Genomic DNA, 57,671 nt, shown 5'->3' on the forward strand with positions numbered 1-57,671 from the left:
GCGATACTTTGCTCGTCTGCATTTGCCAACAAAGGGATCACGATCAAAAGCGGTACTACGGCAATATCCTGAAAAAGTAAAATACTCACCGCAAGCTGTGAGCGCTTAGTATTCAACCTGCCTTGCTCATCGATTGTTTTAATCACTATAGCGGTAGATGAGAGAGCAAGCATGGCGCCAATGATGATAGAAGTGGTTAGATCTTGCCCAATAATCATGGCAAGTGCGGCAAAAACAGCGCTTGTAAGCAACATTTGTCCGGCACCAACGCCAAAAACCAGACGCCGCATCGCTAAAAGTTTGGCGAGAGAGAATTCGAGGCCCAGGGTAAAAAGCAAAAAAACGATGCCTATTTCTGCTGCCAGATACATCGCATGACTGTCTTCAAAAAGATTAAGTACTTGGGGACCAGCGACTAAGCCCGCTACCAAATATGCCAGTATTGGCGGGAGATTCAGGCGTTTGAACTGCCAAACAAAAAAGGCGGCCATCAACATCAGAAATATAATACTAAGAAAACTCTGATCCAAGGCTTATCCCCTCATTTTGATAAAAGGAATCTGTTTAGGCATAGTCTTTGCTTTATCCGAAATAATTCCAAGAATACTACGTTTAATAGTAGACAAGATTGAAGCTTAACACACGTTCGGAGTGAAAGATGGATATGAGTACCATGAATGAGCATCTACCTCATGAGAATTTAACTCAAGAGGCCAAGACTCAAAGTACTATGACTCAAAATACCGTGACTCAAAATACCACTAACGGTAACGTTCATTTTATGGATGACGAGTCGGATATGTCAGTGCTTACCGTATCAGAGTCTGCGCACATCATGCGAGCGATGCTGTCATCCATCGATTTAGAAGAGCTGATTAACGATTATTTCATTATTTTATCAGACAAACTTCCCTGCACCTCACTGAAGTTGAGTTTTGCAGACCAAGTATTGCGCACAGGCAAATCGAAGTCTCGCTCTCGCATTATGAAGATTTCTATCTACTACGGTCACCCTTTCGGTACGCCACAGCATGCCCAACTTGCTTATTCATTTTCAAAAGTGTTAACGCCCGTTCAGCGCAAACTCTTATCGGAAATCCACAGCATCTTTGCGATGAGCTTGCGTCATGCTTTGGAGTACTACCGTATTAGTCAACTTGCTACCAAAGACGTCCTAACAGGTTTGGGCAATCGGAACAGTTTTAACGAAAGTGTCAAAAAACTGATAAGTATCAGCAAACGAAACGACGATACTTTTGGCCTGTTGGTATTTGATTTGGACAATTTTAAAAGCGTCAATGATAAATTTGGTCACCACGAAGGAGACCAGGTTTTAATCGCTTTCGCAGATATATTGCGTCATTGTTTGCGTGATTCGGACCATGCTTTTCGTTTTGGTGGTGATGAATTTTGCTGTGTACTCATTGACAGTAACGCAAAAGCGAATGAAATGGTCGCCAAGCGCATTACCAATGCCATAAACAAACACCCACTATTTATCGAACATGGCGTTTCAAGCAGCGTTGGCGCAACGTCGTTTATTGCTACCGATACAGCAGAAAGTATTTTCGAACGAGCTGATTCTGCGCTTTACAAAGCAAAAGGAAACGGAAAGAACCACATTATTGCCGCTTAATCTTTACAGCACTCTCCCGTAGTCTGTTTAGTCTATTGCCCACATCCGCTATTGTGTTTGTGGGCTTTTTTATTCGACTTACTCAATACCTTGATCAGAAGCTTGTCCGGAAGCTAAATGAAAAGCTTGATGCATAGCCTGTTGTATAAGGCTGCTTAGTCTGAAAAAGTTAAGTTGAATGATAAACAATAATGAGATGTTCAGTTTGGTCATCCGCATTATCTGTATCATTGGAGTGATCACTGGCAGGCACAGCTAAACGTTCGCCGAAGGCCAGCACATGCTTACTTTCAATAGAATCGGCGGCTTCCACTTTATACGTAATGATAGGAATTTGATTGCGTTCCCAGGGAGGAATTTTCCACTGCTGGCAATATTTTTTCAGGCTTCGTGTAGGTCGCTTTACTTCAAGCTTTGCGCTTAAGCTCATTATCCCAAAGTCCATAGAAACCAAGCGTTTATTCTCAATGCCTTGAGGCTTAAGGAAATGAAACACTTGATAAGGTGTTTGCCCGTTTGTTGAAGGGGGAATAATTGCATCGAGTGAAGCTTTGAGTTCATTCAATGTTTGCTGATTATCAGTGATATAAAGCTCATAGGTATATCGTTGATGCTTCAATGTTGCTCGAAGGTATTTTTGATGACGCTTGAAACTTGCCTTAACGCTTTTTGGTGTTACCTGATTAAACGTCCTTTGTGCAGTATTTTTATGACCACTTTCTAAGAAGTAAAGCTTACCATTGAAGCGACGGACCACTTGTCTCTGCCAGCTGCATTCACTTTGCGCATCGTCACTTGCGCAAGCCTGCTTAAGGATTTCGTTTACTATCTCTGTACTCGGCATATCTGCTTGGTGGCTATCAAGCCAATGGCGTAGCAGAAGGATTTGCGTATTCACTGAGAGCTTAAGTAAAGGTTTAAGTAATAAACACCCATCGTCAGTAAAGGCGTCCCTGGCGAGCATGTTCATATATTCATTAAGCGCATCCTGCTCAGATGCACAGTGCTTAGCGCTACGACTGATGGTTTGGTTGATACTCGGCCAACGGGATTTAAGAAGCGGCATCACTTGAGCACGCAAAAAATTACGGTCAAAGCGTTCATCATGGTTAGATTCATCTTCTACCCAATTTAGAGAATGCTTTTGCGCATAAGCATGCAGTTGCTCGCGGCTAAAGTTAAGCAAGGGGCGGGCAATCTTTAATCCATACGCGTTTGTATTGCTTTTAGCCATCGCGCTCAATCCTTTCGGGCCTGCGCCGCGAGCCAGCTGAAGCAAAAAGGTTTCTGCCTGATCGTCCTGATGATGCCCTAATAGCATTAAAGCATCATTATCTACTTCGTCCACAAATGCCTTGTAGCGAGCATCTCTTGCCTGTGCTTCCAGACTTTGACGCTTCTCATAGTTGAGATTAACCTTTAGTACCTTGCATGGAATAGAGAGCGCAGTACAAAGTGATTCAACATGCGTAGCCCATTGGTCAGCAAACGGACTTAAACCATGATGAACGTGAATGGCTGATAATGTTTTGTGTTTGAATGAGTCGTTGTCAGTGTTTGTACTGCCAATAAAAGCGCTTTTGTCGAGCTCTTGATTAAGCAAACGCCAAGATAGATGAAGGAGTACGGTAGAATCAAGGCCTCCACTGAGGCCTACAACAAATTGCGCTTGTTCGGATTGCTTAAAGCAATCTGCAAGCGCATCAATTAAAGCCTGGTCGCTATCCTTTGTGTTTGCCACACGCTAGCAATATCCAAATGACATAAGTCGCTCGTAGCGCTCTTGCAGTAGTGTTTCGGTCGACAAACTTGATAGTTGGGAAAGCTGCTGCTTAATGGTCGCCTTTAAATTAGCTGCCATGGTTTTATAGTCTCGATGCGCGCCTCCAAGTGGCTCATCAATAATGGTATTTATCAGGCCAAGATCTTTAATCTGAGGAGCGGTTACGCCCATTGCTTCAGCTGCGATAGGCGCTTTCTCAGCGCTTTTCCATAAGATTGAGGCGCATCCTTCAGGAGAGATAACCGAATAGGTAGAGTATTGCAGCATATTAACGCGGTCGCCTACACCAATTGCCAGAGCGCCACCTGAGCCACCTTCACCAATTACCGTACAAATTGTGGGTACTTTAAGTTCAGCCATCACTTTCAAATTCATCGCGATCGCTTCACTTTGCCCGCGCTCTTCAGCGCCTACGCCGGGATAGGCACCCGGTGTATCAATAAAGGTTAAAATAGGTAAATTAAACTTCTCTGCCATACGCATTAAGCGCAGCGCTTTACGATAGCCCTCGGGCTTTGGCATGCCAAAATTACGCTTAATTTTTTCGTGGGTATCCCGACCTTTTTGATGCCCAATAACCATCACAGGTCTATCGTCTAAACGCGCCAGGCCACCAATAATTGCTTTATCATCAGCGAATGCACGGTCACCCGCTAATTCATCAAAATCACTCAGCATATTGTCGATGTAATCTTGGGTATAGGGACGCATTGGATGACGCGCCACTTGGGAAATTTGCCAAGCGCCAAGACCTGAAAAAATTTTGCGGGTGAGTTCTTGGCTTTTTTCACGCAGGCGAGCGATTTCTTCTTCAATGCCAACGTCAAATTCACCACCTTGATTGACCAGCCTGAGTTCTTCAATTTTAGCTTCTAGCTCAGCGATTGGCTGTTCAAATTCTAGAAAGTGTGACCCCATTAAATAATCCTGTTTCTTCTTGTTATCGCGTTAATTAAACATCAGGCTAACATTTTCTTCGCCAAGCTCATGCGACAAACTGCTTAATAGTTCATCGTCAGGTGCTACGAACCAAGTGGCACCTGTTTCTAGCGTGGCTTGAGCATCTGGATGCTCAACGAGTATATGTAGCGGACAACTGCCGCCTCTGAAAGGCTGTAGTATATCCTGAATTTTTGCCACTGACGACACTGTGCATGCTTGCGACTGTAAACGCAAGGCCAAGTGCTTCGCATATTTAGTGCGCGCCTGCATCAATGTCATAACTTCAACGGCGTTCATTGTATTGCCACCGCTGTATTCATCAAAGCTGACCTGTCCTTTTATCCACAGCAAATTGTCCGCAGTCAGTATATCTTCATAACGCTCGTAAATCTCAGGATACAGGCGAATATCCATTCGAGCCGATTTATCATCAAGTGTGACAAGCGCCCAGCGCTTGCCTTTTTTGTTGGTCATAACGCGCACGCCCAACACCAAACCTAAGGTAGAAACATAATTATCCTTTCCAGTAGGTTTAAGGTCGACCAAGCGCGAGTCAGTATATTGCTTAATTTCATTCACATACTGATTTATCGGGTGTCCCGTTAAATATAGACCAAGGGTTTCTTTTTCTCCATCAAGCCATACTTTTTCAGACCAGCGAGGCACTTGCTTGAAGGCATGGTCACTTGAGGCATCAGCCGGTAAATCCATCCCAAATAAATCGCCCTGGCCTGCTGCGGCGGCTTTTGCCGTTTGAAGAGCGGTATCTAAAGCATCTTTAAGTGTGGCCATGAGAGCGGCTCGATGCGGACCTAAATTATCCATTGCACCTGAGAGCACTAATTTTTCGAGTACTCGTTTATTAATTTTCTTCAAATCGACTTTTTCACAAAAATCAAATAGGTCGGTAAATTTCCCCAGATTTTCACGGGCATGAATAATCGCTTCAACTGGCGCCTCACCTACTCCCTTAATTGCCCCGATGCCATACACTATCTGGCCTTGCTTGTTGACGGTAAACTTGTATTGCCCTGTGTTCAAGTCTGGCGGAAGGATTTCAAGGCCCATGCGATTACATTCATCTACCAAAGTCACAATTTTATCGGTATTGTCCATGTCCGCAGACAACACGGCCGCCATAAACTCAGCAGGATAATGCACTTTAAGCCAAAGTGTTTGATAGGAGACCAAAGCATAAGCTGCAGAATGCGATTTATTAAAACCGTAGCCGGCGAACTTTTCCACCAGGTCGAATATCTTCATCGCAAGTTCTGGATCGATATTATTTTCTTTAGCCCCTTGCTGGAAAATCGCGCGCTGTTTTTCCATTTCTTCGGGCTTTTTCTTGCCCATTGCGCGGCGTAAAAGGTCAGCGCCACCAAGTGAATACCCAGACATGACCTGAGCGATTTGCATTACCTGTTCCTGGTACAAAATGATACCGTAGGTGGGCTCAAGAATTTCTTCCAGGCACTCGTGTTGATAGGTGGCATCGGGATACGATATCGCTTCACGCCCGTGTTTTCTATCGATAAAGTTATCAACCATGCCTGATTGCAAAGGACCGGGTCTAAATAAAGCAACCAGTGCGATAATATCTTCAAAGCAGTCTGGTTGAAGCCGTTTAATCAAATCCTTCATGCCGCGGGATTCAAGCTGGAATACTGCAGTGGTTTCAGCTTTCTGCAAAGATTTAAAAGACGCTTTATCTTCTAACGGGATTTGCGTGATGTCGACATGCTCGCCACGCACCTCTTTTATCATATCAATCGCCCATTGAATGATAGTTAAGGTTCGAAGCCCCAAGAAGTCAAATTTGACAAGACCGGCTGTTTCTACATCGTTTTTATCAAACTGCGTCACAGGATTGCTGCCGGTATCGTCGCAATATAATGGCGCAAAATCTGTAATAGTTGTTGGTGAAATAACAACGCCACCTGCATGCTTACCGGCGTTGCGGGTAACCCCTTCTAGTATGCGAGCCATGTCGATGAGCTCTTTTACTTCTTCGTCACGCTCATATTCCTGCTGTAAGCGCGGCTCCACCTCAAAGGCCTTTTTAAGCGTCATACCCGGATCGCCAGGTATCAACTTGGAAATTCTGTCAACGAAGCCGTAGGGATGGCCTAAAACTCGACCAACATCGCGAATAACGGCTTTTGCCGCCATTGTGCCAAAGGTAATGATTTGTGATACTGCATCGCGGCCATACATCTGCGCTACATGGTCAATAACTTCGTCACGTCTGTCCATGCAAAAGTCGATATCAAAATCGGGCATGGAAACACGTTCAGGATTTAAGAATCGTTCAAATAGCAAATCAAATTCAAGCGGATCTAAATCGGTTATATCCAGCGCATAAGCCACCAGAGAGCCAGCACCCGAGCCCCTGCCCGGGCCAACCGGAATATTGTTATCCTTACTCCACTGAATAAACTCCATCACAATCAAAAAGTAGCCGGGAAACCCCATGCTATTGATAACTTCAAGCTCGATATCTAGGCGCTCATCATATTCCCCGCGTTTTTCCTGTCGCTCGTTTTCGTCGGGAAAGATAATCGCAAGACGACGCTCTAAGCCTTCTTTCGAGACTTTTACAAGAAAATCTTCAGTACTCATGTCGCCGGTAGGAAACTGTGGCAAGAAATACTTGCCCAAAGTGAGTTCTACATTGCATCGCTTGGCAATTTCCACCGAGTTTTCAAGTGCTTCAGGTATGTCCTCAAAAAGCTCGCACATTTGTTCAGCAGAACGCAGGTATTGATCTTCTGTGTATTTCTTTGGCCTGCGATTATCATCAAGCGTAAAGCCATCGGCAATACAAACTCGTACTTCATGTGGTTCGTAATCTTCTTGTCTTAAAAAGCGTACTTTGTTAGTTGCCACAACTGGCAGTGCCAATTTGCCTGAAAGCTCTACGGCATTTTGAATGTAGGTGTTTTCATTCGGATGACCAACACGATTTAATTCAACATAAAAGCGGTCTTTAAAATGCGTATGATAAAACTGCGCAATTTCTTCACCCAAGGAAAGTTTGTTTTGCGACAGCGCAATGCCTAAATCACCCTGTAAACCGCCAGAAAGAAGAATAACGCCTTTTGAGAATTTCTGTAACCAGGACTGTCTTACCACAACCTGATGTTGAACATGCCCTTGCAAATACGCCTTTGAAATAAGATTAGTGATGTTTTTGTAACCATCTATGTCTTGCGCAAGCAGAGTGACTTGAAGGATTTCTTCTTCAATAAAATCACTTAGAATATTAACGTCGCAGCCTATAATCGGCTTGATGCCTTTCGCATAGGCAGAGGAATAAAATTTAACCAAACCGCATAGGTTCATCTGATCGCTAATTGCGATAGCGGGCATATCTAGCTGAGCGACAGTATCTAAAATAGGATTGACTTTGTTGAGCCCATCTACCATCGAATAATCGCTGTGTACATTCAAATGCACAAACTTATGCGTCACTACTACCTCTCTTGTTCACTCACTTCGGCTTTGTTAACCAGGGCCTTTTATCGAGCCTTAGTTTATCAGGCCGAGCGCTTTTTTCACGGGTTTAAAACTTTTTCGATGACAATCCAAAGCACCATATGTGGCGAGTGCTTCAAAATGCGCGGCGGTAGGATAGCCTTTATGCTTATCAAATGCATATTGCGGATAACGTGCATGCAAATCTAGCATATCCTTATCTCGCGCGACCTTGGCAATAATAGATGCCGCTGCAATTTGAGGATAAAGGTCATCCCCTTTGATTATCGCCTGGCTTTTATAAGACCAATCCGGACAGCGATTTCCATCTACAATGACTTCATCTGGTTGTATATGCAGTGCCTGGACCGCTCTTGTCATCGCAAGCATGGTCGCTTGCAGAATGTTTAAGCTGTCTATTTCTTCAACACAAGCGCGGCCAATTGCCCATGAAATCGCGTATTGCTGTATTTGCTCATTAAAGTATTCACGCTTTTGTGCGCTCAGTTTTTTTGAGTCACGCAAGCCTTCGATGGGTCGCTTCGGATTGAGTATCACCGCCGCGGTGACAACATCTCCCACCAAAGGTCCCCTACCAACTTCATCTACACCGGCAATTAGCACTTGGTATCCTCGATTAAGGCTAAAACCGCATCGGCGGCTTTTTCATTAGCATGTTGACGCAAGCGTAGATGCTGCTCAAAGTAGGCTTGACTGAGTTTATTTTGATCGCGCTCGATTTGCTCAAGCAAATGCGCACACATATTCGCCGGGTTTACCTCCTCCTGCAAGAGTTCAGGAACCAAAGCTTCTTCGGCGAGAATATTAGGTAATGAAAAATAATCCGGTTTATAAAGATACTGCATGATTTTGTAGGTTAAGCCAGACATTCTATAGGCAACTACCATCGGTCTCTTGCAAAGCATAGCTTCAAGAGAGGCCGTACCGGAAGTCAGCAATACCGCATCAGATGCAATCATCACATCTCTGGCAGGCGCATCGGTAACGTGAACATCGAGTCTTGAGTGCTGAGCTTTAAGTAAATCAAGTATTTGCTGATGCCTGGCTTTATTGGCTGCAGGTATAAATACTTTCAAGGCCTTGAAATGGGCAGAATAAAGTTTCGCTGTTTCCAAAAACACCGGAAGCATACTTTCAATTTCCCGAGCTCTTGAACCCGGTAATATTGCCAGTACATGAGTGTCAGCTTCAACATGAAAAGCCTTTGACTGAGTATAACGGGCGAGCGTACTTCGAGCGCCTTGTCGGTCAACGTAGAGCGGTATTTCATCGGCAAGCGTATGCCCAACGTAGGTATATGGCACTTTGTACTTTTCGTAAATACTTTGTTCGAAAGGAAAAATACCCAAAACCAGGTTGGTCGCTTTTGCGATTTTATGAATACGGCTCTCGCGCCATGCCCAAATTGTAGGACTTACATAGTGCACCGTTTTAACGCCATTCTCTTTAAGTGCGCTTGCGATCCGTAAATTAAAATCAGGTGCATCTACGCCTATAAACACATCGGGCGGATTTTGTATAAAGTGTTCAATAACTTGTTTTCGAATAGACAAAAGACGCGGCAGGTGCTTGAGCACTTCAACCAGTCCCATAACCGACAATTCATTCATATCAACTATGGAATGAAGTCCTTGAGCAATGAGGTATTTTCCCCCTATCCCGCTGACTTCACAATCAGGATGCTTTACCTTTAATGCTTTAAGTAAGCCGGCACCTAGCACATCGCCAGAGGCTTCTCCTGCAATTATACCGATTTTTAAGGGGGCGTTTTTACTCATAAGAGAGCCTGGCTTTAGCGCGCTATCCCTCTAGTGGCATTTTTTAAAAACTCAGCTAGTATTCCAATTTCACTGGCATCTTTGGCCTGAGTTTCAATTTGTACCGTGGCCTCTTCAAAACTGTTCCCGTTTCGATAAAGCGTTTTGTAGGCACGCTTGATGTTACTAATTTGCTGCGCAGTATATCCTCTGCGTTTTAAACCTTCCGCGTTAATGCCCTGTGGAATATGTTTAATTCCGCTAAACATCACATAAGGTGGAATATCTTTAAGTACCACAGCCCCGCCACCGGTAAAGGCATGCGAACCAATATGGCAAAACTGATGAACTGCAGTCATACCGCCTAAAATGACAAAATCGCCAATGTGAACATGGCCCGCAATTGTGGCATTATTGGCAAAAATGTTGTCATCCCCCACGATACAATCGTGAGCCAGGTGAGTGTTCACCATAAGCAGATTGCGAGAGCCAATTTTAGTGATGCTATTGTCTTGTGTGGTGCCTCTATGAATAGTGCATGACTCACGAAATACGTTGTTATCCCCAATCTCCAGGTAGGTTTCTTCACCGGCGTATTTCTTATCCTGACAGTCTTCACCTATAGAACAAAATTGGAAAAAGGTATTTTTGCGACCGATTCTGGTATGCCCTTTTACCACAACGTGACTTTTTAAATCACAATCGTCGCCAATTTCAACATTATCGCCAATGAAACAAAAGGGACCAACCTTGACATTTTTGCCAAGTTTCGCAGAGTCTGAAATTACTGAAGACGGATGGATCATTTTACATATCTCTTATAGCGCACATAAACTCTGCAGCACACACTTCCTTACCATCTACTTTTGCAGAACCTGCAAATTTCCAGATACCGCGGCGTTCTTTAAGGAATTCAACATCGATATCCAGTCTGTCACCTGGAACTACGGGATGCTTGAATCTTGCCTTATCTATACCTGCATAGAGGTAGAGCTGATCATTATTTCCCATGGTTTTAAATCCGAGAATACCAGCAGCCTGAGCCATCGCCTCGGCAATTAAAACACCTGGGAATATGGGTCGCTGAGGGAAATGACCGGTAAAACAAGGCTCATTAATAGTGATATTTTTATAAGCTTTGATTGATTTACCAAGCTCATAGTCGGTAACGCGATCTATTAATAAAAATGGATATCGATGCGGTAGCAAAGACATGATTTCGTTTATTTCGATGGTATTGAGCGAATTTGCCAAGCCAATCTCCTGATGTATGTAGGCTAGTTTGTCCTTAGGACCTAAGTCGCGCTATAAGATAAGGTGATATGCAGAAAAAACAAATCAGACCAACTGTTGTTGGTCTGATTTAGAGAGGTTTTAGTTTGCCTTGCTAACCTGATCTAATACTTTCTGTGAAATATCAAACTGGTCTTTTGCAAAAGGAACCGATTGGGCATTAATGACCATATCGTAACCGTCAGCGGCGGCAATGCCATCAATTGCCTGTTTGATCAAACCAAGTAACTTATTACGCTCTTCTGCAGTTCGACGCTGCATATTTTGCTGTAAAGGCTGTCCTTTTTGCTGCATCTGCTGACCTAAAGCTTGAATTTGCTGCTGTAGTTCCTGCTTCTGCTCTTCGCTCATGGTCGCCGCTTCGCGCTGTAACTTTTCCATCAGGAAATTGCCTTCTTCGCGCATTGCCGTGACTTCCTGTATTTGCGCCTCAAACTCAGAATTAATCTTTTGTTCGATAGCTGCTACCTGCGGTAAAGACTGAAGCACTAGCTGAACATCAACAACCGCAATCTTCTGAGCTGCGCTTGCAACAACCGACATCAATGACAACCCTAATATAGCTGCAATTGACAGCGCTTTATTTAAACTTTTCAATGTAAACTCCTTTGCGTTTAGCTTTCTTTATAATTTGCACTAACTTTAAAATTATACTCTTTCTAGAAAGTGGATCCAATGTTGAAAGTAAAGAATCTGGCATCATCACCTTCTCGTTCTTTAAGTGCATTGGAAAAACTGAATACCATCGGACCCATTGGCGAAATCCACTGCACTGATATACCGGCTGAACTTCGATAGTATTTCCAGTAACCGTAGTCTGCTAGCGGATCACTTCCCGAAATCACTTGTAAGTCTTTATAGGCGTCGTAATTAAACTCAGTATCCCAAACATTACCTATATCGAAAAACAGGCTGGTTCTAACTGAATTATCAAATTCTTCTTCTAAAAACGGCGTCGGCACAATCAATTCAACACCACCAAGCAGCATCGCATTTCCACCTAAGCTTCGTTGCGATAGCGCAATCGAATCCTGGCTTGGGTCACGAATAATCGGCACACCTGTTGGAGAAGGACTTGGAAAAGCGTCTGGTATTCGGGTGACACCACGTGGTCCTACGGTATTGTTTTCAAAGCCGCGTAGCGTATCAGCGCCACCGGCGGTGAAGTTTTCCGTAAAGGGCAAGATTTGCTCAACCCCGTTAGTTTCACCATAACCGTTTCCGTACCCGAATCTAAACCGTGTTAACACCGACCAGCGTTGATTTCGCGTAAGCGGGAAGTACCACTTACCGTCACCAACCACTTTAAAATAATTCACATCTGAATTTGGCGTAGTAATACTAAAGGACGCACGCTGCGAAGAACCGGCAGTAGGGAATAAACCTCGGTTCAAAGTGTTACGGCTCCATGTGACAGACGCCAAGAAGCTATCGTAATTAATAGGCGCATCAGGATCGTTTTGATCGGCAAACTGATCGTAAAAGCGGCTGGTTTGCTCATAACGAGTGTTATCGTCACCTAGCTCTACACTTGAGTAAGTCAAACCAAAGCTAATTCTGTTGACTTCGTTTATCGGATAGCCTGCATTTGCCCCTACTGACCAACGTTTTGAATTATATTGGATAACTCCAAAGTCGCCGCCATCAAATTCGCTGTAGGCGATGCTTCCACCTAAACTTATTCCGTCAATAGTAAAATAAGGGTCAAGATACGTGATCTGCGCCTGCTTTTGGTAAGACACGGTCGATACGTTAAATCCCACTCGCTTACCCGATCCCAGGAAATTGTCTTGCTGAATACCCGCCTGAAGACTTAACTTGGTCGCATCGCCATAGCCTATCCCCGCATTAAATGAACCTGAAGGCTGTTCTTTTACGGTAAAATCAACATCGACCTTGTCATCAACGCCCGGTATACGAATTGTTTCGTATTCCACATCTTCCATATAGGTCAAACGTGAAAGTTGCGCTTTGGAACTTTCAAGAAGCGGCTCAGATAGCCAGGTGCCTTCCATTTGATTCACGTTCTGTCGCAATACGTCATCTGCGGTGATGGTGTTACCAGTAAAGTTGATACGTCGCACATAAACGCGCTTGCCCGGGTCAACAGACAAGGTCAGTTTAACGGTTTTATCCTCTTCATTGATCTCAGGAATGGTGGTTACTGTGGGGTAAGCATAGCCAAAACGACCTAAGTATTTTGAAATAAAATCTTCAGTGTAAGTCACTTCAGCCTGGTTATATAAATCGCCAGAAGAAAGCGGAATAACGGCGGCCAAAAATTCTTCATATCCAAGCAAGTCACCCACCAGTTCCACTTCAGATATGTTGTATTGTTCGCCTTCAGACACATTCATCGTGACATAAATGCCGTCTTTTTCGGGCGTCATCGAAACTTGCGTGGAGTCGATATTAAACTGTAAGTAGCCTCTGTCTTTATAGTAACTTTCAATCGTTTCCATATCGCCAGAGAGAGTTTGTTGCTGATAGCGGGTTTCTGAAAGAAAGTCCCACCAAGGCTTATCGAAGGAGAGCTCCATTTGCTTGAACAACTCATCATCTTCAAACACTTTGTTACCCACAATATTGATTTGCGCGATTTTTGCCGCATCCCCTTCTTCAAACAACAGTTTTACGTCCACACGATTGCGGGGAAGCGGGGTAATAATAGCTGTAACATCGGCATTATACTTACCAATGCTGTAGAAAAAGTCTTTTAGACCATTCTCAATAGAAGTGATGACTGTGCGATCAAGCGGTTCACCGATGCGAATATTTGAGTTATCCAAACTTTCCTGGAGTTGCTCATCTTTAATATCGTCGTTGCCTTCAAATACAATGTTACTGATGGTCGGACGTTCTTCCACCGATACCACCAGGGTATTTCCGTCACGATATATCTCTACACTTTCAAAGTGCGTTGAAGAGTATAGCGAGCGAATCAGCTGCGTCACACGAAAACGATTCATCGTGTCGCCTCGCTGCACGGGAAGATAAGTAAGAGCAGCACCAAGGGCAACACGCTGCAAACCCTCAACACGAATATCTTCTACCACAAAATCATAAGCACCTTGCGCAAATGACGACGAAGAGATGGCCAAAATGGCGGCTAATACGAGACTTTTACACTTCATTAACTATCAAAATTCCAAAATCGTGTTGTCAGACCTTATTATGATTATGTATTCCGTAGAATGTCATTGGCGATTGCTGTAGCCATCACAGCAAACAGAATAACTCCACCAATTTTAAACCCCACTTCCTGAATCGCCTCTGACACCGGCTTTCCAGTAATCCATTCGATGGTAAGATATAACAAGTGCCCCCCATCCAGTATGGGTAAAGGCAAAAGGTTAATAATACCAAGATTTACACTAATAAGCGCCAAAAAACTTAAAAATGCGACAATACCGACGCTTGCACTGACTCCCGCACCCTCTGCTATTGAAATTGGGCCACTCAAGTTATTGATTGGCACTTCACCGGTTAACAATTTCCCAAGCATCTTAAGCGTCACGCCCATTAAGCGCCAGGTTTCTTGTGTCCCGTTAGCAATGGCTGCAAACAAGCCATATTTTTCGGTAATGACATACTCTTCGGGCCAGGCTTCACGATAAGGTGAAACGCCTAAATACCCTCTCTCACTTGCTTGTGCCAACTGGGCATTCGTACTATGCAATTGTTCATCAATTGCGACAGCGCCGAACTTAACATTCAAATTCAAACGCTCTTCGCCTCGCTTAATCAAAATATCAACAGATTGGTTAGGTCGTGGCGCAATAAAATCGACTATTTGGCTCCAGGAATCTACAGAGGTTCCATCTAATTTTTCGATAATATCATCTTTTTGCAAACCGCCGCGCTCAGCGGGGCTCCCTTCTTCTACTAACCCAAGCTGTGTTGTCAGAGGGGGTGAGTAAGGTCTAAAGCCAAGTGCAGCGAAGATATCTTCTTGATCTGGATTGATTTTCCAACCATTGATGGGCAGGGATTTTGAGGCAGTGCCGCCACCATCGGTTCGCACTTTGAGAGGAATAGATTGCTCGCCGCTAAAGGTGGATAACTCGATAATCACATCTCGCCAATTGTAGGTTTCGTGCTCTCCAACTGCTAAAATCAGATCGCCGGAAGCTAAATCAGATTGTTGAGCATATCCGTTTTCTAAAATTTCGCCTATTACAGGACGCGGTGCCTGTTGGCCAATCATACCAATAATGGCTAACGCAAATACGGCAAATACGAAATTTACAAAAGGACCTGCAAAATATACGGCAAAACGTTGTGCAACAGATTTACTGTTTAATGTTGCGTTCTCAAGTTCTGGAGGAACGTCATCCACACGATCATCTAACAAACGCACGTAGCCACCAAGAGGGATCCCAGCAATAACAAATTCCATGCCTGAGGACGTCACTCGCTTGTAAAGAGGCTTACCAAAACCAATTGAAAACCGCAAAACCTTCACTTTGCACCATTTTGCTACAATGTAGTGACCCCATTCATGCACGGCAACTAAGATGCTTAGCGCAATAACAAAAAACAGAATGTTTCTTACGATTTCAATCATGCATTTATCTCTGCGATACTCTCTTTTGCATAGGCCCTACACGCTTCATCGTGAGCCAAAATGTCTTCAAGGCGCGCTAGTGTAACATTGTGAGCCCTTTCAACAACCTGTGCGTTTATTTTGTAAATGTCAGTAAACTTGAGCTTACCGGTTAAAAATGCATCCACTGCAATTTCATTTGCTGCATTTAATGCGGTGGTGGCAGCTTGGCCCAAAGCGCTTGCTTCCATTGCTAAAAATAGATTCGGAAAGCGATCTTTTTCCGGTTTTTCAAAACTGAAATCTGCCAGTGCAAAAAAATCAAGCGCATCAACGCCAGATTCAATGCGCTGTGGAAATGCCAGCGCATGCGCAATTGGCGTTCGCATATCCGGATTACCCAGTTGAGCCAAAACAGAACCATCTCTATATTGCACCATAGAGTGAATGGTACTCTGTGGATGAATGACGACTTTTATGTCTTGCTCATTCACGCCAAACAGCCACTTCGCCTCAATGAATTCCAAACCTTTATTCATCATTGAGGCAGAGTCGACGGATATCTTGCGGCCCATGTCCCAGTTAGGATGCGCACATGCCTGATCCGGTGTTACATTTTCCAATTCGTCAGGCATCATGCAGCGAAAGGGTCCACCAGAAGCCGTTAACAGAATATGAGAAATCCCGCTTTCTTGCGTTTTACCGTATTGATACTCGTAAGGTAGACACTGAAAAATTGCATTATGTTCACTATCAATGGGAATTAAAGTAGCGCCATGCTCTTCAACCGCTTTCATAAAGAGCTCACCAGACATCACCAATGACTCTTTATTCGCCAGTAGCACCTTTTTGCCCGCTTTTACAGCAGCCATCGTCGGCATTAATCCCGCAGCGCCAACAATCGCAGACATAACTGTATCAACTGCACTCTCTTTTGCTATGTCAATCAGACCTTGCTGGCCGCACAAAATTTTTGGAAAAACCGACTTTTCAGAAAAGCGGCTTGAACGTTCCTGTATTAAGGTTTTAATCGCTATCGCATCTTTTTCGGTGTGAACAACTGCATATTCAGGCTCATGCTTTATCACGATATCTGCAAGGCGAGGCAAATTCGAAAAACCAGAGACCGCATATAGTTTATAGCGCTCAGGATGGCGTGATATGACGTCAAGTGTGCTGCTACCAATTGAGCCTGTAGCGCCTAAAATTGTGATGGTTTGCATGACAACAATGATACCTTGAAAAGAAAATGTCTGGAGACTATGCCATCCAAATCATATAGCAGAATGCAAATACCGGAAAAGCGGCTGTTAAACTATCGATGCGATCCATAACACCGCCATGGCCTGGTAAAATCCTGCCGCTATCTTTAATGCCAGCACAACGTTTTACCATAGATTCATTTAAATCGCCCAAGGCCGACACGGCAACTGTAATGGCACCAATTAACACATGCACGCCAATTCGTGATGGTTCAAATTGATAATGCATCGCTGCAAAAGCGATAATGGCAAAGGAGGCCGTTATACCGCCCAGTAGACCCTCTACACTTTTACCGGGTGAAACATTTGGACGTAGTTTATGTTTACCAAATTTAACACCCACAAAAAAAGCGCCGATGTCCGCCGCCCACACAATACCGAGCACATAAAATAGCAGTGACGCGCCGTAAAAAGGGTCTACATCATAAAGACTGGTGCGAAGACTTACGATTGCAACCCAGGTGGGTATAAGCGTAAGCATCCCAAACACCGCTCGAATCGGTATACTGTCTTTCCAAAATTCGCTATACCTAGGATAGGCAATAATCATAAATAGTGAGGCTAACCACCATAGAGCGGCAAGCCACAAAATGAATACAAATAGCGGATGCAACTCGCCCTGGACCCAGATATCTTCCGGGCGAACCGCCAATATCAGCGCCGCGCACAATACGCCAATGAAGACCATAAACCAGCCTTTAAAAATGCGAGCCGTGATCCCAGACATGTTGGCCCATTCGTATGCGCCGATGCATATCACGCCAGCAACAGCGTATTTAAACCCTTCAATGGGTAAAAACAGAATGGCAAAAAGCGCCAGCGGAGCAAGAACAAGAGCCGTGATAACGCGCTGCTTTAGCATGCTTTATGCTCTACGTCTTGAGTCATAATTTGTTCCCCGGTCAAGCCGAAACGGCGCTGTCTGAGTGAAAAGTCTTCTACTGCAGCAGCAAAGGTTTGTTCACTAAAGTCAGGCCACAGCGTTTCAGTAAAATAAAATTCTGCGTATGCACATTGCCAGAGCAGGAAATTACTTACACGATGATCACCACCTGTTCGAATCAGTAAATCCAATTCAGGAAGACCATGCGTACTAATATTGGTATCCAGACTTTGTTCAGTAATCTCACTTATGTCCATTTTGCCCGCAAGCACATCGCGAGTTAAGGCCTTCGCAGCATTAACAATATCCCAGCGACCTCCGTAGTTAGCGGCAATATTTAAGGTCAGCGCCTTATTATCACGCGTAAGCAGCTCAGCGTCGCTAATTTTATGCTGCAACTTTTCGTCAAACCCACTGATATCTCCAATGACGTTTAGTCGAATATCGTTTTTGTGCAACTTTTTCACTTCACTTTTAAGCACCATGCCAAATAAATCCATTAAAACGCTGACTTCCTCTTTGGGACGTTGCCAATTTTCGCTGGAAAATGCAAAAAGCGTAAGTGACTTTATACCTTGAGAGCGAGCAAAACGCACCGACGCTCGCACGGCCTCAACGCCTGCCTTGTGGCCAAAAGTACGATGTTTATTTCGCTGCTGTGCCCAGCGACCGTTGCCGTCCATGATAATTGCAACGTGCTGAGGCACTTTGGTTTTACACTCCTTTTGAGAGTCCAAAACGATTGATTTCTTCTTTTTAAACAAACTACACTTCCATGAGTTCTTTTTCTTTGTCTGCCAGGGTATTGTCGATTTTCTTTATATAATCATTGGTTAGCGTCTGGATATTTTCTTCGGCAGCGCGAGCTTCATCTTCACTGATTTCTTTTTCTTTCAAAAGCTCTTTGATGTCACTATTTGCATCTCGACGAATATTTCGAACAGCAACGCGTCCTTGTTCTACTTCATTGCGGACAACGCGAATAAGATCTTTACGGCGTTCTTCTGTCAACGCTGGCATGGGAATTCGGATGGTCGTTCCTGCACTCATGGGATTTAAGCCAAGGTCAGACTGCATTATTGCCTTTTCCACGGCTTGAATAGCACTTTTATCAAAAACTGAAAGAGCAAGCGTACGACTATCTTCAGCAACGATATTGGCAAGTTGCTTTAAAGGCGTATCTGCCCCGTAGTAGTTAACCATAATGCTATCAAGCAAACTGGGATGTGCGCGGCCTGTGCGGATTTTACTAAGCTGGCTTTTAAGTGCTACTACGCTTTTTTCCATGCGCTCTTGCGCATCTAATTCAATTTCATCAATCATAATTATCTCTTATTCTTCTATTTTTTGTGCATGACAAATAAGTGTACCTTCATCCTCGCCTAACACAACCGCCTTTAAGCAACCCGGTGTATTCATATTGAACACTCGAATGGGCATGTTGTGGTCTCGAGCCAAAGTAAAGGCAGACAAATCCATCACTTTCAGCTCTTTTTCTAACACTTCTTGATACGTAAGCGCTTTTAGCAGCTGCGCATCTGGATTTTTCACTGGGTCAGCGCTGTACACGCCATCGACCTTGGTGGCCTTGAATACAGCATCAGCTTCAATTTCAATGCCGCGCAAACAGGCAGCTGAATCGGTTGTAAAAAATGGATTACCTGTACCCGCAGCAAAAATCACAACCTTGCCTGATTTAAGCATACTTATGGCATCTGTCCAATTATATGAGTCACAAACGCCATTTAGCGGGATAGCTGACATCAAGCGCGCATTAACGTAAGCTCTATGAAGCGCATCGCGCATGGCAAGACCATTCATGACGGTTGCGAGCATTCCCATATGATCGCCAACCACGCGGTTCATACCGGCCTTAGCCAAGCCTTCACCCCGAAATAAATTACCACCACCAATCACTAAGCCGACTTCTACACCCAACTCTACAAGTTCTTTGATCTCCTGTGCCATTCGGTCAAGCACTTTAGCATCAATACCAAAGTTTTCCTCCCCCATCAAAGCTTCACCAGAGAGCTTAAGCAAAATTCGTCGATAAGCAGGTTTAGGAGATACGCTCATAAATACTAGTGTCCTTTTATATGTTTTACAGGTAATGCTGATGTTTTAGGAGGGAGCCCAGATATTCAAAGACGCTTTGCGCCATCCATGGCCGCTCTGCCAAAACCTTCCTGGTTTTGGAAGCTTTGAATATCTGGGCTCCCTCCTAAAACATCAGCATTCTTTACATGCCGTACGACTACTACTTAGGGCAGAGAACTGGAAATGCAAAATTTCGTGATATTTGTAAGTCGGGGCATGGCTTTCCAAAGTCTCCAAAACCATGGATGGTTTTGGCGAAGCGGTCATGGATGACGAACAGCGGCTTTGGAAAGCCATGCCCCGACTTGCAAATTATAATCGCGGAATTTTGTATTTCTCTTCAAACGTCGGCATAAAAAAGCACCTCTTTTGAGGTGCTTTATAGTGTATAGGAACATCACTGAATGAAAAAGCGAGAAAACGAATTATTTCTTCGCGGCTTCCATTTGCGCGGCTACTTCCGCAGCAAAATCTTCAGTCTTTTTCTCAATACCTTCGCCTACTTCAAAACGTACAAAGTTGATAACGTCTGCGCCTTTGCTCTTAAGTAATTCACCTACGCTCATGCTAGGATCCTTAACAAACGGCTGGCCCGTTAAACTGATTTCGCCAGTGAATTTCTTCATGCGGCCAGCGACCATTTTTTCAGCAATATCAGCAGGCTTACCAGATTGCATTGCGATATCAATCTGGATTTCTTTTTCTTTCTCAACAACTTCAGCAGGCACATCTTCAGGCTTAACAAACTGCGGGCTTGACGCTGCAACGTGCATAGCCACATCCTTTGCCAAATCTTCGTCACCGCCGTTTAAGATAGCGATTACACCGATACGACCGCCGTGAACATAAGCGCCCAGGTTATCACCTTCTACATTGATGACACGACGTGGAGAGATGTTTTCACCGATTTTCGCAACAAGTGTGTCGCGTGTATCTTGAACCGTATTACCATCAACTTCCGCTGCATTCAAAGTTTCAATATCATTGATATTGTTTTGAGATGCTACATCCAATACTTTTTGACCAAAAGCTAAAAAGCCTTCATCACGAGCAACGAAGTCAGTTTCACAGTTTAGTTCAAGCATCGTGGCTTTATTGCTCTCTACTTTGGTTAAGATTACACCTTCAGCTGCAATACGACCTGCTTTCTTAGCTGCTTTTGCCTGACCAGACTTACGCATGTTTTCAATAGCTTGCTCGATGTCACCATCGGTTTCAACCAAGGCTTTTTTACAATCTAACATGCCTGCGCCTGTGCGCTCGCGTAGTTCTTTTACCAGTGCTGCAGTCACTGCCATTTTTCTGTCCTCAAAATTTAGTATATAAAAAAGAGACCTTTAAGCTTTCGCCTGGTCTCCTTAAAGTCATTTAGATAAGTTAAGCGTGATAGCTTGCTTATTCACCTTCAACTACAAACTCGTCAGCGGCAGCTGCTGCTGCTGCATCGCCATTACGACCACTTAGTACGGCATCAGCAACTGCATTAGTGTACAGTTGGATAGCGCGGATAGCATCGTCGTTTCCAGGAATAACGTAATCAACGCCATCCGGGTTTGAATTAGTATCTACCACAGCAACCACAGGAATTCCAAGGTTACGTGCTTCGGTAATAGCAATATGCTCATGATCAGCATCAATAACAAAGATCACGTCCGGTAAGCCGCCCATGTCCTTGATACCGCCAAGGCTGTTTTCAAGCTTGGCCATTTCGCGCTGAAGTAAAAGCACTTCTTTTTTGGTTAACTTGTCAAACGTACCGTCTTTTGATTGTGTTTCCAGATCTTTTAAACGGTTGATTGACTGACGAACTGTTTTCCAGTTTGTCAACATACCACCTAACCAACGCTTGTTTACGTAGTATTGACCGCACTTTTGCGCAGCTTCTTTTATCGCTTCGCCAGCGGCGCGCTTTGTACCAACAAACAATACTTTGCCTTTGCGGTTTGCAACGCCAGTTAAAAATGAAAGTGCATCATTGAAAAGAGGAACGGTTTTTTCAAGATTGATGATATGAACTTTGTTACGAGCACCAAAGATAAAAGGTGCCATTTTTGGGTTCCAGTAACGGGTTTGGTGACCAAAGTGTACGCCCGCCTGGAGCATGTCACGCATTGAAACGTTTGCCATGATTATAATCCTATTTGTAGGGGTTAGGCCTCCACATATCCCATCATTCGATCCTCGGTGTTTATTTCGACTGCACCCTATCGAAAGCAGTTACCAATTAAAAAGACACATAAATCCTTCCGTGGAGTTCGGCGCGGGCTGTCCATGCCCGCGACGCTTTTTAATTGGTAACCGCTTTCGATAGGAAGCGGCCAAAACAAACATACCTCAGACACCCCGAATTCAGTGTCGATATGTGTGTGAATTAAAGTTAATCTGCTTGAAAGGGCACAGATAGTGTAAGTGCTCAGTCAAAACAGGCGCGCTTTATACCATTACGAGCCCAATATGGCAAGAATTTATGCGCGATAATTCAACACTTACCATTCTTAAGGGTGTCTCTTTAAATATAAGTTTTGGTGCAAATGTGATCACAAACTTTCCGGGTTCGGTGGCGGAAATTGTTGTTTTTGATGCAGTATTCTCAAAACCAAAATATCTACGTTATTAACTATAGAGTGCTTAACAGAATCTTGATTTGTTTTCTGAGCCATGCTCTGAATAATATAAAAAATTGAAATATCGTAAGCTGGTATGATTAAAAAGCGTCCCGGCAATCCTGGTTTTTTGACGCCTAAATGAGGATGCTCGTTAAGTAAACTTATGTTTTTTTCAATGACCTCATCGCAACGATGAGCAACTTTTGGGTCAAATTGGTAAAGATATTTGAAGAAATATTGTCGGTCCTTAAGGGCGTCCTCTTCCCAGAAAATCATTGCATATTCCTCATAAAATGCTGTTATTAATTTTCAAAAACTAATTCCAAAAATTTAATTGTAGTATCCTTAGTACTTTAAGCCTGCTTACTTTTTGCTCACGTTTTAAAAATCAGTTTTGAAAATCAGTTTTGAACTGGGCCATTCTGGCATTGGCTTTTTCGTGACTCAGAATGCGGCTATTGCCTCTTTCATACTTCGCAAACGCTTCTTTTACCTGCATGGCATACCAGTCATTATTTTGCTCATATTCTCTTTGCTGTGACGCTAAATCCTCAATCAATTGACGACACGCGTCACTTAAACTCCTGCCTTGTCTTTGCGCCATTTTTTGTGCAAGTGACTTTAGCTCTTTATCTATTCTGAACTGTATTCTCGTTTCCATTACTTGCCGCCCTTCACCGCCGATGAACTACTGAGTGATAAATTAAAAACTGTACTCACAAACGTTATCACAAAATTCATGCCGCAAAAAGCAACACGCCCTAACAATGAGTAATATTGAAATAAATAACTTGTGATATAATCACTGTGTTTTTGCTGAAATTGATTGAAATGGGGACTAAGGCTTGAGTATTACGATTAAAACGCCTGAAGAAATTGAAAAAATGCGCATTGCTGGCAAGCTGGCGTCTGACGTATTAGTGATGATTGGTGAGCACGTAAAAAAAGGCGTGACTACCGATGAGCTAAATCAAATATGCCATGATTATATTGTTAATGAGCAAGGTGCCACTCCTGCACCATTAAATTATGGCCACCCTCCCTTTCCCAAATCTATTTGTACCTCAGTTAATCACGTGATTTGTCATGGCATTCCATCTGATAAAAAACTGAAAGATGGTGATATTGTAAATATCGACGTCACTGTTATAAAAGATGGTTATCATGGCGACACCTCTAAAATGTTTGTGGTTGGCAAGCCCAGCATATTAGCTGAACGTCTTATTCGTGTGACGCAGGAATGCCTGTATAAAGGCATTGCTTTAGTCAAGCCTGGTGTGCGACTTGGTGATATAGGGCATGCTATTCAAACGCATGCGGAATCACATCATTATTCAATTGTGCGTGAATACTGCGGACACGGTATTGGCGCGGTTTTTCATGAAGAACCTCAAGTGGTGCACTATGGCCGCCCCGGAACAGGCGAAGTGTTAAAAGCCGGCATGTGTTTTACTATCGAGCCTATGGTGAATGCCGGAAAACGCCATTCAAAAATTTTACCTGATCAATGGACGGTAGTGACTAAGGATCGCAGTTTGAGCGCGCAATGGGAGCACACTTTGTTGGTGACCGAAACAGGCGTTGAAGTGCTTACTTTAAGAGATGAAGAAAGTTTGCCGCGCTTTTTTAATAACTAGAAAGATAATAGTTAACAATATTTGGAAGTCACTGTAATCACTAAGTTTCATCATTAGGACCTCATAACTCAATGAGCATCGACATATTAATTAATCAGGTTCGAAGTATAGATAGCTTGAACAACGTCGCTGATTTTAAAGCGTGTGTGAATAGCAGTTATAAGTGGCTTGATGCTAATTTTAATAAAATCCATGTGGATGAACTTGTTGTTGCTCGCGCTAAATTTACTGATGCGCTTTTGTGCCATGCTTGGGAGTTGCTCAATCTTCGCGAGCAAAAGCACCTTACCTTATGCGCTGTGGGCGGATATGGGCGAGGTCAACTTCAGCCTTTTTCTGATATTGATTTACTGATATTAAGTCAATCGCATTTAGCCAAACAGGTACAAGACGATGTAAGCCAGTTCATCACCTTCTTATGGGATATCAAGCTGGAAATTGGTCAATCGGTTCGAAGCGTTAAAGAAACGATTGCTCAGGCAAAAGACGACATTACCATTGCGACAAACTTAGTTGAAGCGAGACGACTCTGCGGCTGTCCAAAAACCTTCAACGACCTAATGAGCAAGGTCAACACACAAAAAGTATGGTCTAGCAAAGCCTTCTTTTTGGCAAAAATGGACGAACAAAGCGAGCGCCACAAGAAATTCAACGATACCTCCTATAATCTCGAACCTAATATAAAAGAAAATCCAGGCTGTTTGCGCGACATTCAAAATATTGGTTGGGTCGCCAAAAAGCACTTTTGCGAATACGATGGAATGACCCTAATTGGTCATGGGTATTTTACCGAACTTGAACATGCTGAGCTTATCGAATGTCGTTCAAATTTATGGCAAATTCGTTTTGCCCTGCATTTAGTCGCGCAGCGTAGTGAAAATCGTCTTTTGTTTGATTATCAGCCAGACGTGGCGGAATTACTTGGATTTGGAGAAGGTAAAGAAGGCGTTGAGAAGATGATGAAACACTTGTTTCGCATCGTACGCAGAGTAAGTGAATTAAACAGCATGCTACTTCAGCGCTTTCGCCAGGATATTCTTGGGATGAGCCGAACAAAAGCAATCATAATTGATCAAGATTATTACGTAAAAGACGGATTAATCGGCCCTCGGCATGAAAATTGTTTCGATAGCCCTCTAGCTATTTTATCGTTCTTGTCGGTGATCAAAGACAATCCCGAAGTTCGAGGCTTAGACGGTGATTGTATTCGACAATTACGAAACGCTCGCAGACAGTTTCAATCTACCTATTATTGTAACTTGGAAGAATGCCGGGCAAAATTTATTGAACTGGTCTCCGACCCAGAGTTTTTTGATCTCGGTTGGGATATCATGCACCAACACGGCATACTGCAAAGCTATTTGCCAGAATGGGACAAAATAGTGGGCATGATGCAGTTCGATCTGTTTCACGCCTATACTGTTGATGAGCATACTCACCGACTCGTGAAGCACGTTAGACGCTACTACACTGAAGAGGGCGAATTTCCGCGTTGTTCCCGAATTGTCAAAAATCTGGATAGGCATCATGTGCTGTTTTTAGCGGCCATTTTCCACGACATTGCAAAAGGCCGGAATGGCGATCATTCCAAGCTCGGCGCACAGGATGTTATTGAGTTTTGTGCCAATCACCACGTTAACGAGAAAGACACCAGTCTGATAGCATGGTTAGTCGAACAACACCTTCTGATGTCGGTCGTTGCCCAACGTCGAGATATTTACGACCCGGAAGTTATCAAAGAATTTGCCACCGAAGTAAAAAGTCATGACCATCTTGATTTACTTTACGCATTAACACTGGCCGATATACGAGCGACCAACGATAATTTATGGAATGACTGGAAAGCTTCGCTGCTTAGAGAGCTTTATTTATTAACTCAACAAGCCTTAGATAATGGCTTGGAATGTCAGCGGACCTTTCAGGACCGAGTCAATGAGCATAAAGAACAAGCGTTAGAGCGACTGCAAAATCTTGGTTTTAACGCCGCTGATTTAGCCCCGTTTTGGTCGCAAATGCGCATGGATTATTTTGCTCGCTTTAAGCCCAAACAAATTGCCTGGCATACCGAAACCATAATAAAAGCGGGCAAAATCAAACAAGGTGATATCTTGGTTGCCGCCAGCAATCAAACCACTAAAGCAGGCACTGAACTGCTGATTTATTGCCACGATAGCCCTGCCCTTTTTGCGCAGATAGCATCCGTCCTTGATAGTCGCAACTGCTCCATTCACGATGCGCAAATTGTTGTGACCGATGATGGCTATGTTTTTGATAGCATGATAATCCTTGATCAAAACGCTGACCGAATTGATTCAGAAAATCGCGTGCAGAATTTAGCAAATGCGGTACGCGATCAGCTCATTAAACCAGGGCGCTCACACAGTAACCGACGAAGAATGTCACGGCAGATGAAACAACTTGATGTGCCAACAAAAGTCAGGTTTTTCTCAAGTACTGAAGACACTACATTGGTAGAGTTAGAAGCTTTAGATGCCCCAGGGCTATTGGCTCGAATTGGCCATTTGTTTGTCGACTTAAACATTACGCTTAAAATGGCAAAAATTGCCACCATTGGCGAGCGTGCAGAGGACGTATTTATTGTTTGTAATGAAGACGGAAAAGCACTCACACAAGCCCAGCAGATTTTATTAAAAAAACAACTTATTATTAAACTTGATCAACCAGAAGTGAACACAGCCATATGACTGAAATAAGTACTTTAGCAAAGACCATAGAACACGCCTTTGATACACGCGATACGTTTACAGCGGCCTCAGCAAGCGCAGAAATCAAGCAAGCCGTTAACGATGCAATCGCGCTTTTAAACTCAGGTGAGGCTCGGGTGGCCGAAAAAGTTGAGGGGCAATGGCAAGTCAATGAATGGCTTAAAAAAGCGGTGCTGTTGTTTTTTAAATTAAATGATAATCAATTAATTGAAGGCGCAGAATCAACCTTTTACGACAAAGTACCTCTTAAATTTGATGGCTACGATAACGAGCGTTTTGCTAAAGAAGGAATGCGTGTCGTTCCTCCAGCTACTGTACGTACAGGCACATTTATTGGCAGTAACGTTGTACTTATGCCCTCTTATGTGAATATCGGCGCATATGTCGATAGCGGCACGATGGTAGATACCTGGGCAACTGTTGGCTCCTGTGCACAGATTGGGAAAAACGTGCATCTATCAGGTGGCGTTGGCATAGGTGGCGTGTTAGAACCCTTGCAGGCAAGCCCCACAATCATCGAAGACAATTGCTTTATTGGTGCACGCTCTGAAATTGTCGAAGGTGTCATTGTAGAAGAAGGTGCGGTTATTTCGATGGGCGTTTATATTGGTCAATCAACGCGCATATACGATAGAGAAACGGGCGAAGTGCATTACGGTCGTGTACCGGCAGGCGCAGTGGTAGTGCCGGGAAGTTTGCCCAGCAAAGATGGTAAGTATAGTTTGTACGCTGCCATCATCGTTAAAAAAGTTGATGCCAAAACACGCGCCAAGGTTGGCATAAACGCACTATTACGAGGCGCTGAGTAAGCCTCTATAGCGATCTGGCATCCTTAGCCCTGTAAATGATGACGATGTAAATGGCCTTAACACAGCAAAACTCACTAACTTTATATTTGCGTGTTCGCTATGGTGAATGCGACGCGCAAGGCGTTGTATTCAATGCGCGATTTGCCGACTATGCTGATATTGCAGCGACCGAGTATCAACGCGCGGTGGTGGGCGATTATCAAAATCTTATCGAAGCAGGTGCTGACAATCAGGTTGTCAGTATGCAAATTGATTGGAAAACTTTCGCAAAGTTTGATGATGTGCTTGCCCTAAAGGTAAGCACATCCCATGTGGGAAAAACATCATTCGAATTTACTATTTTGTGTCAAAAGCGCGTTGAAAATGACACCTGGCTAGATGTAGCGCACATGCGCCTAAGCTACGTTATGGTCGATACGACGCACTATCAAAAAATGCCGATTATTGACGCACTGAAAGCTGGATTTAGTACTCCTTTCACAAAAACCATCAATCAATCTGGTGAAACAATCTAGGGCATGTTTAAGCCTGCGTTAAGGCTTCAATTTGTGTTTTCACCCATGGCACAACTTCTTCTTCAGGAGAAAGAGTTTCCATGGCATCAACTTCCAGCATTTCGCTGATGGCTTTGCCTTGTAATTCATTTAAAAGCTCAAAGAACTGCCTGCCACCGCCGCAATAAGATTCACCGTAAGAACTATCGCCTAGCCCCACCACCGCAAAAGGTTTGCCATCCATTAAGGGGAACGTTTCGCGCAATTCCGCATGAAAGAGCTCCAGGTTAGGAGGAATATCACCCTGACCGGTTGTTGATGTGATAACAAGAACCGATTCAGCGTCAGTGAAGTCAGATACATCAGGATCAGTAAAAACTTCACATGAGATACCTTCTGCCTCTAACATGGTTTGTACTTCTTCGGCGACATGCTGTGCATTGCCATATACCGAACCTGCGAAGATACTTACACTACCCATAACTCTTTCCTTTACACTTAAGTTGTTTAGTTTTTGCTTAGCTTTTGTTTAAGTAAATAAATAATAAAGCCACTACGTTAATAAGGCTGGTTTTGTTTAAAACAAGTTTTCGTCCGTAAAAAGCCGTATGTCAGACAAGGCATCAAATTGTTTTACACAAAATTGATCAAGCGCAAGCTGTATAGCGCCTAAATCATCATCAAGCATTGTTTCAATTTTAAGACTGGTATGTTTACCATCAGTCGGGTGCTTGAACCCTAACATTTTTGCACACAAGGCCAAACGCCTGATACCGAAATGTTCACTAATATAACGGTTTTGTTTCCCGTCGCCATGCGTGGTGTCACCAATGATGGGATGACGAATATGTGCCATATGCCGTCTTAATTGATGCTTACGACCGGTTTTTGGGCTAAGCTCCACCAAAGAAAAACGCCCTGTCTGATACTTTGATACCGGAAACGGCAATTCTAAATGCGCCAAAGGTTCAAGATATGAAATAGCCGGTTTTGACTCAGGCACCTTATCCATGTTGTCGGTCATTTTATCAAGCTTTTCAAGCAGCGGATAATCAATACACTGCGCTTCGTTCACAAAGCCCCTTACCAGCGCAACGTAGCGCTTTTCAACAAGCTGCTGTTCAAACTGCGCAGATAATTGCCTTGCGACCTCGGAACTTAAGGCCATTACTAAAAGCCCTGAGGTGGGTTTATCTAAACGATGAACCGAATACACATACTGACCAATTTGATCGCGAAGCCGCTGAACCAGAAACTCGGTTTCACGCTTATCGATTAAACTGCGATGCACGAGCAAACCGCTAGGTTTATGCACAACTATAATGTCGCTATCGCGATAAAGAACAGGAATTGGCTGCATTTGCTTATACTTCGCTAACTTAGTTGCTAGAATACCAAAATCCGCGATAGCGACCAACGAATTAAAACAGTAATGAGCGATACATCCCAGCCTAAACCGATAAGTGCGAATACGCCTGATTCATGGGGCACATTAAGCGAATTTTTGTTACAAGCAGGAACTGAATATTTTATCATCGATGTCAGCCGCACTCGTTGTCTACTCGATAACCAACGCTTTTTCGAAATAGAATTAAATAAATGCCCCTATCCGCATCCCAGGCAGGCTCACGCTTGGTTTTGTATTGTGTTTTGGAATAAACAGCTCAGTCATGACCATTACATGTGGTTTTTAAAACTGCCGATTGATGAACAAGGTTTGTTGCAACAAGCCGCGCGCGATCAGTTTTTGCACATTGTTGTTGATGCACTTGGCAAAGAACTGCAAAATGCTGCCAGCCAACAGGCGCAGCTGCCTGAAAACCCCTTTGTGTTTGCACCGAGCCAGCAATTGCTTGCAGATTGTAATGCTTTTATTTGTCAAAAATTAGGCCTGGCTAAACGCAGCGGCTTTCATCAAGCATTACGTTATTTAAAAGCGCCAAATATTCAAAAGTGGGATGAACTTACCGTTCAGGATATGTCAGATTTAGCGCTTGAAATAAATTCAAGCGAAGTGAGTGATGCATTCGTGACGCATTTATCGTCACTGCCGCATCCTGTGCTGGTGTGCCTGTGCTCCACGTTTGAAGGCGTAAGGCTCAACGACGAAGTGCAAAATAGCTTAATCAACTACTATGCAAATGCTGATAGAGCGATTGCACCTACAATAATAAGAGCCTTAGCTAGTTCACAAACAAAGAAAGTAAAGCGCTTTATAGACGCACTTATCCTTGATGACGCCGCTTTGGACACAGAATCTTTAGTCGTAATTGCTGGCCGACATTGGCAATTACTCTCCCCGGAACGAGATAATGAGGGAACAGGCTTAAATACAGATTTGTTGCTGGCGTTTTTTGGCAAGGTTGCTTCTGTTGATAAGAGCTTTGCCCTTTTCAGAGGCCTATTTGCCGATCTTGTGCAAATTCCGGAATTGCGCGTCTTTATTCTCGCTATGCTAAGAGATGAAAGCCTCAAACCTAGCCTCAAGCGCGCCGTTCAAAGTCTTTTTGATAGCCAGGGAAAATAGCAATAAATGGATATTTACAGTCTTAGCATTCTTTTACTGATAGGCATTGTTGGCCTTCAATTCTGGCGCTTACGCGGTATTGCAGAATATGCCATTGCTTATGCACAACGATATTGCGAGAAAGAGGGGCTTCAGTTTATTTCGCTGGCACGCAAAACAACCAAATTTGGCTTGCACAGGGGAAAACCAGACTGGGCAATTACGTACATGCTGGAATTTAGTAGTGATGGTGAAACACTCTACACAGGGAAGATAAAAACGCATGGAAAGCACATCATCAGCGTAGAACTTCCTGTTTTTCGAGTAGTGAATACGGCCTTCTGATTTGTTTTGCTGATTTGTACAAGTATTTAAACAAGAATTAAAACAAGCCAAGCCAACAAAAAAGGCAGACCTTTACAGTCTGCCTCTCATGAAATTTGAGCGTCCTTCTCAGCGTTCCTTTGCTAAACCATCATCCCGATAAAATCCCTTACACCCCTTTCCATTTTCATCCCACTCATCCTAAGCAGGCAACATGTCCTTATGAAGATCCCTTTTCCATTTCCTTTTACAAGATTTCCTTTTCTTGGTGATGCTTCCTACATCAATGTGCTTCCATGTGATAGCGTCCTTCGCTATCGTCAACTTTCGTTGGTCTTTTCAGGCGTCCTGCCAATCCCTTAAGACGTGTGTAGAATACAGAATGTAAAAATAATTAGGTGAACTAAATTAAAAAAAATTAATAAACCTGTAAGTCTCATCTTTTAGCACCATTATTTAAGATTTTGATTCTATTGATTTTTTACTAATTTGATAGGATATCGTTAGGTGAATAAAACGGAAAAAACCGACACACTTGTAAGACATTTCTTACATACAATTGAGGAAATTTAGAAGTGAAATCTGCTGGCGATTTTTTATTGCAGTCTTTTATTTGAAGTAAAAAACTGCAATAGGCTGCAGGTTAGGCATGTCTTGGTCTAAACATAACCTTACCGGTAATATTCCCAACCGCGATATCTTCAACGTGCTCGAATTTGGCGCTTTGAAAAAACGATAAGCATTTAGGCAATGTTACTAACACGCCAATTCCTTCTGACTGATTATCTTCGTCAAGTAAGCCAAGCATTGCACTCATTAGCACATGTCCTAAGCCCATGTCTTGATGATCAGGATGCACGCCTATTAAGGAAAGCATGTAATAATTTTTTGCCGGAATTTTATCTCGTACTTTTTCTTCCTTAATAATCATCTGCTTGGTACCGAAATAGCCGGCCGTGAGCAACATCTTTAGTCGCCAGTGCCAAAAACGACCGGCACCAAAAGAGGCATCGGGTCCTATCAAACATGAAACAGCCAATAAACGATCATCTTCATACAAACCAATTAGCGGCTGGTCAGATTCCCAAAATGTATTAATTTCCTCTCTTATCGCTGAACGTAAACGCGCCTCGTAACCTTCTCTATCAGCCTGAAAGATATTAACAAATAGCGGGTCATCAAAATACGCGTTATATAGGATAGAGGCCGCAACCTTTAAATCCTCTGCTTTTAAATAGGCGGGGGTAATTTGTTTAAGATCAGGATGGTAACTCGATTCAGTCCTTGATACTGGCATAAGGTCGCTCACTTGTTTGATAGGTACTTTATTGCACTAGTCTAATTGAATACATCTAAATTGATAACATTTTTTTTACAAGTGATTTTATAAACTTTACAGCGGTAATGCAGAAACCAGAAAATAAAAAACCCGAGCTTCATATAAAAAGACTCGGGAAAACTAGCGGGACTATCTTGGGAGAAATGACTTACATCACGCTGGTGTTTAATTTTATGACTTGGTGATTTGATCAAGTGCGGTATCACCCCAACCGACCAACTCATTATTCATAAATACCAAAGGCGTGCATTCATCTTTAGTGGTTTTACCATCACCACGCTCACGATGCGTGCGATACCATAAGATTTGATAATTTCCGCTGTCAGTTTTGAGCGCCTCGTTAAAATCCGCTTTGCCCATGCGCTTTCTAACATACTCAAGTGACTCGCCTATGCTTAATTTGTCTATTTCCGCTTTATTATCGCGTTGAACTTGTTGCCAGGATTCGTGCCCGTCGTAATCACCGTCATAATCGCCATCTACTGATATTACGCAGCCGCTTAATGCTAACGATGCAGCCAGACAAACGGGAATTAACGGGGAAAATACCTTGTTCATATCTCTTCCTTTTTTCTAAGTGTGCTTAACTATATTGTTGTAACTCGTTTGTTAAGCCCTTATACAGGCTCTATGCCAAAAATTTAAAATTTAATATTTTCAATAACTTAAAGAAAAATATTAAACATTTGATCAATACTTAAGTGTGAGTTTTGCTAAGTATGAGCATATTTGACGATAAATTCGCAAAATTAGACAAGTGAATTTAAAGCAATCGTTTTTGATAGAAAATAGCGTAAAATACAGCGCTCAAATAAGCATATTTTGGAAACTCGATGACAAAAGAAAATAAAGATAGCCAGCTTGAAGCCATGCTATCTATTTGCGCTGAGCTTGAGCATAAAGGGATAGCACCTACCAGCGGCTTATTACGCGCTAAATTTCCAAAGCGAATACCGCTTCCTGCAATTATTAGCGCTTTGCGGTATTGGCAGAGCATGCCGAAAGGCAGAAAAGTAAGCTATAAAACAGCGTATTTGAGCGCAATACAAGACTCTGGGGCAGGCGCAAGCCCATCAATGAAAGACAAAACGCCAACATCGTCTGAACTTAGTATTTCCAATAAAAATGCGGCGCATGAGCCAATCAATGCTAAACTGTTTGAAACACTTGAAACACTTGAAACACTTAAATCAAGGATAGCCGCGCTTGAGTCTCAAGTTAAAGACTTACAAACTGAGGTACTGGCGTTAAAGCAGCAATAAAATCCGTTAGAGAATCTGCAATCTTCTCTTTAGGCGCTTTACCAACTTGTTCTAAAACAACGGCGCATGACTGTACATCAAGTGAAATGATCCAGTCATCTTCATCGGTGAGTGCAAAAAACAGCGTGTCGGCTTGCTTCAAACGACGCTTCATCAATACGTGAGCAATAAGATTTTTCTGCAGGCGTTCATAATCTGTTTCGCTGTAAGCCTGCAGTAACAGCACCGGCCCTCTTTCATGCTCTGCATGCAAATCTAAACCAAAGTACTGGCCAAATAAGAGTCCTAATCGAGTATCGATGCTAATTTCAAGCGCACTTTCCAGATTGTGCAAATCCCCTGGTGGCGTTCGTTTATAAGGTTTCCATGCGATGTTTTCGCCGGCACTAGCACCAGCGCTTAACGACTCGTCAATTTGTAAACAAGGTGAAGGCCATTCTGGGTCAAATTCAGTGATCAAACCTTTGTTATCTTTATTGGATTGTTCAATATAGCTTTGTACAAACTTTTCAAAGTGATGTTTAAAATCACTTAATCTATCGCTCTGCTCAATTTGCGTCATCTCAATTACTACTCTGTCAGTGTTTAAACGAGGCGCTTTTAGTATACTACATAACACTATCACAACAGAAAGATGCTCAAACCCCAAAAAGAGATGACATTGGATAATTTAGTATTAGGAAAATCGACAACATATTCAGATAAATACGACGCGAGCCTACTGCAAAGCGTGCCCAGAAGTTTAAGTCGAGATCAGATTGCCCTGCCCAAAGAGCTGCCCTTTCATGGCGTGGATATTTGGAATGGTTACGAAGTGTCGTGGCTTAACAGTAAAGGGAAACCACTTATTGCGATTTTGCGCTGTAAAGTACCTGTAAGCTCGCCAAACCTGATTGAATCCAAATCATTTAAATTGTATTTAAATAGTTTCAATCAAAGTCAGTTTGCCTCCCTGGAACAAGTTCGGCAGATAATGCAAAAAGATTTGTCTGATTGTGCGGGTCAGGCGGTTGAACTTGAACTTCTGGGTTTTGATTGCTTTGCCCAACTGTCTTTAGGACAATTTGAGTCTGCACAAAGCGAGAGCGCTTCACACACAAATGAGCCTTTTGATTTCGCCCTGTTAGATGAGCTTGACATTGAAATTGATGATTACCAGATTGACCCGGGGCGGCTAAGCGCTAATGAGTCAAAAACGAATAACTCACAACAAGAAGTCAAAGAGCTTCTGGTAAGCCACTTATTAAAATCCAACTGCCTGATTACCAATCAACCAGACTGGGGTTCAGTGCTTATAAAATACCAAGGAACAAAAATAGACCACGAAAACTTGTTGAAGTATTTAATTTCGTTCAGACAGCATAATGAGTTTCATGAACAGTGCGTTGAGCGAATTTTTTACGACATCCTATCGCAGTGCAAACCCAGTAAGCTTACGGTTTACGCTCGCTATACCCGACGAGGCGGTTTAGATATAAATCCATTTAGATCTAACTTTGAAGCGCCTTATGCCGATGTAAGACTAGCAAGGCAATAATTTCCTGCTTTTAACTTAATTAAATACATTAGGCATAAACGTTTTATTCATCCAAGGGATCAAAGACAATAATGAGCACGGCTAACCCCAAACAACAACTTATGGTTGCTAAACAACAGCTTGATAAGCTATCGCTCTTTATTGTGAATATGGCCGACTTTTTCAAAGGCGCCAATCCTAAAATCGATGACGAGCTTAAAGCAATCAAAAAGCTCCTGTCTGGCAAGCCAGATTATAGTGGTGCAACCGAACTGTCGGTGGCTTTAAGTGCCAAGCTCAAACAGGAAGGGAAGTACATGCAGCAAAAGAATTTCGACACACTGTCGCAAATTCAAAAATCGTTGCGGCATATACATGAACTTGACGTCGTCGATAAAGAGGTCAAGTCGGAAATAAAGCAATTTATGCAAAGTCTTTCTCCTGAAAAAGACTCGGCAAGTTCTCCTATATCGCAGTTTGAACAGGCCTTGGTACTGTTTAGAAAGGCGCTTTCCAATAACGTTGTCATGCAATCTCAGCAAGACGTGAAAGCACAAAAAGCCCTGCATGAGCAGATAACGCAAGAGCTTAAAGAGCTTATTTCCCCTTTTCTGGTGTCAAAAGAGGCTGCGACTTTAGAAGGCAGGACAATTGAAGAGAAGACTATTCAAGACCTGCGGCAGAGATTGAGCAAAGGCTTGGAGCATAGTGAACTCCTAGAATGCTGTTTGGTGACCATACGATTTATACTTAAAGATGTGATTAAAGAGTCCAGCACTGCCAATAAGTTAATTCACAACATTCATCAAAGCCTTAGCAAAATTAATGTGGGCATTAAATCCACGATCCAAACGTCAAAGACACGTATGGAAAAGCGCAGCGCTCAAAACAAAGCAATGGCAAAACAAATTACCGCCATTGAAACAGCTTTGTCAGACAGCCACAAAATCGAAGACCTTAAACGCGAAGCCACATCTTACTTAAATAAAATGCAGAGTTCGCTTCGTGCATCAGAAGCAGATGATCGGGCCGAACAAGAGAAAATGATCGCACTCCTGCAAAGCATGCAAAAGCGCTTGACCGAACTTGAGCAAAAAGCGGAAGGCTACAAGCAAAAGTTACTTGATCAGCGCATTAATGCGATGACCGATACGCTGACAAAACTGCCTAACCGAATGGCTTACGAAGAAAAGGTTGAAAATGCCTTTGCTCTGGCTGAGCATCAAAAACAAGATATATGCATGGCGATTATTGACATTGACCACTTTAAGTCAATAAACGATAAATATGGCCATTCAGTGGGTGATAAAACTCTTCAGGTTATCGCAACGCACATAAAGAAAAACTTGTCATCTGGTGATTTTGTTGCCCGCTGGGGTGGCGAAGAATTTATTGCATTGCTGCCAAATAGCAACCTGAATGAAAGCTTTGAGCGCGTAGAAGTGATGCGCGAAAAAATCAGTAAACTTCCCTTTATGTTTAAAGGTAACCGCGTTAGTGTGACCGTTTCCATCGGACTGGCCTCAATTACCGATGTGGGGAATATTCACGACACATTTGAGCAAGCCGATGCCCTGCTTTACCAAGCAAAGCAAGCTGGGCGCAATCAAACAAAAATAAAGGATGCTAAATGAGCAAAACCTATCAGTTAAACCCGGTAGGCTGGATGAGCCAGCTTTCACAACTAGAAGTCAATCAGCTGGGTACAAGCACTTCAGCTGACCATTACCGCGTGTTTAGAAACTGCTGTTTAGCTGTATTAAACAGTGGTGTCGAACAAGATGATTCAGAAGCCCTCTTTGAAAAATACAAAGATTTTGATGTGCGATTAGTACGGCGCGAACGTGGCGTAAAAATGGAGCTTATTAATCCGCCGGAAGTTGCGTTTGTAGACGGTAAACTTATCGCAGGTGTGCACGAACACCTCTTTGCTGTACTTCGCGATATGCTTTATATGAGTAGCAAACATCAGCAATATTCAGGGCTTGGTCTTAACGAAACCGACAGCTCCCTGATTACCCATATGGTGTTTGATATGATGCGCCACGCAAACGCGCTCTCAAGCTCTGAGCCGGCAAATTTAGTGGTATGCTGGGGTGGCCATTCTATCCGTCAGGATGAATATAAATATACTAAAGAGGTTGGCTACGAATTAGGTTTGCGTGGTTTTAATATTTGCACAGGCTGTGGACCTGGTGCCATGAAGGGCCCAATGAAAGGCGCCGCGATTGGCCATGCAAAGCAGCGTAACAAAAATGGGCGCTATGTAGGCATTTCAGAACCCTCCATTATTGCCGCAGAGCCGCCTAACCCGATTGTTAATGAGCTCATCATTATGCCTGATATTGAAAAGCGACTAGAGGCGTTTGTTCGCGCGTCGCACGGTATCGTAATATTTCCAGGCGGTGTGGGCACAGCTGAAGAGCTCTTGTATCTTCTTGGTCTTTTGATGCATGAAGAAAATGCAGATCAGGTTATCCCATTAATTTTAACCGGTCCGGAAAATCGAAAAGCCTATTTTGAAGCGATTGATGAATTTGTGGGGGCGACTCTGGGCAAAGAAGCACAGTCAAAATATCAAATTATTGTAGGAGACGCCGCCGCGGTTGCTTACGAAATGCAGCAGTCAAAAGCTGCTGTCCAGCAGTATCGCAAAGAGCATGGTGATTCCTTTAATTTCAACTGGCGGCTACACATACCCGAAGATTTTCAGCGTCCATTTGAGCCTACGCATGAAAGCATGGCCAGTTTGAACTTGCACTTAGACCAAGAGCCAGGCTCACTTGCAGCAAACCTACGAAAGTGTTTTTCAGGCATAGTTGCCGGAAACGTGAAAGCTGAAGGCGTACGTCAAATTCATAAGCACGGGCCTTTTAAATTGACGGGTGATGTGAATCTTATGAAAAAGATGGATGCCCTGCTTAATTCGTTTGTGGAACAAGGTCGAATGAAACTGCCAGGCAGTGAATACCACCCTTGCTATCGCGTTCAGGTCTAAGCCTATTCAAAGCGGCGTAAGGCGGCATAGAGAACAATACGAGAACAATTTGTGTAGGTAACTACGCCGCCCTTAAACGTTTAAGTGCACATAAATACAGCGAATACTCATGATTTAGACTGTTTAAAACGCCTAAGGTCATGTAAAATGCGCGGCTTAAAAGCATCTTGAGGAAACGACATGACACAACAACGAATCACCGTTATTCGTGGTGATGGTATCGGCCCCGATATCATTGATTCAGCCATCCAGATTTTAGACAAAGTAGGTTGCGATTTTGCGTACGACTACGCCGATGCAGGACTTATGGCGCTTGAAAACCATGGCGAATTGCTCCCAGATGAAACCAAAGATTTGATAGCTAAAAACAAGGTGGCACTTAAAGGCCCTTTAACTACGCCAGTAGGTGAGGGATTTACCTCTATTAACGTAAGTTTGCGCAAACAGTTTCAGCTTTATGCAAACGTGCGCCCGGTGCTATCTTTTAAAGGCACAAAAGCGCGCTATGAAGATATTGACATTATTACTGTGCGCGAAAACACGCAGGGTATGTATAGTGGTTTAGGCCAAGTGGTATCTGAAGACGGAAACGAAGCAGAAGCCATGAGTAAAATCACACGCGAAGGCGCTGAGAAAATCGTTGTTTTCGCTTATGAATTAGCCCGTCGTGAAGGTCGCAAAAAAGTAACGGCTGTGCATAAAGCCAATATTCTTAAATCCACTTCCGGTCTGTTTTTAAAAGTTGCCCGTGAAGTAGGTGAGCGTTATCCAGACATCGAATCAACAGAAATGATTGTTGATAATTGCTGTATGCAGCTTGTTATGAACCCGCATCAGTTTGACGTTATTGTTACCACTAACCTATTTGGCGACATTTTGTCTGACCTATGTGCTGGCCTGGTTGGCGGTTTAGGTATGGCACCAGGTGCCAATATCGGTAAAGACTGCGCCATTTTTGAAGCCGTTCACGGCTCTGCACCGGATATAGCCGGTAAGAATTTGGCAAACCCAACATCGGTTATTCTTGCCTCTATTCAAATGCTTGAGTATTTAAACAGGGGCGATAAAGCAGAGAAAATCCGCTCTGCATTGAAAGATGTAATCGAGTCTGGCGATAGAACAACTCGCGATTTAGGTGGCGAACACGGTACGACAGACTTTACCCAAGCGGTACTTGAGCGTTTGTAGGTTTAATTGATTGTTTAGAAATGGTGGCATGGATTATTTAAAGGTCGCTTTTCGCCATCCATGGCCGCTCGACTACCGCCATCCGTGGCGGTAGACGCCTTTAAATAATCCATGCCACCATTTCACAGTACCAATCACTTTCAAACGGGGAAACTTACTTTTTTGGATGCTTTCTATAATGCGAAGCGGCCTTTCTTCTTCATATAATATATCTTCGTTAGCTTGAGTACGTCTTTTAAATCTTTCGTTGCTTTTTGATAAGCAAATCCATAAAAACCAACTAAGGTACAAGTTTCTAAAGTTTGAGGAACGATCTATTCTTTTTTGCGTGCACAGGAGCACAAGGATTCAAAGGAGAATATGATGAAAAAACTAACTAAACTAATAAGTGTAGCGGCGCTGACTTCAGCAATGCTGCTTTCTTTTAACTCAAATGTTGTTGCTCAAAGCAATGGTCAGGAAAGCGTTAAAGCACAGAGCGTTGCCGCCATTCAGGCGATTGTAAATATCAATGAAGCAGACGCTGAAACTTTATCAAGCTTGCCGGGTGTCGGCCCTAAAAAGGCTGAGGCGATTATTAGCTACCGCGAACTTAACGGTAATTTTCAAACGGTTGAAGAGCTGCAAAATGTCAAAGGCATTGGTAAGCGAATGGTTGAGAAGTTGATTGATAAAGTATCTGTATAGATGCTAGCAACACCTTCTTAAAATCGATGCTCGGTATAGGTTTATTCAATTAAACCACTTCAGCTTGCTTGGATTTGCATCTGTTTAAATCGAAGCAAGCTTGCTTATCCCGAGTAGAGGTTAATTACTTACTCCCCAAACCAAGACGCTCCCCCTGATACGAACCATCCTGTATGGCTTTCCACCAGGCTTCATTTTCCAAATACCATATTATTGTTTTTCTGATACCGCTCTCGAAGGTCTCTTGAGGCTTCCATCCGAGCTCATTGGCTATCTTGCTGGCATCAATCGCATAACGCATATCATGCCCAGGCCGGTCGGCAACGTGAGTTATTTGCTCAGAATACGCACTTTTTTTAGGTCTGATTTCATCCAGAATATCGCAAATGGTTTTAACCACTTCGATATTTTGCTTTTCGTTATGCCCGCCAATATTGTACGTTTCTCCCACTTTACCGTTAAGCGCAACAATTAAAAGCGCCCTGGCGTGATCTTCTACAAATAGCCAGTCACGAATCTGATCGCCCTTACCATATACTGGTAAGGGTTTATCGGCCAAAGCGTTTAAGATGACTAGCGGAATTAATTTTTCTGGAAAGTGAAATGGACCGTAATTATTAGAGCAATTTGTGACAAGCGCTGGGAAGTTGTATGTGCGCTGCCAGGCTCTTACCAACATATCGGACGACGCTTTTGAAGCTGAGTAAGGTGAACTAGGTGCATAAGCTGTTTCTTCCGTGAACATTGGAAGCTCGGCTGGTCGATTTGCGTCATTGGGATGAGGGAGATCGCCATACACTTCGTCTGTGGAAATATGATGAAACAGAAAATCGCGCTTTTTATCTAATGAAAGTGATTCAAAGTAAGTTCTAGCCTGTTCAAGTAAAACATAAGTTCCAACGATATTTGTTTGAATAAACTCGCCGGGGCCGTCGATTGAGCGGTCTACGTGCGATTCTGCCGCTAGATGCATAATGATATCGGGTTGATACTTAGTCAGAATGTGTGCTATTGCGTTGGCATCGCAAATATCCACCTGCTCAAAACAATATCGAGCATCGTCACTTACCGTCTCCAGAGAAGATAAATTGCCTGCGTAGGTCAGTTTATCAACATTTACCACCGAGTGTTCAGTGTCATTTATAATGTGTCTGACGACAGCAGAGCCAATAAAGCCAGCACCACCGGTTACCAAAATCACTTTTTTACTCATTATGACTGCTCTTTTTTCTGTACTTGCTGGTGTAACTCATCCAGCATTTTATTTAATTGAGATTCCCAGTGCTTAAGTCCAACTTCTTTAAAGTTGAGTCGTGTCAGGCTTTTATCCAAAACGCTATAGTGAGGACGCTTTGCGGGAGTTGGAAATTCACTGCTAGGAATAGGTTTAATTGGGATCGCATACTTCAGCATGCCTTTTTCAATGGCTAGGCGCTGTATGGCAGTTGCAAAGTCAAACCAACTTGCAACACCTTCGTCAGTCCAATGATATACACCGTCTAATCTAGTATTTGCCGCATACAAACAAGCTTTTGCCAAGCCGTGCGCCCAAGTAGGGCTTCCTATTTGGTCATCAATGACGCTCAACTCAGGTTTTTCACGCATTAGCCTCAGCATCGTTTTTACGAAATTATTGCCTCTGGCAGAATAAACCCAAGACGTCCTTATAATACAGCTACTTTGTGGCAGCAACTTTAACAAAATGGATTCACCATCTGCCTTGGAAGCACCATAAACTCCTTGCGGTGCTATGAGGTCATCTACCAAATAAGGCGAGCCTTTGCTCCCTGAAAAAACATAGTCAGTCGATACATGCACCATAAATAGATTTCTTGATTTACAGTACTCGGCCAAATTCCTGACAGCTAGCTCATTAACAGCTCGACACGCTGTTTCATCGCTTTCAGCTTTATCCACTGCGGTGTAGGCAGCGGCATTTATTACGTTACTAATATTCAGTGCATCGAGTGTGCTTGATATAGACTCGGCAGCTGTAATATCAATATCGTCCCTGCCTAAAAATAGAGTGTCGCTTCCAGTAAGGCTTGAAAGTTCAGTGGCCAATTGACCTGACTTTCCTATAACGACTGTGCTCATCTGTTTTTCCCTTTCTTACTTTTTAGCAGTTCTTTTATCAGTTCTTTTATCAGTTCTTTTATCAGTTCTTTTATCAGTTATTGTATCGCTTGGCCATTTGAGTCGCCATGTCACTAAAACGTGGGAGCATCCTCAAACGAGAGTCCGTTTTCATCTTTATCGGACAAGGCCGGCAAATCACCCTTAACTAAAGGCCAGTCGATATTAAGCTTCGGGTCATTGTATTTAAGAGAGACCTCAGATGCCGGATGATAATAATCGGTGCATTTGTACACAAATTCAGCCGACTCACTCATGACATAAAAACCGTGAGCAAAGCCCTCCGGCACCCACAACTGTCGCTGATTTTTTTGTGAAAGAACCACCCCTACCCACTGACCAAAGGTTGCTGAATGCTTGCGCATATCAACCGCAACATCGTATACCTCACCGTAGGGAACACGCACCAGCTTTCCTTGTGTCTGCTCAAGTTGATAATGCAGGCCACGCAATATTCCCTGCTTTGACTTAGAGTGATTGTCCTGAACAAATCCAACGTCTTTACAATGTTCCCGAAACCAATCATCTCTGAACGTTTCCATAAAAAATCCACGCTGATCGCCGAATATTTTAGGCTCGATAATTTTCACATCAGGAATTTTAGTGTCTATCAGTTGCATTAAAAACTCTTAAATTAACTTAAAAAGTATAGATTCACACAGCATGCCTTATTGAATGAAGGCATGCTGTAATACTAGGCAATTTTGTTATGAATGACTTTTATAAGGTAATCGCCATAACCACTTTTGAGCAATGGCGCTGCCAATTTTTCAAGCTGTGCAGCATCAATAAAGCCCATCCGATAGGCCACTTCTTCAGGACAACATATTTTTAAGCCTTGACGTTTTTCCATGGCAGCAACAAAGTTAGCCGCATCAAGTAAACTGTCGAGCGTGCCCGTATCTAGCCAAGCAGAGCCTCTGCCCATTAGTTCGACTTTGAGGCTCCCTTCTTTAAGATACAAATTGTTTAAATCAGTGATTTCCAGTTCACCTCGAGGCGAAGGCTTTACTTGTTTAGCAAAGTCCACAACTCGCTTATCATAAAAATATAATCCGGTTACTGCATAATTCGATTTAGGTTTAACAGGCTTTTCTTCAATAGAAACTGCTTGCCAGTTTTCATCAAAGTCAACAACACCGTATCTCTGTGGGTCGTTAACGTAATAACCAAATACTGTCGCACCACTTGTTTGAGCATGTGCATTTTTTAGCGAAACTCTTAAGTCATGACCGTAGTAAATATTATCACCAAGTACCAAGGCGCAATCATCGCCATTGATAAAATTCTCACCTATTAAAAAAGCTTGAGCGAGGCCGTCTGGAGATGGCTGCACCGCGTATTCAATATTCAACCCCCATTGACTACCATCCTGCAATAGCTCAATAAAGCGTGATTGCTCTTCAGGTGTTGTGATAATAAGAATATCGCGAATGCCAGATAACATAAGCGTTGAAAGCGGGTAATAGATCATCGGTTTGTCGTAAACGGCCATAAGCTGCTTGCTGACAACCTTTGTTAGGGGATACAAGCGTGTTCCGGAGCCGCCTGCTAATATAATTCCTTTTCTTTTCATATTTTCCCTCTATAAACTAAGATAACGTTTATTTTGCGATAATAGCATCATACCGCATATACCTATGAGAACACTTACTGTGGTGTTAGCTCAGATATAGCATGAATATACTCAGACGAATCTACAATTGCAAAATTCTCACGTTTTAGAGTCAGACATTGATTATAAGCCGGATCATGCTCTATGTAAGTACGCCAAGTCGAACGCAAATACTGAAGTTCTTTTTGAAAGCGCTCACTTTTTTCTTTGGTGTCGTCAGCCCCTCTTGATATGGACTCAAAATGATATAGCTCAGCTATAGCACAATATACATTTCGTTCTCTTATCTCTAGCAACCTAAGACAAAAATCAACATCGTTGAAGGCTACCGTTAAGTCGAGTTCATTAAGACCACCCACTTTCAAATAATCTTCTCGCTTTACCAGTAAACAAGCAGCTGTTACAGCGCTGAAATTATTTGTTGCAGCAAGGCGACTGAGATACCCATCGTGATTGCGAGGAAAAAATTTATGGGCATGCCCTGCTCCTCCACCGTAACCTAACACGACGCCTGCATGTTGAACTCTATTATCAGGATATAATAACTTTGCACCTACACTCCCGACATCTTCACGTAAAACTATGCAAAGCAAATGCTCTAGCCATTGAGGTGTTATTACTTTGATATCATTATTTATAAGCCCAATTATCTCTCCATTACATTTAGAAACAGCAAAATTATTAATAGCTGAATAGTTAAACGGATGGGGATACCTAAGCACTTTGATTTTTTCATGATTGCTAAGTTCATGGAAATAAGCAATTGCCTCCTTGTCATCAGAGTTATTGTCAACGAGCACTATCTCAAAGTGCTTGTAAGTGGTTAAGGACAATATTGATTTAACACATTGTTCGACTAGATCTTTGCCGTTATATGTAGGTATGATCAAACTAACTAAGGGTTCATTTTCTATTTTCCATTGAATATCCCTGATATAACCGCGTTCCGTTACATCCTCTATATTAGCTTGAGCAAGTAAATATTTTAGAAGTTCTCGCGTCATCTTAAGACTTTCTGAAGGTTCCGGTGGTGAAAACACTCCAATTATTGGAATGTGATGCACCTGCCGACTACATTGCTCAAAAAAATTATTAATCATCCAATTCGCTACAAAATGTTTAGACGGTTCAAGATCAAAACTAGATAAAAGATATTTTCCTTTAGCAAAATAAACACAAGTTCGGATGTAGCTGGTGCTCAACTGAAGATCAGCATTCCAATCGGGGTACAGTTCGGGTTCTACGAACTCTCCATTAGTACTGTAAAAAGCCCTATCAAAATAACAGACATCGACCGAAGAACTCGTTAACTTACTAATCAAAGTGGTAAAAGAAGATACAAGCACATCATCATTGTTGATAACTAGAATTGGTTCCTCATCGACTAAGCCATCCAGTCTTGAAGAAACCCTCCACTTTAAATTTGTTATAGGCGACGAATAAATTCGTTGAATAACTTTTTCGACATCCTCTGTTGCGCAAAAAAATAATATTTTTGAAAAAGAGGGAGAGTCGAGATCAAGAAGCATTTCTAAGCAAGCATCGATATCAGAGGACGAGGTAATAATAAGTAACGAAAAATCGTTGGAAGTTTTATTCTGATTATGCCTGAACTGTTCGGACTGTTTTTTTAGTAATTCTTTAGTCAAAATTTCAAGTTTTTTAGTAGAAGGACGCCCATAAAAAAGTCCTGATTTAACAAGTGTTCGGCTGTACAAAGCAGTCAACTTTGGGTTGCGCTTAAAAAAAGTAACAAAACTTGTTGGCATCAATTTAACGATACGTTGGATGATTTTCATCAAAGACTGGAAAATCATATACTTACTTTTTCGATTCCAAATGGACGGAGAGAGCATTTTCCAAAGACGCGAGTTTTGTATTTATTTCTTTATTCTCAGGTGCTTGCTTCAAGGCCTCTTCTACCAAATAAAAAGCAAATTCAATATTACCGTTTACCTCACAAAAGTTAGCAATACTCATTAGTACAGCGATGTCCGAAGTTTCAGGGGCTATGTTCAATTTACTTTTTAAACTGTCTACACCGTGTATTTGAGACTTTCCCTTCCCCCAAGTTAAGGGCTGGTTTTTCCCTAGTTTTTGTCTTATATATCCCGAAAAAAATTGCTTCTTCGAGGCCAATGATGATTTGGAAAACAGAAATGTAAAAAACGTTCTTCGCCTCCCTACTGACGACAAAGAATGATCTTCAAGAAACCATTTCACATACTGATGCTTAAAAATAGGTAAGTACGAATGCTTATATAACAATTGACACAATCTGAAAAACAGCTCTTCCGACTCCTGTTTGATGTGGTCTCTAACTTGTGTAAACTGCTCATAATTCAATTTTTGCTCTAAATATTTCCTCTGCTTACTTGATTTAATGCTATTGAGAAGCGCGTCGCTATTTTCAATATTTAATCGCTGTGTTAAAGGAACTATATATTCGACAACTTGCTCTTTATATTTCTCAAATACACTAGGTGTTAATAAAGAAAATTCTTTTTGTCCTGCTTGATAAGCCTGTAATAAGATGTCTGTGACATGAGAAACTTCTGCTAAATCAAATTGATTTAACCAACGTTTGAACTCTAAAGCTTCAAATGAGTAAGAAGGATTGATGGTGCGTGGAAGATAGTCATTCGCTTTATTTATATCAAATATGGATAAAAAATCTGCAACGATATCCTTTTCTGGAAAAATATTTTTTGCATAGGCCCGTAGTATAAATCGGTCCTTACCTATGCTTTTTACTGACCGTTCTAAAACGTTTGGTATTGAGAAATTGAGTTTATCTGAAAATTGAATAGTTTTTGTATTGCCATGCCGTTTGATAGTCTGATTATAAGAAGACTCAAAAAAATCAACAGGGCTGCGAACATAACCAATATACGTAGATTCAGGGAAATACTTATTAATTTCTGAAAGGCGCTTAAAGAAAAATTCTGAACTTAACAACAGTATATCTGCACTGGAGTTGTTGAAGAGCGTTATTAGCGTTTCAACTTTTGCTGAACTTATTATTAGCTCCCCCTTTTCATTACGATCGAAAATACTTTCTACATTGCCAGAACTTACGTCGTTTGAATCTAATTTATGTGCAGGGTAATAAATACCTTGAGATTTTAAATGCTCCCTATGGGTGTTACAGTAATTTTGAATGGCAGAGGTGCCAGTTTTCGGAGGGCCAAAATGGATATATATGTTTTTTTTTGTCATGTAATCAAATGCGTCGCTTCACACCGAAAAATACCGAAGCATTCATATCGAGTATGCATAACTGTCCTTTATTAAATTCAAAGTATCTCATTTTCGAGTCAAAATTTCATTTAGAAGCATAGAAAGTTTATCACTACTAGTCGCCTAGTTTTAAATATAAACTTTATAAACTTTATCAATCGCATCAGCATAGCTTTCGATTGAAAAGTTAGTCTCAAACTTAACTTTTGCATTTTTGCTCATGAGTCGGTAAAAGTGGGAGTCACTTTTCATCCGCAAGACTGCCTTTAATAAAGCCTCAATATCTCTAAATGGCACAATTAAACCAGTCTTTTCATGCTCGACTATGTCTAAAAGAGCTCCCTTTTCGTAGACAAGTGAAGGTTTGCCATATGCCATTCCCTCTAATACTGTTCGTCCGAATGATTCTGCAAAATTAGACAAATTCAAAACCACATCAATATTTGCATAAATTTCCGCCGTATTTTCAACGTAACCAAGATACTTCAAAAGTCTATGCTTGCCAAAGCGTTTCTTTTCGTTTATCTGTGCGATTAGCTCAGTCTCAGGACCGATAAGCACAATTTCCACATCTTTGTAACCAATTTTTTCGAGATTATCGGCTAATTCGACAGCATCTTTGATTCCTTTTTTTGTTATGTTGCTACTTATCAATCCGAATCGCATTGTAGAGTCTAGATTTCCACTTTTTTGCGACGTTTTATCAAATTCGCTCATTAACGGATCGAACACGTTAGGAATTACTTGAATGTGTTTGGCTTCCTCGCGACCTAGTTGTAATTGACTAACTACATCTTTTTTTGTTTGCACAGAATTAGCAATTAAACAATCTGAACTATGCAGCACCCGTCTATATCCTTCTTTTGCTGAGGCGCATAAAGTGTTCAGTAAAGTAGCATCTTCACTCAAAAGCTCTCTTACGTGAGTTATTATAGGAATTCCTGTGCGAGCAACCGCTTCATAAACACTATTTTGCACCACGGTATTCACGTGAACGAGTTTTATCTCGTACTCGATTAATATTTGCTCAAACAGAAGGATATTTGTATCAACTGCCGATATGCCTTTTTGCCACCATGCATCATTTAATATAAATATTGAATCGCAATAGGCGGATAATTGCTCAATGTATTTTCTATTTTCTGCAGAAGGTAGTGTAATGAATACTCTATAATTGCGACCAGAAGCCGCTTTAACCATATCTAAAAAGCTGCGTTCAGCTCCAAACAGTTCGCGTCCAGCCGAGTGACCACAAATTAGAACATTTTGGCACCCCTTAGAACTCTGTCCTTTAATCTTGAAAGGCGGCTTAACTTCCAACGATATCGAATCCAAATCTGCTAGGTGTACTTGTGAGTTTGAGCTATAAAAATTGTTTAAATATGAGATTGATAACTCTGAACAAGGATCATAATTTTGATGAAACCCCTCCTGTACAAAATGTTCTAAGCAATCTATCTTCTGTATTTGTAGATTTTTATATCGCGATATATACCAGTTAGCATCCCAAATCTCTGAATAACGGATAATATCTCTAAAATCGGTTTTTGGCGCATTTTTTTGTCGACTAGTTAAAAGAGAATCTGGTATTGGAAATGGCCTTATTACAAAATCTTTATCAAGGTACAATGAGGCATCAGAAGAACGATGCCAAATTCGAGCACTGTCGAGATAGTCTTTGCGAACACCAAAGAACTCTGTAATTCGGTGAGATTGCCTTTTGTTTGTCAACGAGTTGGAATCACTCAGGCCAAATGAAAGCGGGACATCCTGTAAAACTTCGATAATTGATTCTCGTCCATATCGCATTATTACCCGCTCGTAATATTCGGTATCGGCTCCAAACCTCACCTGGTCCCAATACCCCAACTCGTCAAAAATCTTTCTAGAAATCATCAAAGAAGAAACATTACGATGTATTAATGACTCTTCAACTCTCCAATGTTGAAAAACTAGCTCCTCACTGCACCGAACCCATGATGAAACACTTGCTTGCTTTTTATATTTTTCAATAGCTTCAGCTTGTAAGGCTATCTTTTGCGGATGTGAATAGTCATCCGCATCGTGCACTGTTAAAAAATCGCCGGTCGCAATGCTCATACCGTGATTTCTCGCCGAATAAGCACCAGCATTTCTATTCTTTATTTCAAGCTTAAACTCTTTTCCGTTGCGGCAAGCATTACTTTGTATCCAATGTTGAACAATCTCACTTGTGTTGTCTTCGCTTGCATCATCGACAATAATCACCTCTAAGTTCTTCCAAGTTTGAGATAACAAACAATCGAGAGCCGTTTCAATATATTTTGCTGCGTTAAATGCAGGAATAATGACGCTCACTTTTTTCCCACAATTTATTCGAGTTGAAACAGCCGGTTTGAGGTTATTTAACGTAAGCGGTTTATTTTGATTGGCTTTTGCCAATGTGCACAGCTTATATGCCTGAAAAATCTTATTAATTGCATCTAATTTTTTGGAGCAGGACAGTGGAACATTTTCTGCGTGGAACAAATTTGATTCTAGTAATAACAGATCTGAAATGAAGGATTTATCGGTTTTCTTTCTATCTATAATATGTTTTGCAGAATCAAGTTGTTTCAATCTTAATAGAATAACTATGTAGAGAATAAGTGGCCCTGAATGGTTCGGGTACTTGGTATTGCATTCATGAAATGCTTTGAGATGAGCAAAAGCACTTTCAAAATCGCTACACCAATAAGCCCAACGCGCTAGAGCCCAACGTCCGTAGCTTCTCGCAATTCCACTCGAATTTACATCCTCGACTAAACGTTTTAGTCTTGGCAACATAATCTTTTGAGCCCCTGCCCATAAATGATACTCGTATGCGGCAGCAACATTATTGACTGGGAGCCGTCCTTCAAACTGACCATGCTCAAGAAAATGAACTAATGGATTAATATTGGCATTTCTTACGTCTGGATATTCATCTAAATACCATCCACCATCAAATTCTTTTGAACATGCTAAGTGCCATGTCCAATTTTTTTCCAAGTAAAACTTGATCGCTTCTTTTTTATTCTCGAATTCCAGACTATCGTCTAACTGTCTTGTGAAAAAAGAAGATTTGAATAACTCAGAATTGGAAACTAAGCAAATCTGTTTCTTTATTTTATTTGCAAGGCCAGTTTTTAGAACTTTGAAAAAACGGTTTATATCAGGTAGTTTCAATACGGTGCTCAAAATTAATGTTTACTTCATTATCAAGCGAAAGTGCAACTACTTTAGGCTAACAGATACATTTGGTTAAGCAAGTTACAAAAAACAATTGTTTTAGAGTAAGCGGTCAAAATAGACCGTACTAGTGTTTCCCAGTTTACTCTTGCTTAGATTCCCCTATAGCCTCACAACCAAAGACCAAGCCACCATCTTAAGTTTCTCGGACCCAGTAATTGTCAATGCCCAAAGGGTATTGACTAAACTTTTTCTTTTTACGCTTGATGAGTCGTTTCATCATCAGTAGTGCTGGCCGCTCGAGTGAAATGGTGGATAATACCAGCTGCTCTTGCTCATTATTTGATTCCATTTGCCCACAGTGACAGCATTCAATGCGGTAAATGCCAGTTTCATGGCCGCTTCTAATTCAGCTTCGTTGTAGCCACGAGGTAAAAGGTTTGTGACGGTCGTAGCATACTCTTTTACAACTTCTGACACACTATAGTCAATTGACATGGTTCACATCTTTTTTGAGCGGCGCATAGCTAAAGCACTGTTTCCATTCCCGCAGGGTACTTAACACATCGTTTATTACTATTCAGTATGACTAATTTGATGTCGGCTCAACCACAAGGTCCAAAATTAAATCGTACAAGTCGCTGCAAGAGATATTATGATCAAAGTTGGTTAATGAATACTCTCTGGCACTGTCGGCGCTAAAATATTCATCGTTGCGATCTAAGTTAAGTATATCCATCATTTCATTGCACAAAGATTCATCACTGCCTGCCGTAAAATATCGTACTTGTTTTGAATCTTTAGTCATTTCAATTAATCCACCCACATTGGAACATAATATAGGAATTCCCGACGCCAGTGCTTCTGCAGGTTTCAGAGGAGTTACTATTTCAGTAACTGGTGATGAAATACGCGGTAAAACACAACAATCTAAAAATTGATAGGTGGATGAAATCAAAGTTGCGTCGACACGGCCGGTTAAATGTATATTCTGTTGTAAGTCATTGTTTATAATATAGTCCTCTATTTCTGCGAAAATGGGGCCTTTCAATTCACTACTAGTCGCGTTATCACTCCCAACCAACAGCAATTTAACAGATGCTTTCTCGCTCTGTTCTAGCCGCGTAAGCATTAAATGAAAGGCTTTTACTAAAAGTAAAAGTCCTTCATACACAACAAATGAACCTATATAGCCAAATATAAAATCACCAGATTCTTTGCGATACTCCTCATCAAGCACTATTGATGTTCGCTTCTTTTCGTTGATAAATCTAAACAAATCAGCGCTATTTCTGGTGATGACTGTGTTCGATGGTCGTAAAAATCCAGAGCGTTTTTCAACATATTGTTGTAATGGCACTGAGATAAATGACATGCCGTCAGCATGCTGATATACATAATTTTCAGCAAAACATTGTAAACGGTAATTAAAAGAGTGCTCAAACTCAGGCTCCCGGCTAAGACGAGTAACTTCCCAGAGCCCTCTCATATCGTAAATAAAAGGTATATTTGCTTTTTTTGCCGCAAGAAGAACAGGTAAGGATGTAATATAATTAGACGCCGCCAACGCAAAATCTAGTTTGTATGATTTGATTACTTGAAAGTAGTATTCCTGGGCTTTTGTGAGATAGTTTTCCAAAGACAGTGTATTTCTTCCAAAGTCATCGTTGTATACATATTTGGTACCGTTAATAAACAATTCTTTTTCGCTTACCTGATGTTCTGTTGATAAGTCTTTAGGAAAGCCCATTCGCGCAAAGCATGTTAAGTTTAAGCCTTTGGAATTTAGGGCTGTAGCAATGTAATCGGTACGAATCGCATATCCACCATTTGAAAATGGCAAGCAATTGTGCACAAAGTAACCGCCATTAAGCTTCCCGGATGCTCTTTTCATTCTCTGCTGGGGCGCGTTGGAATGCTTTTTAACTAGTTCTACAACTCCTAAGTTCTGCCTTTGCATTTTGCTATAATATTGCTGATACGCATCGTGTTGATCTGCAAAGTATTTGTATAATGTCATTAGGTGAGATGCAACGAGAAGCGTGCTTGGCTCCGGAGAAGTAAGAGCTTGCCAAAACAAAGCTCTTATAGCTTTTTCAACTCGTTTATTAATGTCACTTTCCAGCTTTATGTGCTCATATGATATTACAAACGATTTTTTCTCCTTGTTAGTCAACTGCGCTGCTTGTGAAATAAGATTTTTAAGGCTGGTCAGATACCTTGCCTCTCCATATTCAAGCAGATTTAGCGAGAGTTTTGGATAAGCAATCTTATTGCCAGAAAGAGCCTCTTGCATTTCTTTACGCTCTAAAAATGCATTGTAGTGCCCATTCATGTTCATAAAAAACTCTTCTCTTGCCTGAGATTGTCCAACAATACTTGAGTAAAGTTTTAATACTTCACCGGCAATTTCGTGATGGTTACTTTTAGGAGATTTAATGAGTAACCAATAAAATTTCCGAAACACAGGTTCATACTGAGCATCATCATTTAGAGTGCAACGAAGTTTACCACCTTTTATGGACAGCCTATTTTTATCGTAGGTTGTAAGCTCTAAGTGTTGAACCAGTACTGCCTTAAACTTGCTTTCAAATTCCTTCGCGTCAAAATCTATACTCGCTAGTAGGTCAGTATCGCTTTGTGGGATATGTTCGATTTGAGTTGTTGTAAAACGATTGCTGAGAAAAGCTTGAAATGCCGCTTTCGGGTCTTCTAAAAAGCGTCTAATAAATGTTTTTATTCGATTTGTCACACTACTCATTAATTCTGGTTTTCCAACTTTCATAAAATTACTAGCGGCGCGAATTGTACTCTTTTATTTTCTGTAATTATACCGTCTGATGTTAAAGATTTAGCCAATGTTCTCACCTCCCAATCATACTTGGCAAGTATTTGGATTGCTTTTTTTACTTTGATAGTAAGCTATTACTGTATCAACGTAATCGAGCCAATAGTTTTGCATTAAAATGAAAGAATGGATTTTATCTGTTAACACCTTATTTCGGACATAAAATCCATTAAATTTTCTTGATAGTAAATTTCATCCACCACAAAACTAAAATAGTTTTAGAAACTATATTTTTGGAGTGTTTTGTTTTGCAGAGTAATTTCCAGTTCCCGACAAATCTCCAAACCAAGACTTTTGTAATACTCTAAATAGTCTTCATCCCCGCCGCTCTCCAATAAAGCAGCGTTTTCCCAAATGGACATGCTATCGTCAGATTCACATTCGCTGTAGTGATTTTTGATGGTTTTTATCATATCAATTACGTCATTGCTAAATGCAAGCGATGAAATATCAACTTGTTTCATCAAATGACCTAAGGAGGAGTGATGCATTTCGTAACTTGCTAGTGGTACATAATCACCCCTTGGCAGGGATTGAATTTGTTGGGTAACTTTGGCTAATATTCCGTATCTGCTTGCTAAACGGGTAGCGCTTATACCGAATTCACTTTGATTGAGGTTTTTGTAAAGACAAAAAATAAAAAATGTAAAGCATTTTCTACACTTATGGCACCATCTCTCTCGAGTATCCTCACACATATAAATAGCATTTAAGAAATCATCATTGCCCTCTGCTAAAATATCAAGATGTAGGTATCCAGGAATTGCAAAGGATATATTTCTCACACGAGTTTGCAAACCAGACTGGCGCAACAATTCGGTCATCATAAGGTCAGACTCCGGCCTAGCACTTTTATATCTCAGTCCCTTGTTCGTGCTAAATTCTAAAGCATCATAGCTATGATTGAGTATGTCAGGATTTACAGAATAGGTAATTGGCAACGATATAGAGTGATAAAAAGCCATATTCATAAGTCTTGCCGTTTTTACATCCTTAACATTACTATAGATATCTGTTGATACGCTACAGTATCTAAGACTAGGGAAGATCTTTATTAATTCAGCAAGTACTACGTTTTCGAATATTTGTTTGTGTTTTTGCTGGCTTTGAACAGACCAATGGATTCGAGAAATAAAAATCTCAGCATCTGGATGATTTTGTGCAAAAATTTTCAAGGCTGCAAGAGAATCTTTACCGCCTCCATAAAGCAAACAAATTCGCTTTTTATTGAAACTCTTTGGGATTATTTTTTTATAAACTCCAGTCCCTTGTACTTTGACATTATTTATATCACGGTAAAGGCACCACTGCCGGACTATTGTTTGACTTATGGGTAAGTTGATCTGAACGTTTATTTTATCTTTGCTAAAAGACTTCGAAACAATTGGAAGCATAAAACCAATGACAGTAGAGCCGACAATGTAATCATTCAGCTCTACGGTGCAGTGGTATACTAGCGATACACTTCTTTTATTTTCTTTGAACAGTGTGTCGAGTTCTTTTGAAGACCATTTAACTAAGATTCTATTAGATGTGTATTCGACTGTAAGATTTATGTTCATAATTTTTGGGTTAAATCCCTTTTGAAATCGCTTTGAAAAACATAAGTACTTTACTCAATGGTCTACCCCAATTATCTAGACACTCAGCTAGCGAAGTTAAGCATTTTTTTAATCTCATGGGGTGACTGATGACCAAGATAACTATGCAGCCTAACCCAATTGTAAAACGCTTCTATGTAATCAAACAAGTCCGCTTTCGGTTCGCTTCGAGTTCTGTAGATTTTCTTTTTAGCTCTCTCATTTTAACGAATGGAAGAAGCTTTCTGCTACCGCATTATCGAAACAATGACCACGGCGGCTGGTACTGCTGATTAAATTATGCTGTGATAAATAGTCTTGAAAGTCTTCACTGGTGTATTGGCTTCCTTGATCTAATGAACTATCACGCTTTATTCGCTCCCAGTGAGTTCGGCCGGTCAGTAACTATGAAATGAACGAAGAGACGTATCGATGGGTATAACCACATCAGTAAAGTCACTTACAAAAATTTACGTCTTTAGTTTTTGCTATCAATGGTTTGCTATCCCCTTTGCGCTTTACGAAGCCTCTAACAGCCAATTCAACTCTGGTATCAAAAGCCGAGATATCGAATCTAGTGTTCGATTCACCTTTATACAGATGTTTGTCGACTACCTCTCCATCTGCAATGAGATAGAAAGCGTAAATAAAAGAACCTTCAACATAGTCCTGATTAACCTGTATAGAGGCAACTAATAAGCCGCCCGAAATTTCGCAGGTGACAGTAATTAACTCTGGCTGTAGGTTAAGTCGCTCAGCTGGCTGGCATCGCTCATTTTCAGGCTGATGCATAATCGAATTTACAGCATCGTTCAGTGTTGAGAACCGTACATTTGAAATCTGCGCTACAAAGTCTATCAAATGCCTGAACTTTTCTATTAGATATTCATCTGGCTCGGTTTGAATGTTCTTGCCTAGCAAACTCGTTTGACCGCCTTTTCCGAAGCTCCAACTGTGCAATAGAATAGTTAAACACGGTAGTTTGAATTTGACGCCAAGATATATCAAGTGACACACCTGCTCGAAAGAAGTGCTGTTGAAGTTCAAACCTCTAATTTTATCTCCAATACGATAACTTGTGAGTGGAACTTCAGTGACATATTGGTTGCTGAATACACCATTACCTATAAATGATGATCGCGTTTCAAAGTGATTTTCTTCAACGCTATCCATTAGAGAACTATCGATGCTAAACCCCGCAGCTTTAACACAAGCCTCCATATTTGGGTATACATCCAATCTGCCAGAGCGAAAAGCACTTATTTCACTTGAAAAAGGTAACGCTGACTCTATTCGCTGCTTGCCCCAGCGCAATACCTCTATTAGTTTCTCCTTGTCTCTGTACCACGCATGTGACAGATTGAGTTGCTTCAGAATGTTCGCTTCGATTGAAAATGCGTGACAATGCAAACCAATTTCGGTGTGCTCACGGTCAAAGAAAGAAATAACGCGAGCAAACTCAGAATTGCTTTTCAAGAGAGGTGAGTAACTTTCAATGAAATATGTGCAAGGTATTTCTTTCGATAGTAGTTCAGCCTCGAGCACAGAACCTTCACCAAAATCAGCGAAAATGAGTTTATCTACCTCTTTCTCAAGTGCTGTTTGACTTGCGTAATAATCGCTTATTGAAAAGGCTTCTACATCTACTGTTAAATTGAAATGAAGTTTGTGATTGCTCTTTAGGGCTTCGATTTCAGAAATGTATTGCGCCTTTATTTCGTCAAAGTTTTCTTTGAGAGGTTTCTTTGCAGAAGCTGTGATTACTTCATCTAAAGCAAAACTATCACTGAGCACATTACATTGGGTAAGTTGATTTTGATTATGTCTAAACCATTTTGTGTATAAATAAACCGACTCAAGAGTTTGATTGTGACGTCTTAAAAACGGTTGCGCGCGCTTACTATTAACAGGTTTTTCAGGATCCAGAGTAAACCAATCTACAATTCCAGCTGCGTTGCCAGTTTCCTTTGCCAAACTACCAATTTCATCGAGCATGAATTTTATATTTGCATCAGAGTGCTTAATTATCGGTTTTGTCGTCCACCCTTTTTGTTCAGACTCGGGACTATTTGTGGAAGGAAGTGCGGCAACTTTAGCGTTAATTTTTTTTAAAATATCAGGGTAGAAGCCAGAGCTTAGACGAATTGCTGGATCAATTTCGGTGGCCAATTGGAGTAGCATTTTATCCATAAAAGGTAGCTCTACTTCAATATATTTTCTTTGAGCTGCAATAGAATAACCTACGGCTCTTGAACCGCGATTGTTCATTAGAAAATTTAAAACCCGTGTCTCACTCGGGTACTTGGCTAATTCATCTGCGAGCGCTTTTCTCGCCAGCTTTTCTAACGTGTTGTATACAGGTTTAGAAAGCACAGTAGAAGGGATTTGAACTCTGAGGCGACGAAAAAACTCGTCAGAGTCGGGAGATAACACGTCGTCATTAATGCCTTGCTTCATTCCTCGAAGAATCAAATCTCCTGCATATCCATCAAAATTTACATGGTTTCTCGTAAGCTGAGTTTTTCTAAGAAAGTCATGCATCCATATATGCATATTGGTTGAGAAGGCACTCTCTGATAGTGCTTGTTCACTGAGTGCTTGATAGTAGTTATCAGATAGCTCTACAATGGTATGTGGAACTTTTAAACAGCTGGTTACATGGGTAGCAAACACCTGCTCTTTGTTGTTTCCTCCATCATATGTCGTTGTGTAAGCCTCTACATTCCGATGTGGCGCTATTTTGCGAATACCAGCTAGTATTGCTCTTGAATCCCAGCCCCCACTTAGAAACACTACAGGGTCAAAGTCCGCCCTTTGCTGTAATTGAGTTTCAAGTGTGTGAAGAAACGTATCAGCAGTTCGTTTAATAGCTAACTCATAATTAGAAATTGATTGAGAAGCAGGCTCTAAATACACTCTTTCTATGGGTAGATTTATAGTAGCTGACTCAGTAGTGTCGTCATCTTTTAGGTAACGAGCATTTCCCAGCGGGTAACCAAAAAAGAAATAGCTAGCCCAAGCTTCCCAATTAATTCGATTACTCATGACATTACACTGTTAGCTAAAATCAAGTTTTGAGACGATTGAAACATTTGGTATCGGGGGAGAAGTAATTGATTCTTTCTCCAAATCATTCTTTTCATCCTTATATGAAAGAATGCCTAAACCCTTTTCCAATGTAAAAAACGTTAAAGACATATTAGTTAATTTTGACCACTCCTCACAGATTTGGGTTTCTTCCTCTCGAATTGTATCGTCCATCCAAATTTGAGAGGAG

At 41.8% G+C, this 57,671-nt stretch carries 50 protein-coding genes and 1 pseudogene (2 of these 51 cut by a window edge); 13 read left to right on the forward strand and 38 right to left on the reverse strand.

The window, feature by feature from the left end:
• A protein-coding gene (locus D6V41_RS11265) for a monovalent cation:proton antiporter family protein (protein WP_136251628.1) crosses the window boundary here: on the reverse strand, positions 1 to 530 show its 5' end (the start). The gene continues 1,441 nt to the left of window position 1, outside the view; the window shows 530 of its 1,971 coding nt (coding positions 1-530); the start codon lies at positions 528 to 530; the stop codon falls past the left edge of the window.
• A gap of 128 nt (positions 531 to 658) precedes the next feature.
• Here D6V41_RS11265 and D6V41_RS11270 point away from each other — a divergent pair, with 128 nt between their 5' ends.
• A complete protein-coding gene (locus D6V41_RS11270; protein ID WP_241664524.1) occupies positions 659 to 1,636 on the forward strand; it encodes a GGDEF domain-containing protein in 978 nt (325 codons plus the stop codon).
• Positions 1,637 to 1,805: 169 nt separating this feature from the next.
• On the opposite strand, the gene tilS is transcribed toward D6V41_RS11270, so the two are convergent.
• The 19 genes from tilS to D6V41_RS11365 form a co-directional block, all read right to left on the reverse strand.
• The gene (tilS, locus tag D6V41_RS11275) at positions 1,806 to 3,377 is read right to left on the reverse strand and encodes a tRNA lysidine(34) synthetase TilS (protein ID WP_136251629.1); all 1,572 of its coding nucleotides are present in this window, start codon (positions 3,375 to 3,377) and stop codon (positions 1,806 to 1,808) included.
• Positions 3,378 to 3,380: 3 nt separating this feature from the next.
• Positions 3,381 to 4,337: an acetyl-CoA carboxylase carboxyl transferase subunit alpha gene (accA, locus tag D6V41_RS11280; RefSeq protein WP_136251630.1), complete on the reverse strand. Its 957-nt coding sequence runs from the start codon at positions 4,335 to 4,337 to the stop codon at positions 3,381 to 3,383.
• Between the two features lie 30 nt (positions 4,338 to 4,367).
• Positions 4,368 to 7,832: a DNA polymerase III subunit alpha gene (gene dnaE / locus D6V41_RS11285; protein ID WP_136251631.1), complete on the reverse strand. Its 3,465-nt coding sequence runs from the start codon at positions 7,830 to 7,832 to the stop codon at positions 4,368 to 4,370.
• A 57-nt stretch (positions 7,833 to 7,889) separates the two neighbouring features.
• Positions 7,890 to 8,459, reverse strand: coding sequence for a ribonuclease HII (gene rnhB / locus D6V41_RS11290; protein ID WP_136251632.1), 570 nt, complete (start codon positions 8,457 to 8,459; stop codon positions 7,890 to 7,892).
• On the reverse strand, positions 8,453 to 9,634 hold the full coding sequence (gene lpxB, locus D6V41_RS11295; RefSeq protein WP_136251633.1) for a lipid-A-disaccharide synthase: 1,182 nt from the start codon (positions 9,632 to 9,634) through the stop codon (positions 8,453 to 8,455). The genes rnhB and lpxB overlap by 7 nt, the downstream gene beginning before the upstream one ends.
• A 14-nt stretch (positions 9,635 to 9,648) precedes the next feature.
• Positions 9,649 to 10,419: an acyl-ACP--UDP-N-acetylglucosamine O-acyltransferase gene (gene lpxA / locus D6V41_RS11300; RefSeq protein ID WP_136251634.1), complete on the reverse strand. Its 771-nt coding sequence runs from the start codon at positions 10,417 to 10,419 to the stop codon at positions 9,649 to 9,651.
• Between the two features lies 1 nt (position 10,420).
• Positions 10,421 to 10,867 carry a 3-hydroxyacyl-ACP dehydratase FabZ gene (gene fabZ, locus D6V41_RS11305; RefSeq protein WP_136251635.1) on the reverse strand — a complete coding sequence of 149 codons (447 nt, stop codon included), beginning with the start codon at positions 10,865 to 10,867 and terminating at the stop codon, positions 10,421 to 10,423.
• A 120-nt stretch (positions 10,868 to 10,987) separates the two neighbouring features.
• Positions 10,988 to 11,503 (reverse strand): OmpH/Skp family outer membrane protein, encoded by a 516-nt coding sequence (locus D6V41_RS11310; protein ID WP_136251636.1) that lies wholly within the window; start codon positions 11,501 to 11,503, stop codon positions 10,988 to 10,990.
• A gap of 62 nt (positions 11,504 to 11,565) precedes the next feature.
• Positions 11,566 to 14,040 carry an outer membrane protein assembly factor BamA gene (bamA, locus tag D6V41_RS11315; protein WP_136251637.1) on the reverse strand — a complete coding sequence of 825 codons (2,475 nt, stop codon included), beginning with the start codon at positions 14,038 to 14,040 and terminating at the stop codon, positions 11,566 to 11,568.
• A gap of 44 nt (positions 14,041 to 14,084) precedes the next feature.
• A complete protein-coding gene (gene rseP / locus D6V41_RS11320) occupies positions 14,085 to 15,473 on the reverse strand; it encodes an RIP metalloprotease RseP (RefSeq protein ID WP_136251638.1) in 1,389 nt (462 codons plus the stop codon).
• Positions 15,470 to 16,675, reverse strand: a complete 1,206-nt coding sequence (ispC, locus tag D6V41_RS11325; RefSeq protein ID WP_136251639.1) for a 1-deoxy-D-xylulose-5-phosphate reductoisomerase — start codon at positions 16,673 to 16,675, stop codon at positions 15,470 to 15,472. Before ispC ends, rseP begins: the two co-directional genes overlap by 4 nt.
• 37 nt (positions 16,676 to 16,712) lie before the next feature.
• Positions 16,713 to 17,576: a phosphatidate cytidylyltransferase gene (locus tag D6V41_RS11330; protein ID WP_136251640.1), complete on the reverse strand. Its 864-nt coding sequence runs from the start codon at positions 17,574 to 17,576 to the stop codon at positions 16,713 to 16,715.
• Positions 17,570 to 18,304 (reverse strand): polyprenyl diphosphate synthase, encoded by a 735-nt coding sequence (gene uppS, locus D6V41_RS11335; protein WP_241664525.1) that lies wholly within the window; start codon positions 18,302 to 18,304, stop codon positions 17,570 to 17,572. Before uppS ends, D6V41_RS11330 begins: the two co-directional genes overlap by 7 nt.
• Positions 18,305 to 18,362: 58 nt before the next feature.
• On the reverse strand, positions 18,363 to 18,920 hold the full coding sequence (gene frr / locus D6V41_RS11340; protein WP_136251642.1) for a ribosome recycling factor: 558 nt from the start codon (positions 18,918 to 18,920) through the stop codon (positions 18,363 to 18,365).
• Between the two features lie 9 nt (positions 18,921 to 18,929).
• The gene (pyrH, locus tag D6V41_RS11345) at positions 18,930 to 19,673 is read right to left on the reverse strand and encodes a UMP kinase (RefSeq protein WP_136251643.1); all 744 of its coding nucleotides are present in this window, start codon (positions 19,671 to 19,673) and stop codon (positions 18,930 to 18,932) included.
• 446 nt (positions 19,674 to 20,119) lie between these two features.
• The gene (tsf, locus tag D6V41_RS11350; RefSeq protein ID WP_136251644.1) at positions 20,120 to 20,992 is read right to left on the reverse strand and encodes a translation elongation factor Ts; all 873 of its coding nucleotides are present in this window, start codon (positions 20,990 to 20,992) and stop codon (positions 20,120 to 20,122) included.
• A 97-nt stretch (positions 20,993 to 21,089) separates the two neighbouring features.
• On the reverse strand, positions 21,090 to 21,821 hold the full coding sequence (gene rpsB / locus D6V41_RS11355) for a 30S ribosomal protein S2 (RefSeq protein WP_136251645.1): 732 nt from the start codon (positions 21,819 to 21,821) through the stop codon (positions 21,090 to 21,092).
• Positions 21,822 to 22,231: 410 nt separating this feature from the next.
• Positions 22,232 to 22,576, reverse strand: coding sequence for a type II toxin-antitoxin system RelE/ParE family toxin (locus D6V41_RS11360; protein WP_136251646.1), 345 nt, complete (start codon positions 22,574 to 22,576; stop codon positions 22,232 to 22,234).
• 112 nt (positions 22,577 to 22,688) lie between these two features.
• Positions 22,689 to 22,961 (reverse strand): ribbon-helix-helix protein, CopG family, encoded by a 273-nt coding sequence (locus D6V41_RS11365; RefSeq protein WP_136251647.1) that lies wholly within the window; start codon positions 22,959 to 22,961, stop codon positions 22,689 to 22,691.
• Positions 22,962 to 23,145: 184 nt separating this feature from the next.
• Between D6V41_RS11365 and map the strand changes: the two genes are divergently transcribed.
• The 4 genes from map (at position 23,146) to D6V41_RS11385 (ending at position 27,987) form a co-directional block, all read left to right on the forward strand.
• Complete coding sequence (gene map, locus D6V41_RS11370; protein ID WP_136251648.1) at positions 23,146 to 23,937, forward strand: type I methionyl aminopeptidase; 792 nt, start codon at positions 23,146 to 23,148, stop codon at positions 23,935 to 23,937.
• 71 nt (positions 23,938 to 24,008) lie between these two features.
• Positions 24,009 to 26,642: a [protein-PII] uridylyltransferase gene (gene glnD, locus D6V41_RS11375; protein ID WP_136251649.1), complete on the forward strand. Its 2,634-nt coding sequence runs from the start codon at positions 24,009 to 24,011 to the stop codon at positions 26,640 to 26,642.
• On the forward strand, positions 26,639 to 27,472 hold the full coding sequence (gene dapD, locus D6V41_RS11380) for a 2,3,4,5-tetrahydropyridine-2,6-dicarboxylate N-succinyltransferase (RefSeq protein WP_136251650.1): 834 nt from the start codon (positions 26,639 to 26,641) through the stop codon (positions 27,470 to 27,472). The genes glnD and dapD overlap by 4 nt, the downstream gene beginning before the upstream one ends.
• Before the next feature lie 50 nt (positions 27,473 to 27,522).
• Entirely contained in the window at positions 27,523 to 27,987 is a 465-nt protein-coding gene (locus D6V41_RS11385) for an acyl-CoA thioesterase (RefSeq protein WP_136251651.1), read from the forward strand.
• A 7-nt stretch (positions 27,988 to 27,994) separates the two neighbouring features.
• On the opposite strand, the gene D6V41_RS11390 is transcribed toward D6V41_RS11385, so the two are convergent.
• Together D6V41_RS11390 and D6V41_RS11395 are read right to left on the reverse strand one after the other, a co-directional pair.
• Positions 27,995 to 28,447: a flavodoxin gene (locus D6V41_RS11390; protein ID WP_136251652.1), complete on the reverse strand. Its 453-nt coding sequence runs from the start codon at positions 28,445 to 28,447 to the stop codon at positions 27,995 to 27,997.
• Between the two features lie 96 nt (positions 28,448 to 28,543).
• On the reverse strand, positions 28,544 to 29,326 hold the full coding sequence (locus tag D6V41_RS11395; protein ID WP_136251653.1) for a pseudouridine synthase: 783 nt from the start codon (positions 29,324 to 29,326) through the stop codon (positions 28,544 to 28,546).
• Between the two features lie 72 nt (positions 29,327 to 29,398).
• On the opposite strand from D6V41_RS11395, the gene D6V41_RS11400 reads away from it, so the two are divergent.
• Both D6V41_RS11400 and D6V41_RS11405 read left to right on the forward strand, forming a co-directional pair.
• Entirely contained in the window at positions 29,399 to 30,493 is a 1,095-nt protein-coding gene (locus tag D6V41_RS11400; RefSeq protein ID WP_136251654.1) for a DUF3549 family protein, read from the forward strand.
• A gap of 6 nt (positions 30,494 to 30,499) precedes the next feature.
• A complete protein-coding gene (locus D6V41_RS11405; protein WP_136251655.1) occupies positions 30,500 to 30,817 on the forward strand; it encodes a DUF3301 domain-containing protein in 318 nt (105 codons plus the stop codon).
• A gap of 622 nt (positions 30,818 to 31,439) precedes the next feature.
• Here the strand turns inward: D6V41_RS11405 and D6V41_RS11410 are convergent.
• Both D6V41_RS11410 and D6V41_RS11415 read right to left on the reverse strand, forming a co-directional pair.
• On the reverse strand, positions 31,440 to 32,093 hold the full coding sequence (locus tag D6V41_RS11410; protein ID WP_136251656.1) for a GNAT family N-acetyltransferase: 654 nt from the start codon (positions 32,091 to 32,093) through the stop codon (positions 31,440 to 31,442).
• Between the two features lie 213 nt (positions 32,094 to 32,306).
• On the reverse strand, positions 32,307 to 32,693 hold the full coding sequence (locus D6V41_RS11415) for a DUF3192 domain-containing protein (protein ID WP_136251657.1): 387 nt from the start codon (positions 32,691 to 32,693) through the stop codon (positions 32,307 to 32,309).
• 275 nt (positions 32,694 to 32,968) lie between these two features.
• Here D6V41_RS11415 and D6V41_RS11420 point away from each other — a divergent pair, with 275 nt between their 5' ends.
• Positions 32,969 to 33,397 (forward strand): hypothetical protein, encoded by a 429-nt coding sequence (locus D6V41_RS11420; RefSeq protein ID WP_136251658.1) that lies wholly within the window; start codon positions 32,969 to 32,971, stop codon positions 33,395 to 33,397.
• On the opposite strand, the gene syd is transcribed toward D6V41_RS11420, so the two are convergent.
• A complete protein-coding gene (gene syd / locus D6V41_RS11425; RefSeq protein WP_136251659.1) occupies positions 33,354 to 33,959 on the reverse strand; it encodes a SecY-interacting protein in 606 nt (201 codons plus the stop codon). The two genes, D6V41_RS11420 and syd, sit on opposite strands and share 44 nt — an antisense overlap.
• A 93-nt stretch (positions 33,960 to 34,052) precedes the next feature.
• Between syd and queF the strand changes: the two genes are divergently transcribed.
• The 5 genes from queF (at position 34,053) to D6V41_RS11450 (ending at position 39,786) form a co-directional block, all read left to right on the forward strand.
• Positions 34,053 to 34,934: an NADPH-dependent 7-cyano-7-deazaguanine reductase QueF gene (gene queF / locus D6V41_RS11430; RefSeq protein ID WP_241664535.1), complete on the forward strand. Its 882-nt coding sequence runs from the start codon at positions 34,053 to 34,055 to the stop codon at positions 34,932 to 34,934.
• 71 nt (positions 34,935 to 35,005) lie between these two features.
• Positions 35,006 to 36,547: a GGDEF domain-containing protein gene (locus tag D6V41_RS11435; protein WP_136251661.1), complete on the forward strand. Its 1,542-nt coding sequence runs from the start codon at positions 35,006 to 35,008 to the stop codon at positions 36,545 to 36,547.
• Positions 36,544 to 37,911 carry a nucleotide 5'-monophosphate nucleosidase PpnN gene (ppnN, locus tag D6V41_RS11440; protein ID WP_136251662.1) on the forward strand — a complete coding sequence of 456 codons (1,368 nt, stop codon included), beginning with the start codon at positions 36,544 to 36,546 and terminating at the stop codon, positions 37,909 to 37,911. The genes D6V41_RS11435 and ppnN overlap by 4 nt, the downstream gene beginning before the upstream one ends.
• 180 nt (positions 37,912 to 38,091) lie before the next feature.
• Positions 38,092 to 39,099, forward strand: a complete 1,008-nt coding sequence (locus tag D6V41_RS11445) for an isocitrate dehydrogenase (RefSeq protein WP_136251663.1) — start codon at positions 38,092 to 38,094, stop codon at positions 39,097 to 39,099.
• A gap of 363 nt (positions 39,100 to 39,462) precedes the next feature.
• Entirely contained in the window at positions 39,463 to 39,786 is a 324-nt protein-coding gene (locus tag D6V41_RS11450; protein WP_136251664.1) for a ComEA family DNA-binding protein, read from the forward strand.
• A 124-nt stretch (positions 39,787 to 39,910) separates the two neighbouring features.
• Here the strand turns inward: D6V41_RS11450 and rfbB are convergent, their stop codons facing one another.
• From rfbB to D6V41_RS11520, 13 genes and pseudogenes are all read right to left on the reverse strand, one after another.
• Positions 39,911 to 40,999: a dTDP-glucose 4,6-dehydratase gene (gene rfbB, locus D6V41_RS11455; protein ID WP_136251665.1), complete on the reverse strand. Its 1,089-nt coding sequence runs from the start codon at positions 40,997 to 40,999 to the stop codon at positions 39,911 to 39,913.
• Positions 40,999 to 41,883 (reverse strand): dTDP-4-dehydrorhamnose reductase, encoded by an 885-nt coding sequence (gene rfbD, locus D6V41_RS11460; RefSeq protein ID WP_136251666.1) that lies wholly within the window; start codon positions 41,881 to 41,883, stop codon positions 40,999 to 41,001. The genes rfbB and rfbD overlap by 1 nt, the downstream gene beginning before the upstream one ends.
• A 113-nt stretch (positions 41,884 to 41,996) precedes the next feature.
• Positions 41,997 to 42,542, reverse strand: coding sequence for a dTDP-4-dehydrorhamnose 3,5-epimerase (gene rfbC / locus D6V41_RS11465; RefSeq protein WP_136251667.1), 546 nt, complete (start codon positions 42,540 to 42,542; stop codon positions 41,997 to 41,999).
• A gap of 74 nt (positions 42,543 to 42,616) precedes the next feature.
• Complete coding sequence (gene rfbA / locus D6V41_RS11470; RefSeq protein WP_136251668.1) at positions 42,617 to 43,498, reverse strand: glucose-1-phosphate thymidylyltransferase RfbA; 882 nt, start codon at positions 43,496 to 43,498, stop codon at positions 42,617 to 42,619.
• A 74-nt stretch (positions 43,499 to 43,572) separates the two neighbouring features.
• Positions 43,573 to 45,354, reverse strand: coding sequence for a glycosyltransferase family 2 protein (locus D6V41_RS11475; protein ID WP_168711016.1), 1,782 nt, complete (start codon positions 45,352 to 45,354; stop codon positions 43,573 to 43,575).
• A 4-nt stretch (positions 45,355 to 45,358) separates the two neighbouring features.
• Positions 45,359 to 46,756, reverse strand: a complete 1,398-nt coding sequence (locus D6V41_RS11480) for a hypothetical protein (protein WP_136251670.1) — start codon at positions 46,754 to 46,756, stop codon at positions 45,359 to 45,361.
• A gap of 150 nt (positions 46,757 to 46,906) precedes the next feature.
• Entirely contained in the window at positions 46,907 to 49,963 is a 3,057-nt protein-coding gene (locus D6V41_RS11485; protein WP_136251671.1) for a glycosyltransferase, read from the reverse strand.
• A 285-nt stretch (positions 49,964 to 50,248) separates the two neighbouring features.
• Positions 50,249 to 50,464 (reverse strand): hypothetical protein, encoded by a 216-nt coding sequence (locus D6V41_RS11490; protein WP_136251672.1) that lies wholly within the window; start codon positions 50,462 to 50,464, stop codon positions 50,249 to 50,251.
• A gap of 91 nt (positions 50,465 to 50,555) precedes the next feature.
• Positions 50,556 to 52,751: a glycosyltransferase gene (locus D6V41_RS11495; protein ID WP_136251673.1), complete on the reverse strand. Its 2,196-nt coding sequence runs from the start codon at positions 52,749 to 52,751 to the stop codon at positions 50,556 to 50,558.
• Between the two features lie 281 nt (positions 52,752 to 53,032).
• Positions 53,033 to 54,376, reverse strand: coding sequence for an adenine nucleotide alpha hydrolase family protein (locus D6V41_RS11500; RefSeq protein ID WP_136251674.1), 1,344 nt, complete (start codon positions 54,374 to 54,376; stop codon positions 53,033 to 53,035).
• Positions 54,377 to 54,459: 83 nt separating this feature from the next.
• Positions 54,460 to 54,748 (reverse strand): annotated as a pseudogene (locus D6V41_RS18370) (IS3 family transposase); the annotation flags it as partial.
• A gap of 102 nt (positions 54,749 to 54,850) precedes the next feature.
• Positions 54,851 to 57,439, reverse strand: coding sequence for an asparagine synthase-related protein (locus D6V41_RS11515; protein WP_136251675.1), 2,589 nt, complete (start codon positions 57,437 to 57,439; stop codon positions 54,851 to 54,853).
• 12 nt (positions 57,440 to 57,451) lie between these two features.
• Positions 57,452 to 57,671, reverse strand: partial view of a class I SAM-dependent methyltransferase gene (locus D6V41_RS11520; RefSeq protein ID WP_136251676.1) — the final stretch only. The gene runs 602 nt beyond the window's last position; only the last 220 of its 822 coding nucleotides appear in the window; its start codon lies off the right edge, out of view; its stop codon occupies positions 57,452 to 57,454.

Source organism: Ningiella ruwaisensis, from assembly GCF_004798935.1.
Lineage (GTDB): Bacteria > Pseudomonadota > Gammaproteobacteria > Enterobacterales > Alteromonadaceae > Glaciecola > Glaciecola ruwaisensis.

Excerpts from the sequence above, each read along its gene's own strand:
- D6V41_RS11270 (WP_241664524.1), top strand. The coding sequence starts at position 659 with ATGGATATGAGTACCATGAATGAGCATCTACCTCATGAGAATTTAACT.
- accA (WP_136251630.1), bottom strand. The coding sequence starts at position 4,337 with ATGGGGTCACACTTTCTAGAATTTGAACAGCCAATCGCTGAGCTAGAA.
- lpxB (WP_136251633.1), bottom strand. The coding sequence starts at position 9,634 with ATGAGTAAAAACGCCCCCTTAAAAATCGGTATAATTGCAGGAGAAGCC.
- lpxA (WP_136251634.1), bottom strand. The coding sequence starts at position 10,419 with ATGATCCATCCGTCTTCAGTAATTTCAGACTCTGCGAAACTTGGCAAA.
- bamA (WP_136251637.1), bottom strand. The coding sequence starts at position 14,040 with ATGAAGTGTAAAAGTCTCGTATTAGCCGCCATTTTGGCCATCTCTTCG.
- rseP (WP_136251638.1), bottom strand. The coding sequence starts at position 15,473 with ATGATTGAAATCGTAAGAAACATTCTGTTTTTTGTTATTGCGCTAAGC.
- ispC (WP_136251639.1), bottom strand. The coding sequence starts at position 16,675 with ATGCAAACCATCACAATTTTAGGCGCTACAGGCTCAATTGGTAGCAGC.
- D6V41_RS11330 (WP_136251640.1), bottom strand. The coding sequence starts at position 17,576 with ATGCTAAAGCAGCGCGTTATCACGGCTCTTGTTCTTGCTCCGCTGGCG.
- frr (WP_136251642.1), bottom strand. The coding sequence starts at position 18,920 with ATGATTGATGAAATTGAATTAGATGCGCAAGAGCGCATGGAAAAAAGC.
- pyrH (WP_136251643.1), bottom strand. The coding sequence starts at position 19,673 with ATGAGCGTATCTCCTAAACCTGCTTATCGACGAATTTTGCTTAAGCTC.
- tsf (WP_136251644.1), bottom strand. The coding sequence starts at position 20,992 with ATGGCAGTGACTGCAGCACTGGTAAAAGAACTACGCGAGCGCACAGGC.
- rpsB (WP_136251645.1), bottom strand. The coding sequence starts at position 21,821 with ATGGCAAACGTTTCAATGCGTGACATGCTCCAGGCGGGCGTACACTTT.
- D6V41_RS11360 (WP_136251646.1), bottom strand. The coding sequence starts at position 22,576 with ATGATTTTCTGGGAAGAGGACGCCCTTAAGGACCGACAATATTTCTTC.
- D6V41_RS11365 (WP_136251647.1), bottom strand. The coding sequence starts at position 22,961 with ATGGAAACGAGAATACAGTTCAGAATAGATAAAGAGCTAAAGTCACTT.
- glnD (WP_136251649.1), top strand. The coding sequence starts at position 24,009 with ATGAGCATCGACATATTAATTAATCAGGTTCGAAGTATAGATAGCTTG.
- dapD (WP_136251650.1), top strand. The coding sequence starts at position 26,639 with ATGACTGAAATAAGTACTTTAGCAAAGACCATAGAACACGCCTTTGAT.
- D6V41_RS11385 (WP_136251651.1), top strand. The coding sequence starts at position 27,523 with ATGGCCTTAACACAGCAAAACTCACTAACTTTATATTTGCGTGTTCGC.
- D6V41_RS11390 (WP_136251652.1), bottom strand. The coding sequence starts at position 28,447 with ATGGGTAGTGTAAGTATCTTCGCAGGTTCGGTATATGGCAATGCACAG.
- D6V41_RS11395 (WP_136251653.1), bottom strand. The coding sequence starts at position 29,326 with ATGCAGCCAATTCCTGTTCTTTATCGCGATAGCGACATTATAGTTGTG.
- D6V41_RS11400 (WP_136251654.1), top strand. The coding sequence starts at position 29,399 with ATGAGCGATACATCCCAGCCTAAACCGATAAGTGCGAATACGCCTGAT.
- D6V41_RS11405 (WP_136251655.1), top strand. The coding sequence starts at position 30,500 with ATGGATATTTACAGTCTTAGCATTCTTTTACTGATAGGCATTGTTGGC.
- D6V41_RS11410 (WP_136251656.1), bottom strand. The coding sequence starts at position 32,093 with ATGCCAGTATCAAGGACTGAATCGAGTTACCATCCTGATCTTAAACAA.
- D6V41_RS11415 (WP_136251657.1), bottom strand. The coding sequence starts at position 32,693 with ATGAACAAGGTATTTTCCCCGTTAATTCCCGTTTGTCTGGCTGCATCG.
- D6V41_RS11420 (WP_136251658.1), top strand. The coding sequence starts at position 32,969 with ATGACAAAAGAAAATAAAGATAGCCAGCTTGAAGCCATGCTATCTATT.
- syd (WP_136251659.1), bottom strand. The coding sequence starts at position 33,959 with ATGACGCAAATTGAGCAGAGCGATAGATTAAGTGATTTTAAACATCAC.
- queF (WP_241664535.1), top strand. The coding sequence starts at position 34,053 with ATGACATTGGATAATTTAGTATTAGGAAAATCGACAACATATTCAGAT.
- D6V41_RS11435 (WP_136251661.1), top strand. The coding sequence starts at position 35,006 with ATGAGCACGGCTAACCCCAAACAACAACTTATGGTTGCTAAACAACAG.
- ppnN (WP_136251662.1), top strand. The coding sequence starts at position 36,544 with ATGAGCAAAACCTATCAGTTAAACCCGGTAGGCTGGATGAGCCAGCTT.
- D6V41_RS11445 (WP_136251663.1), top strand. The coding sequence starts at position 38,092 with ATGACACAACAACGAATCACCGTTATTCGTGGTGATGGTATCGGCCCC.
- D6V41_RS11450 (WP_136251664.1), top strand. The coding sequence starts at position 39,463 with ATGAAAAAACTAACTAAACTAATAAGTGTAGCGGCGCTGACTTCAGCA.
- rfbB (WP_136251665.1), bottom strand. The coding sequence starts at position 40,999 with ATGAGTAAAAAAGTGATTTTGGTAACCGGTGGTGCTGGCTTTATTGGC.
- rfbD (WP_136251666.1), bottom strand. The coding sequence starts at position 41,883 with ATGAGCACAGTCGTTATAGGAAAGTCAGGTCAATTGGCCACTGAACTT.
- rfbC (WP_136251667.1), bottom strand. The coding sequence starts at position 42,542 with ATGCAACTGATAGACACTAAAATTCCTGATGTGAAAATTATCGAGCCT.
- rfbA (WP_136251668.1), bottom strand. The coding sequence starts at position 43,498 with ATGAAAAGAAAAGGAATTATATTAGCAGGCGGCTCCGGAACACGCTTG.
- D6V41_RS11475 (WP_168711016.1), bottom strand. The coding sequence starts at position 45,354 with ATGATTTTCCAGTCTTTGATGAAAATCATCCAACGTATCGTTAAATTG.
- D6V41_RS11480 (WP_136251670.1), bottom strand. The coding sequence starts at position 46,756 with ATGACAAAAAAAAACATATATATCCATTTTGGCCCTCCGAAAACTGGC.
- D6V41_RS11490 (WP_136251672.1), bottom strand. The coding sequence starts at position 50,464 with ATGTCAATTGACTATAGTGTGTCAGAAGTTGTAAAAGAGTATGCTACG.
- D6V41_RS11495 (WP_136251673.1), bottom strand. The coding sequence starts at position 52,751 with ATGAAAGTTGGAAAACCAGAATTAATGAGTAGTGTGACAAATCGAATA.
- D6V41_RS11500 (WP_136251674.1), bottom strand. The coding sequence starts at position 54,376 with ATGAACATAAATCTTACAGTCGAATACACATCTAATAGAATCTTAGTT.
- D6V41_RS11515 (WP_136251675.1), bottom strand. The coding sequence starts at position 57,439 with ATGAGTAATCGAATTAATTGGGAAGCTTGGGCTAGCTATTTCTTTTTT.